The 57,030-nt window shown below is 58.8% G+C and carries 52 protein-coding genes (2 of these 52 running past the window's edge); 25 read left to right on the forward strand and 27 right to left on the reverse strand.

The features are described 5' to 3' along the window. The 6 genes from H6B31_RS01700 to H6B31_RS01725 form a co-directional block, all read right to left on the reverse strand. Positions 1-957 carry the 5' portion of a hypothetical protein gene (locus H6B31_RS01700; RefSeq protein ID WP_204896917.1) on the reverse strand. It extends 141 nt beyond the left edge of the window, so only the first 957 of its 1,098 coding nucleotides appear in the window; the start codon lies at positions 955-957; its stop codon lies off the left edge, out of view. Between the two features lie 32 nt (positions 958-989). After that, entirely contained in the window at positions 990-2,171 is a 1,182-nt protein-coding gene (locus tag H6B31_RS01705; protein WP_204896918.1) for a restriction endonuclease subunit S, read from the reverse strand. After that, entirely contained in the window at positions 2,165-4,615 is a 2,451-nt protein-coding gene (locus tag H6B31_RS01710) for a type I restriction-modification system subunit M (RefSeq protein ID WP_204896919.1), read from the reverse strand. The genes H6B31_RS01705 and H6B31_RS01710 overlap by 7 nt, the downstream gene beginning before the upstream one ends. Before the next feature lie 44 nt (positions 4,616-4,659). Then, positions 4,660-5,649: a restriction endonuclease gene (locus tag H6B31_RS01715; protein ID WP_204896920.1), complete on the reverse strand. Its 990-nt coding sequence runs from the start codon at positions 5,647-5,649 to the stop codon at positions 4,660-4,662. A gap of 103 nt (positions 5,650-5,752) precedes the next feature. After that, on the reverse strand, positions 5,753-5,962 hold the full coding sequence (locus tag H6B31_RS01720) for a helix-turn-helix domain-containing protein (RefSeq protein ID WP_054338619.1): 210 nt from the start codon (positions 5,960-5,962) through the stop codon (positions 5,753-5,755). Positions 5,963-6,027: 65 nt separating this feature from the next. After that, on the reverse strand, positions 6,028-6,495 hold the full coding sequence (locus H6B31_RS01725; RefSeq protein ID WP_204896921.1) for a hypothetical protein: 468 nt from the start codon (positions 6,493-6,495) through the stop codon (positions 6,028-6,030). 109 nt (positions 6,496-6,604) lie between these two features. Here H6B31_RS01725 and H6B31_RS01730 point away from each other — a divergent pair, with 109 nt between their 5' ends. After that, positions 6,605-6,916, forward strand: coding sequence for a helix-turn-helix domain-containing protein (locus H6B31_RS01730; RefSeq protein WP_050624078.1), 312 nt, complete (start codon positions 6,605-6,607; stop codon positions 6,914-6,916). Positions 6,917-6,973: 57 nt separating this feature from the next. Here H6B31_RS01730 and H6B31_RS01735 read toward each other — a convergent pair whose 3' ends face one another. From H6B31_RS01735 to H6B31_RS01755, 5 genes are all read right to left on the reverse strand, one after another. Further along, a complete protein-coding gene (locus H6B31_RS01735) occupies positions 6,974-7,219 on the reverse strand; it encodes a DUF6061 family protein (protein ID WP_204896922.1) in 246 nt (81 codons plus the stop codon). 401 nt (positions 7,220-7,620) lie between these two features. Further along, positions 7,621-8,796, reverse strand: coding sequence for an AAA family ATPase (locus H6B31_RS01740; protein ID WP_204896923.1), 1,176 nt, complete (start codon positions 8,794-8,796; stop codon positions 7,621-7,623). Further along, a complete protein-coding gene (locus tag H6B31_RS01745; protein WP_087236779.1) occupies positions 8,786-9,121 on the reverse strand; it encodes a plasmid mobilization protein in 336 nt (111 codons plus the stop codon). The genes H6B31_RS01740 and H6B31_RS01745 overlap by 11 nt, the downstream gene beginning before the upstream one ends. A gap of 4 nt (positions 9,122-9,125) precedes the next feature. Beyond that, complete coding sequence (locus H6B31_RS01750) at positions 9,126-10,208, reverse strand: site-specific integrase (protein WP_204896924.1); 1,083 nt, start codon at positions 10,206-10,208, stop codon at positions 9,126-9,128. 2 nt (positions 10,209-10,210) lie between these two features. After that, positions 10,211-10,414: a MerR family transcriptional regulator gene (locus tag H6B31_RS01755; protein WP_204896925.1), complete on the reverse strand. Its 204-nt coding sequence runs from the start codon at positions 10,412-10,414 to the stop codon at positions 10,211-10,213. A gap of 303 nt (positions 10,415-10,717) precedes the next feature. Between H6B31_RS01755 and H6B31_RS01760 the strand changes: the two genes are divergently transcribed. Beyond that, entirely contained in the window at positions 10,718-11,206 is a 489-nt protein-coding gene (locus H6B31_RS01760) for a helix-turn-helix domain-containing protein (RefSeq protein ID WP_204896926.1), read from the forward strand. 293 nt (positions 11,207-11,499) lie between these two features. Here the strand turns inward: H6B31_RS01760 and guaA are convergent, their stop codons facing one another. The 3 genes from guaA to H6B31_RS01775 form a co-directional block, all read right to left on the reverse strand. Next, the gene (guaA, locus tag H6B31_RS01765; RefSeq protein WP_204896927.1) at positions 11,500-13,041 is read right to left on the reverse strand and encodes a glutamine-hydrolyzing GMP synthase; all 1,542 of its coding nucleotides are present in this window, start codon (positions 13,039-13,041) and stop codon (positions 11,500-11,502) included. A 284-nt stretch (positions 13,042-13,325) separates the two neighbouring features. After that, positions 13,326-16,532, reverse strand: a complete 3,207-nt coding sequence (gene carB / locus H6B31_RS01770; protein WP_204896928.1) for a carbamoyl-phosphate synthase large subunit — start codon at positions 16,530-16,532, stop codon at positions 13,326-13,328. After that, on the reverse strand, positions 16,532-17,614 hold the full coding sequence (locus H6B31_RS01775) for a carbamoyl phosphate synthase small subunit (RefSeq protein ID WP_204896929.1): 1,083 nt from the start codon (positions 17,612-17,614) through the stop codon (positions 16,532-16,534). Before H6B31_RS01775 ends, carB begins: the two co-directional genes overlap by 1 nt. Before the next feature lie 224 nt (positions 17,615-17,838). Here H6B31_RS01775 and H6B31_RS01780 point away from each other — a divergent pair, with 224 nt between their 5' ends. Beyond that, positions 17,839-18,534 carry a DUF421 domain-containing protein gene (locus H6B31_RS01780; RefSeq protein ID WP_204896930.1) on the forward strand — a complete coding sequence of 232 codons (696 nt, stop codon included), beginning with the start codon at positions 17,839-17,841 and terminating at the stop codon, positions 18,532-18,534. Then, on the forward strand, positions 18,531-18,911 hold the full coding sequence (locus H6B31_RS01785) for a DUF4363 family protein (RefSeq protein WP_204896931.1): 381 nt from the start codon (positions 18,531-18,533) through the stop codon (positions 18,909-18,911). Before H6B31_RS01780 ends, H6B31_RS01785 begins: the two co-directional genes overlap by 4 nt. Before the next feature lie 126 nt (positions 18,912-19,037). Here the strand turns inward: H6B31_RS01785 and H6B31_RS01790 are convergent, their stop codons facing one another. Genes H6B31_RS01790 through H6B31_RS01800 form a run of 3 tightly spaced genes read right to left on the reverse strand, consistent with a single transcriptional unit; the run spans position 19,038 to position 22,315 of the window. Then, complete coding sequence (locus tag H6B31_RS01790; protein ID WP_243418795.1) at positions 19,038-20,573, reverse strand: glycine betaine ABC transporter substrate-binding protein; 1,536 nt, start codon at positions 20,571-20,573, stop codon at positions 19,038-19,040. After that, on the reverse strand, positions 20,570-21,196 hold the full coding sequence (locus H6B31_RS01795) for an ABC transporter permease (protein ID WP_204896932.1): 627 nt from the start codon (positions 21,194-21,196) through the stop codon (positions 20,570-20,572). The genes H6B31_RS01790 and H6B31_RS01795 overlap by 4 nt, the downstream gene beginning before the upstream one ends. Positions 21,197-21,202: 6 nt before the next feature. After that, a complete protein-coding gene (locus H6B31_RS01800) occupies positions 21,203-22,315 on the reverse strand; it encodes an ABC transporter ATP-binding protein (RefSeq protein ID WP_087290435.1) in 1,113 nt (370 codons plus the stop codon). 271 nt (positions 22,316-22,586) lie between these two features. Between H6B31_RS01800 and H6B31_RS01805 the strand changes: the two genes are divergently transcribed. Then, positions 22,587-23,858: a glycosyltransferase family 2 protein gene (locus H6B31_RS01805; RefSeq protein WP_204896933.1), complete on the forward strand. Its 1,272-nt coding sequence runs from the start codon at positions 22,587-22,589 to the stop codon at positions 23,856-23,858. A gap of 86 nt (positions 23,859-23,944) precedes the next feature. Here H6B31_RS01805 and rd read toward each other — a convergent pair whose 3' ends face one another. Beyond that, on the reverse strand, positions 23,945-24,103 hold the full coding sequence (gene rd, locus H6B31_RS01810; RefSeq protein ID WP_191345376.1) for a rubredoxin: 159 nt from the start codon (positions 24,101-24,103) through the stop codon (positions 23,945-23,947). Positions 24,104-24,197: 94 nt separating this feature from the next. Beyond that, positions 24,198-25,553 carry an oxygen-binding di-iron domain-containing protein gene (locus H6B31_RS01815; protein WP_204896934.1) on the reverse strand — a complete coding sequence of 452 codons (1,356 nt, stop codon included), beginning with the start codon at positions 25,551-25,553 and terminating at the stop codon, positions 24,198-24,200. Positions 25,554-25,860: 307 nt separating this feature from the next. On the opposite strand from H6B31_RS01815, the gene H6B31_RS01820 reads away from it, so the two are divergent. Next, positions 25,861-26,457, forward strand: coding sequence for a helix-turn-helix domain-containing protein (locus H6B31_RS01820; protein ID WP_204896935.1), 597 nt, complete (start codon positions 25,861-25,863; stop codon positions 26,455-26,457). Between the two features lie 57 nt (positions 26,458-26,514). Here H6B31_RS01820 and H6B31_RS01825 read toward each other — a convergent pair whose 3' ends face one another. The 4 genes from H6B31_RS01825 to H6B31_RS01840 form a co-directional block, all read right to left on the reverse strand. After that, positions 26,515-27,462 carry a TIGR03943 family putative permease subunit gene (locus H6B31_RS01825; RefSeq protein WP_204896936.1) on the reverse strand — a complete coding sequence of 316 codons (948 nt, stop codon included), beginning with the start codon at positions 27,460-27,462 and terminating at the stop codon, positions 26,515-26,517. A 15-nt stretch (positions 27,463-27,477) separates the two neighbouring features. Continuing rightward, positions 27,478-28,596 carry a CobW family GTP-binding protein gene (locus H6B31_RS01830; protein ID WP_204896937.1) on the reverse strand — a complete coding sequence of 373 codons (1,119 nt, stop codon included), beginning with the start codon at positions 28,594-28,596 and terminating at the stop codon, positions 27,478-27,480. A 187-nt stretch (positions 28,597-28,783) separates the two neighbouring features. After that, the gene (locus H6B31_RS01835) at positions 28,784-30,664 is read right to left on the reverse strand and encodes a S41 family peptidase (RefSeq protein WP_204896938.1); all 1,881 of its coding nucleotides are present in this window, start codon (positions 30,662-30,664) and stop codon (positions 28,784-28,786) included. A 65-nt stretch (positions 30,665-30,729) separates the two neighbouring features. Then, positions 30,730-32,022 (reverse strand): adenylosuccinate synthase, encoded by a 1,293-nt coding sequence (locus tag H6B31_RS01840; RefSeq protein WP_204896939.1) that lies wholly within the window; start codon positions 32,020-32,022, stop codon positions 30,730-30,732. Positions 32,023-32,370: 348 nt separating this feature from the next. Between H6B31_RS01840 and H6B31_RS01845 the strand changes: the two genes are divergently transcribed. From H6B31_RS01845 to H6B31_RS01855, 3 genes are all read left to right on the forward strand, one after another. After that, positions 32,371-33,504, forward strand: a complete 1,134-nt coding sequence (locus H6B31_RS01845) for an aldo/keto reductase (protein ID WP_204896940.1) — start codon at positions 32,371-32,373, stop codon at positions 33,502-33,504. A 900-nt stretch (positions 33,505-34,404) separates the two neighbouring features. Further along, entirely contained in the window at positions 34,405-35,109 is a 705-nt protein-coding gene (locus H6B31_RS01850; RefSeq protein WP_204896941.1) for a cysteine hydrolase family protein, read from the forward strand. A 15-nt stretch (positions 35,110-35,124) separates the two neighbouring features. Continuing rightward, positions 35,125-36,492 carry an APC family permease gene (locus H6B31_RS01855; RefSeq protein ID WP_204896942.1) on the forward strand — a complete coding sequence of 456 codons (1,368 nt, stop codon included), beginning with the start codon at positions 35,125-35,127 and terminating at the stop codon, positions 36,490-36,492. A gap of 96 nt (positions 36,493-36,588) precedes the next feature. Here H6B31_RS01855 and H6B31_RS01860 read toward each other — a convergent pair whose 3' ends face one another. Continuing rightward, positions 36,589-37,920 carry an MATE family efflux transporter gene (locus H6B31_RS01860; protein ID WP_204896943.1) on the reverse strand — a complete coding sequence of 444 codons (1,332 nt, stop codon included), beginning with the start codon at positions 37,918-37,920 and terminating at the stop codon, positions 36,589-36,591. Positions 37,921-38,235: 315 nt separating this feature from the next. On the opposite strand from H6B31_RS01860, the gene rpmE reads away from it, so the two are divergent. The 5 genes from rpmE to H6B31_RS01885 all read left to right on the forward strand — a co-directional run bounded on the left by rpmE (position 38,236) and on the right by H6B31_RS01885 (position 41,401). After that, positions 38,236-38,442, forward strand: a complete 207-nt coding sequence (rpmE, locus tag H6B31_RS01865) for a 50S ribosomal protein L31 (RefSeq protein ID WP_087290458.1) — start codon at positions 38,236-38,238, stop codon at positions 38,440-38,442. A gap of 189 nt (positions 38,443-38,631) precedes the next feature. Continuing rightward, complete coding sequence (locus H6B31_RS01870; protein WP_204896944.1) at positions 38,632-39,132, forward strand: flavin reductase family protein; 501 nt, start codon at positions 38,632-38,634, stop codon at positions 39,130-39,132. 81 nt (positions 39,133-39,213) lie between these two features. Further along, complete coding sequence (locus tag H6B31_RS01875; RefSeq protein WP_204896945.1) at positions 39,214-40,284, forward strand: aminopeptidase P family protein; 1,071 nt, start codon at positions 39,214-39,216, stop codon at positions 40,282-40,284. 98 nt (positions 40,285-40,382) lie between these two features. Then, complete coding sequence (gene efp, locus H6B31_RS01880; RefSeq protein WP_087290498.1) at positions 40,383-40,946, forward strand: elongation factor P; 564 nt, start codon at positions 40,383-40,385, stop codon at positions 40,944-40,946. A 59-nt stretch (positions 40,947-41,005) separates the two neighbouring features. Then, entirely contained in the window at positions 41,006-41,401 is a 396-nt protein-coding gene (locus H6B31_RS01885; RefSeq protein ID WP_087290464.1) for a CD1247 N-terminal domain-containing protein, read from the forward strand. A 102-nt stretch (positions 41,402-41,503) separates the two neighbouring features. On the opposite strand, the gene H6B31_RS01890 is transcribed toward H6B31_RS01885, so the two are convergent. The 3 genes from H6B31_RS01890 to ymfI form a co-directional block, all read right to left on the reverse strand. Then, positions 41,504-42,646, reverse strand: coding sequence for a DUF4317 domain-containing protein (locus H6B31_RS01890; protein ID WP_204896946.1), 1,143 nt, complete (start codon positions 42,644-42,646; stop codon positions 41,504-41,506). A 207-nt stretch (positions 42,647-42,853) separates the two neighbouring features. Beyond that, entirely contained in the window at positions 42,854-43,963 is a 1,110-nt protein-coding gene (locus H6B31_RS17455; protein WP_204896947.1) for a putative glycoside hydrolase, read from the reverse strand. 178 nt (positions 43,964-44,141) lie between these two features. After that, positions 44,142-44,897, reverse strand: coding sequence for an elongation factor P 5-aminopentanone reductase (ymfI, locus tag H6B31_RS01900; RefSeq protein WP_243418796.1), 756 nt, complete (start codon positions 44,895-44,897; stop codon positions 44,142-44,144). Between the two features lie 221 nt (positions 44,898-45,118). On the opposite strand from ymfI, the gene H6B31_RS01905 reads away from it, so the two are divergent. From H6B31_RS01905 to H6B31_RS01955, 11 genes are all read left to right on the forward strand, one after another. Further along, positions 45,119-46,027, forward strand: a complete 909-nt coding sequence (locus H6B31_RS01905) for a diacylglycerol/lipid kinase family protein (protein ID WP_204896948.1) — start codon at positions 45,119-45,121, stop codon at positions 46,025-46,027. 42 nt (positions 46,028-46,069) lie between these two features. Further along, positions 46,070-46,636 carry a sugar O-acetyltransferase gene (locus tag H6B31_RS01910; protein ID WP_204896949.1) on the forward strand — a complete coding sequence of 189 codons (567 nt, stop codon included), beginning with the start codon at positions 46,070-46,072 and terminating at the stop codon, positions 46,634-46,636. 337 nt (positions 46,637-46,973) lie between these two features. Beyond that, on the forward strand, positions 46,974-48,806 hold the full coding sequence (gene glmS, locus H6B31_RS01915; protein ID WP_204896950.1) for a glutamine--fructose-6-phosphate transaminase (isomerizing): 1,833 nt from the start codon (positions 46,974-46,976) through the stop codon (positions 48,804-48,806). A 317-nt stretch (positions 48,807-49,123) separates the two neighbouring features. Next, on the forward strand, positions 49,124-49,435 hold the full coding sequence (locus H6B31_RS01920) for a hypothetical protein (RefSeq protein WP_204896951.1): 312 nt from the start codon (positions 49,124-49,126) through the stop codon (positions 49,433-49,435). After that, positions 49,436-51,385 carry a V-type ATP synthase subunit I gene (locus H6B31_RS01925; RefSeq protein ID WP_204896952.1) on the forward strand — a complete coding sequence of 650 codons (1,950 nt, stop codon included), beginning with the start codon at positions 49,436-49,438 and terminating at the stop codon, positions 51,383-51,385. Between the two features lie 16 nt (positions 51,386-51,401). Then, complete coding sequence (locus tag H6B31_RS01930) at positions 51,402-51,926, forward strand: V-type ATP synthase subunit K (RefSeq protein ID WP_243418797.1); 525 nt, start codon at positions 51,402-51,404, stop codon at positions 51,924-51,926. Between the two features lie 12 nt (positions 51,927-51,938). After that, positions 51,939-52,628 carry a V-type ATP synthase subunit E gene (locus tag H6B31_RS01935; protein ID WP_204896953.1) on the forward strand — a complete coding sequence of 230 codons (690 nt, stop codon included), beginning with the start codon at positions 51,939-51,941 and terminating at the stop codon, positions 52,626-52,628. A gap of 52 nt (positions 52,629-52,680) precedes the next feature. After that, positions 52,681-53,679 (forward strand): V-type ATPase subunit, encoded by a 999-nt coding sequence (locus tag H6B31_RS01940; protein WP_204896954.1) that lies wholly within the window; start codon positions 52,681-52,683, stop codon positions 53,677-53,679. Positions 53,680-53,694: 15 nt separating this feature from the next. Then, on the forward strand, positions 53,695-54,003 hold the full coding sequence (locus tag H6B31_RS01945; RefSeq protein ID WP_204896955.1) for a V-type ATP synthase subunit F: 309 nt from the start codon (positions 53,695-53,697) through the stop codon (positions 54,001-54,003). A 214-nt stretch (positions 54,004-54,217) separates the two neighbouring features. Next, positions 54,218-55,990, forward strand: a complete 1,773-nt coding sequence (locus tag H6B31_RS01950) for a V-type ATP synthase subunit A (RefSeq protein WP_204896956.1) — start codon at positions 54,218-54,220, stop codon at positions 55,988-55,990. Further along, a protein-coding gene (locus tag H6B31_RS01955; RefSeq protein WP_204896957.1) for a V-type ATP synthase subunit B crosses the window boundary here: on the forward strand, positions 55,987-57,030 show its 5' portion. 333 nt of this gene lie beyond the right edge of the window; 1,044 of the gene's 1,377 nt are visible here — the first part of the coding sequence; it begins with the start codon at positions 55,987-55,989; its stop codon lies off the right edge, out of view. The genes H6B31_RS01950 and H6B31_RS01955 overlap by 4 nt, the downstream gene beginning before the upstream one ends.

The raw sequence follows: 57,030 nt of genomic DNA on the forward strand, positions 1-57,030 counted from the left end.
ACTGACAAGTGAAAAAATAAGTGCCAATCTAAAAGATACAGCAACAATGTGTTTATCTGATAATTTCAAAAACCACAAAAACATCTCCTTTGCAGCTTTTTTTATTATCCGAAAAAAAACGACTATAAAGCCTATCGTTGACTGAATCATAGAAAGCAATGTTTTGATACACATCTTTATGATATCAATCAAATAAACAAGAGGAAGCAAAAGATACAGCAAAATTTTAGCGCGACATTCAATTCCATGAATACATCTGATTGCACAAATTAAATATAATTCATTTTGAATTTTAGCATCTATACACTTTACAAAATAATCCCCATATCGTTTAATTTGTTCTTTAAACGGAAAATGCTTTCTAATAATTTTCAGTAAGTAAACACCGCAAGAAATCGGCGTAGATATCAGTGCGATTGTTAAAAAAGTATATAGGAATGAAAAAACCAGAAGAATCAACACAGTTAATACGTCTGAAACTACACTACTTGTAATTTCACCTGCATATTTCAACAAACGCTCATAAGGATTTACTATACCTAAAAAGAATATGACGTATGCGATTAATTGTATTGACGTACGCTCTTGATTAGATAAACGGCCCGGTTCATTATATTTAACCACATTACTTAGTGTGCCAATCGCAATACAAGTGCCTGTTAAATACTCTATATACACCGGTATGGAGAGCAAAATAAATATCCACTTATATTTATTCAAAGATTTCAAAAGCCAAAAAAAGCCTGCCACAAATAAAAGAACCATCGAAAGCAGTAGTATGACATTAACCCCAGCTTCCAACTTTGTGCTTTTCTTTTCAGGCGACTCGATAGTACTTTTATTATCTTTCTTATTCTTCTGCTCCTGGCCCTCTAACTTATTCCATATTGGTGTCGTAATTGCCGCAAGAACAAAAACAACTATAAAGATTAGATTCAAATAATTCAGTACTGGCAAAGTTACTCTACCTTACTTCCTTTGTAATAAAATCAATTATATTGATCCACCAGACGAATCCGTCCGGTGAGTAGCTCCTGCATCATGCCCTGCTTGATCTGCTGGTACTTTGCTAGTTTCTTTTCTAGCTGCTCAATTTCACTGTCCATATCAGAAAGCGTTTGAGCTATCATCGTACGCTCTTTGAGATTGGGATATGGTATTGTAAACTCACGAATATCTTCAATCGTCACAGTAGCTTGTGCCCCACCTTTTGTAACATTGCGTATTTGCTGCTGCCCAGATTCAGATAAAAAATAATAAAAAGCATAAACGGCATCTATTTCATGATAGAATTTTGCAATTCCAATCGCTCCACCACAAAATGCGACTTTGTCTCCGGGGAACAATCCAATATTCCCCACACTTGCACCTACGATAGAAAAAAGCAAACAAACCGTATTTAAAACTATTTTGTCAAATACTTTGGCAATATCAGTGGGAAGATAGTAATCTGTAGCAAAGTCAAACTTTCTCCCTTCAAAATTCTTGGTTTGAATCATTGGCATTGCATTAGACTGTGGATGTTCAAGCAAATTCGGTTTAATTATAGATGTATAATCAAAGCCTGTTTGCTTTGTAACTATACTGCAAAGCTCACCTACTTTTCTAGTTTCCCACTTCCCAGAAAACCCCGGCAGGCGTTTTTTGCCGGTAAGCAGTTCCTGCATGGCTCCCTGCTTGATAGCTTTCTTTTTCTCAATCAGCTTTTGCAGGGAGGAAATCAGGCTATCTACATCGGAAAGGGCTTCGGCAATAGCAGTCTGTTCTTCCTTATTTTGGGGAATAGGGTATTCTAATTCCAAAAGTTTCTTTACTGATAAACCAGGCTGTGCCGAGGATTCCGAATATTGATTCAAGTTCATATCGTATAACACATAGGATATGAACTTAATATCTGTTTCCTTTTTAGGCGTTACTACAATAGCATGTTCAGACGCATAAAAGCGACCACTTACAAATGTTACATTTCCGCAGAGAGCTCCTTGCCGTCCTACTAGTGTATAACTTCCATCATGCGTAAAGGTAGTTGTATATCCTCGGAGCCCATTTCCACCAAAACAAGGAAACTTTCCTTCAGAAGTTATTCTTTCGGCTGTGATTGACTCGCCACTTTTCATAGAAACCACATCAGAAAGTTTTGTTAGCGGAAATATAGATTTCTTTTTCACCATGCAAATCCCATCCTTTCCAGATGAGATTTGACCTTTGCCTCGTACCGGTCTACTTCATTCTCACATTCCTTCAGGGTATACTCATACCGCTCCACCAGCTGGGTCACACGGGCAGAAAGATGATGAGACACTGCCTCGTGAATGGCATCAATTTCACTGTAAATAGCAGCAAACCACTTTTCCTCCACCAGTAGATGACGAATTTCCTCCAGCGTAAGCTGGGGGTACTTTTTCTCCAGTTTGGTGTCCAGGTCTGCCTCGGCCTGCTTAATTGCCTTCTTGTAATTGCTTTCGGCATCCAACAGGGATATATACTCCTTCAATGCAGCCAATTCTTCCTTGGCAGTAGGATCTTTTTTGATTGCCTTGATCCGGGCACTGACAGTGGCTTTTTTCAGATCATCCAGCTGAGCAAACAGTCCGTCCTCACCGCCATTTTCTTCGGCCAGTTCTTCCAACTTGGTGGACACCTCATCCAGTTGGCCCTGAAGGGTATCCAGCGCCTTGACATCCTCCTCAAAAAAGTGTACAGCAATCAAAGCCTTGGGGAGCAGCTTACCCTCAAAGCCCTTGATCTTATCGGTCTTGACCTCGATGGTCTGGCCATTTTCTTTTTTCTTCTTGGTCACATACTCATAGGCAATTTCTCGCCCAGCCTCATAGCCGTCATAGCAGACCGCATACACATCGTCCTGCATGGTCTCCGCCCAGTACTCCATCAGCACTTCATAGACATCATATTTATCGAGAAGCGACACCTGAGCAAAATCATCCAGAAGCTGCTCGGAAATTTTGGCAATCAGCTCTTTGGGGTGAATATCCCGACCGAGTTGCATCAAATCGTGGGTAACGGTCTCCTTCCATCGGGTATAGGCATCGTCCACCTGGTCGGCATGGCGGATAAACTCCGGGTGGGAGGTAATCGTGGAAACCGCTTCGTCCTTGCCCACCGCCGGACGCAGATACCCCGGACGCAGCGGCTGGAACAGAATCTCTTTTAAAGAGGGGTACACCGCCCAATACTCCGCCATGCTGTCCACATCGGTTTCCGGAATGCCGCCGTTCAGGTGAGCATTGATGTCCTGTAAATCTTCCGGCTCACTGCTGTCAATATAGCGCGGGATATTCAGGTTGTACTCGTTGGTGACTTTGATCTCCTCGTTCGGAACAAACCGGGCATACTTGGGGTCCGATTCATCCATTGTAAGGAAGGTGGTCACGATCTTGTGAATATCCTGTTCCCGCAGGCGGTTCTTGTTGCCATCCTTTACATAGCCTTTGCTGGCGTCAATCATGAAAATGCCGGTACGATCAGCAGCATCCTCTTTGTCCAGCACCAGAATACAGGCAGGAATTCCTGTGCCAAAGAACAAGTTAGCAGGCAGACCAATAATGCCTTTGATATAACCCCGGTCAATGATCTTTTTGCGGATGTCAGCCTCGGCATTGCCACGGAACAGCACACCATGAGGCAGAATGACTGCTGCCTTGCCGGTAGATTTCAAAGATTTCAGGACATGCAGCAGCCAAGCGTAGTCGCCGTTTTTCTCCGGCGGCACGCCCAACACAGTCTCGCTGTATCTCCCATAAGAATCAGGGATCGTAATGCCATCCATCCAGGATTTATCCGAGAAGGGCGGATTAACTACGATGTAGTTGAAGGTTTTCAGCAGTTCAGGGTTGTTCTCATCTTTATACTGGGGTGCAGACAAGGTGCTTTTATTGCCGACAATGACGCCAGCGCCCTTGTTGTGTAGGACCAGATTCATGCGGGCAAGACCGGCGGTGGAGTTGTCCTTTTCCTGTCCATAGATGGAGATCTCGCAGGGGGCCTCATCCGCCGCACGAATCAGCAGCGAACCGGAACCGCAAGCAGGATCGTAGACTGTCATGCTGGGATCGGTGGCTTTATCAATACCAATCACCTTTGCCATAATCCGAGAGACTTCGCCCGGTGTATAGAACTGGCCCTTGCTCTTGCCGGAATCCTGGGCAAATTTCCGCATCAAAAATTCGTAGGCGTCGCCCAAAATGTCATCACCGCCAGCGCGGTTGTTGGTGAAGTCCAACTCCGGTTTCTGGAAAATTTCCACGAGACCAGAGAGCTTATCTACCGCTTCCTTGTCGGTGCCCAGTTCCTCGCTGTTGAAGTCGGCAATGTCGATAATGCCTTTCAAGTCGTTGGCTTCTGCCAGCTTGCCAATGATGATATTGATGCCTTCACCAATGTTTTTCTTATATTTCAAGGCAATAACATCGTCAAAGCTGCCGCCTTCTGGCACTTCAATGTCCCAGTTATCACTGCTCTTGAAGCGGTCGGACACATACTTCACAAACAGCAGTGTCAGAATATAATCCTTATAACGGGCCGGTTCCACACCGCCCCGCAGTTTATCACACGCAGCCCATATCTGGCTGTAAATTTCGCTCTTTTTGATTGCCATCGGTACCTCTCCGTTCTCTTTTTAATTTCCTGTCAGGTTCCCATTTACTCCTCTGGCGGAACGGGGATGTACACCATTTTCAGGGGGATCATTTTGCGGTATTTGACACTGAGCTGATCGTAATATTTCAAGACCAGATCCACAAGTTCTGTGCCGTTAATGCCGCGAATAATAGGGGTGTTATCCAGGTATTTCTGCGCATTTTTGGTATAGTTGGACAGTGTCACAAACAGGCCATAATCTCCTTCACGCATAGCACCTTTCAGAGACTGGATGGTAGTCTCTTTAATATCTCCATCTTGGCTTTTGACCTGGACAACAATGCGGGGCGGCAGTTCATCTTTATAGGCGGTAATGTCGATACCGCTGTCTCCACCATGCGGAGACAGGATCGTGCGATAGCCCATGGCCTGCAAAAGATTTGCGACAAACGGCTCTAGATCGTATCCTTTCAGATTTTTGCTCAGCTCTTTTAAGATAAAATCTCGGGTAGCCTCGATAATTTCATCCGCCGTTTGTGCCACTGTCTCATCGGTATCCGGCTCCAAAATATTGCCTTTGAAATCTTTATCCAGAGCCTTAAAATACTCATCCGCATAATTTTTCACCTGGAAAAAGCTCAGTGCCGAACCGACTTCATGCAGAGCCCCTTGCGAAAAAGCCGTACGAGGCAGATGTTTGAGCCACTTTACTTTCCGACGATTGTGATACTGTGCAGCTGTACTATCATAAAAATAGGCGCTCTCAACGATTCCAATATTGATTTTACGGTCGATCTTAGATGGGAACACGACATAATCGCCTTCTCGCACTTCATGAACAAACCGGTACAGCATTCCAGCACTTGTGGCAATCGAACCTTTTTTAGCGTCCGGATAGGTCGCAATATATTTTTCTTTGTAGGCATCACGAGATGCACTTATGACCGACAAGTCGCCCATCTCTTCCCAGCCAATTGCAATTAGATTCTGATGCAAAAAAAGGGGATCGTCCATCGTATGAATTCCCCAAACTGTTTTGTTTGCTGCTGCCATCACAGCCACACTCCTATCCAATCTTTCGCAGCTTTTCAGCTGCAAAGGTCTTGTGTCCCGAAAGTTACCTTCAAATATCAAACCACTTTGTCAAAATTCATGCTTATTTTTCTTCCGGAACAAACTCCAGAATATCGTCCACGCCACACTCCATCACGCGACAAATCTTCTCGATGCTTTCGATGGAAACATACTCGTTGCGCTTTAGGCGGGTGATAATATTGGCACTAAAACCGGCCTTCTCTTTTAGCTGTGCATTGCTTATCTTTTTATCAATCATCAGGTGGAATAAGCGGTCATAACAAATCGCCATTTTAGTCCCTCCAAAGCAAGAAATGCTTGGATTTATTTTATCACACTTTCGTGAAAAACTCAACTTTATGTCGAATCATTATGCTTTATCACTGTTATGAAAAGAGAGCCTTTCTTTACTCGCCTTTTTGCATACTCCACCAGCTCCCGTGCATTACTGGCAGGGTGCCACGCATAGGCAATGAGGTAGTCTACATGATCCACAACATAGCGGTTTGCTCTCACGATTGCGATCTTGCGCGGAACGCTTTCCATCCCCGGTGGATAGAATGTTCCGTCAAATCCATCGGGTGTTGGGATGGGCCGCTCTGCCGGATGATATGACAATAGCAAAGTGAGCTTCACTTCTGGGTAGAAACGCTTTGCTTCTTTGACTGCTGACGCTGCAAGACGGTCAAATCCGCCGTAGTGGCCAACGATAAATTCTGTAACGCCATATTCCAAAATGTGCTGCTCCACAACCGCATACAATGCCGGGTAAATTGCCTCCGATGTTTCCCTGTGCCCGATGAAAAAACAGCTTTTTCCTCCCAAATTTCTCCCTCCTTTTAGTTGTGTTTATCGTTAAAATTATACGATATAAATGATTAAATCACAACGATTTATCAAAGTATAATTTACGAAGAACACAAGCAAAGGAGTGATGCAGGTGAAGGATATTCTCTCGGTTATAACCGCGTATCGAGAGGAGCGGGGCTGGACAGAGTATCAGCTTGCAGAACGCTCCGGTTTGCCGCAATCCACGATCTCCTCATGGTATCGCAAGAATATGGTTCCGACCATTCCATCCCTGGAGAAAATCTGCACAGCCTTTGGCATTACGCTATCTCAACTGTTTGCCGAAGAAGATGCACCGGTTTCCTTAACTGAGGCGCAGAAAAAGCTTCTGGAACGCTGGTCAAGACTAAGTGAAGAACAGCAGGCTGTTGTATTTGCTTTGATTGATAAGATGTAAAAAATCCGTCAGAGGCGCACCCTTTAGAGTGCTGCTTCTGGCGGATTTTCTTTGCCATCAATCTAACGGAGTTTTCTTTGTTACTGCTTTTAGATACAATTCAGGGTCCCCATTCACAATCAGTTCGGCATAGGACAGCGGATCATTATAGATCAGCCAGTCCAGTTCTGACCGCTGGTACATACTGTTCGCTACCTCGTTCTCCACGGCGGTGCAGTCGATGGACAACAGGGTTCCATCTTCCATGCACAGCTCCACGCAGGCAGTGTCCGGGTTGAACTCACAGGACAAAATCTTTCTCATACTCGTTACCTCCCAATACTTGAATTTCAGTTGATTTTCCGCAGCGGCACAAGGGCCGTTTCGGTTGTTTTAGATACAGGCAAGCAATGCGTGTGGATAGCCACACACAAATCCGGCAAGCAATGCGAGTGTTAATACACACTCACATTCCCTGCCGTCTGCTTGTTGAGGGCAGCGCCCCCAAGCCCCTTCTGAACACAGAATTTCATTCTGTGGCTGCGCGTTCTCCGAACGCTTTTTGCCCCTGTACCCGGTGCCCTGTTTCGGGGCATAGGGTGTCGTGAATCGCGACATCCTCTGATACTTTTAGGGTGTCCTAAAATGGGGCATCCTCCTTGAAGATGGGGTGGCAAAATACCACCCCATCTTTTTCTTTCCGCGACCGTTGCGAGCGTCGCGCTTTACTCGATTACTTCAAACGCAGGTGCTTCCACCACCATGTAGGTCAGCCGGATACGCCGCCCGGCGTGCTTGGTTTTGTTCTCATACTTTACCTGATGTTCTTCCAACAGGCGGCTGGCATTCACATTCAGATGCTTGGTGAGCCGATTTACCGCCATATCTGTTTGAATTGCCTGGGCCAGCTCGGTGGGACTGCCTTCCCATTCGCGGTTGTCAGCAGATACGATCTTTGCTACGGCTTCCAGTACCGGGTCTGGAGGCTGCTTCCAAAGCTCATTCTCTGCATGGTCAAGCCCCCAAACTAGGCTCTCTTGGTCTTTGCTCAGATACAACCGCTGATCCGGCTGGTCTCTGCCTACCACTTCCAAGGTGGCCCTGCTATCCGTCCGCTTTTCCTTCTGCATCAGGAGCGCACCATCCGCACAGCCCAGCAAGCCCGTGGTGCCGGAAATCATTTCAAAGCTATCTCCCGCAGGTTGCTTTCTGGTGTGGTGGACAATCAGGACGCAAACGCCATATCGGTCAGCAAATTGCTTCAGCTTGCCGATTACCTCATAGTCGCTGGAGTAGCTGTAACTATCGCTCACTGCCTCCCGGACTTTTTGCAGGGTATCCACGATAATCAGCTTGGTATCACTGTGTTCCCGAACAAACTTTTCCAGCTGTTCATCTAGGCCACCACCGATCATTTTAGCGCTGGTAGCGAAGTGGAGGGAGCTTGTCCCCTCCACACCGAACATACGGAACATCCGGCGCTGCAGGCGGCTCTCGTCATCTTCCAGCGCCAGATAGAGAACCGTTCCCTGATGTACTTTGTAGCCCCACAGGTCTTGCCCGGTACTGACATGGTGGGCGATCTGTGCAACCAAGAAGGACTTGCCGATTTTGGGCGCTCCGGCAAGGATGTACGCTCCTGTATAGAGCAGATTTTCAATCACCGCAGACTTGCCCTCGAACACATTGTCCATCAGCTCGTCCAGGGTCACAGTATGCAGGTAAGCTGGGTCGCTCATGCGGCGCATCTTTCGGTAAAGTTCCTCCAAATCTCTTCTTGGGGAATTGCTTTTTTCGTCCGGGTCTGGTATAGTGGTCTTGGAATTTTGAGAGATTGACTGCCCATCATCTGCGCCAACAGATGAGCCCTGGGCGGTCATTTTCTTTTTTTCATTGATCATAGGCGAAATCCTCCTGCATCCCGTTCATAATGGTGGCGATCATCTGGATGGTGTCCAGCAGCTCGCCGTTTACGCCCTGCCCAGCTTCGATCCGGCGGAGTTCGTCCAGCACGGCGGCCAGCTGGTCCCGCAGGGCCTTGTAGACCCTGGGGTTGCCCTGGACCACCACATCCCGTTCCAGCAGCCGCCGGATGATGTAGTCCTGCTTGGTCAGGCCTGTGAGCTTCACCAGGGCTTCCAGATGGAGGTCTTCCTCCGCCGACACCCGGAAAGCCACCGTCTTGTTCCTCCAGCGGTTGTGGTTATCGTAGTTCTTCTTGGACATTTTCTTACACTCCCTTCTCATTTTTCAGTGAATCCAGCTTATCGGCCATTTCCACCTGACGGGTGGGGAACAAATGAGCGTAGCGGTAGGTGATGTCGATGCTCTCGTGTCCTACGCGCTCCGCAATAGCCAGGGCAGTAAAGCCCATGTCGATCAACAAACTGATGTGGCTATGTCTCAAATCGTGTATGCGAATCCTTTTCACCCCAGTTTGCTTGCAGCCACGGTCCATTTCCCGGTGAAGATAGCTTTTGCTGATGGGGAACATCCGGCTGTCCGGCTCCACGCCATAGAGCTGCTTAAGGTAGTCCTGAAGCTCGTCACAGAGAAACTGGGGCATCTGAATCACCCGGTTGCTCTTTGGTTTCTTGGGGGTGGTAATGACATCCTGCTTGTTGAGCCGCTGATAGGACTTATTGATGGTGAGGGTGCGCTTCTCAAAATCGAAGTCCGCCGGGGTCAAGGCCAGCAGCTCACCCTCCCGGATGCCGCACCAGTAAAGCACCTCAAAGGCGTAGAAGGACAGCGGCTTATCCATCATGGCCTCGGAAAACTTAGTGTACTCCTCCCGGGTCCAGAACAGCATTTCCTTCCGCTCCTCCGCCCCCATGTTGCCCGCCTGCCGGGCCGGGTTGAGGTTCAGGCCGTAAAACCGGGCAGCATGGTTGAAAATTGCACTAAGTTGATTGTGAACGGTTTTAAGGTAAGTTTTTGACAGGGGCTTGCCGTGACAGTCCCGCATCTCCCGGATCTCGTTCTGCCAGCGCATAATGTCCTTGGCTGTGATCTCCGAAAGCTTCCGCTTGGCAAAATAGGGCAGGATTTTCTTTTTGATAATGCTCTCCTTGGTGAGCCAGGTGTTGAGCTTCAACTTGGGCTTAATGTCCCTCTCATAGAGGGCGACGAAGCTCTCGAAGGTCATGTTCACATCGGCCTGCTTTTCCATCAGGAACTCCCGTTCCCATTCCAGCGCCTCTCGCTTGGTGGCAAAGCCCCTTTTGAGCTTCTGCTGGCGCTCACCTTTCCAGTCGGTGTAGCGGAACTGCACATACCAGGTGCCGTTGTCCTTGTTTTTAAACGCTGCCATGATTACTCCCCCTTTCTCGCTGTTTCGGTTCTCGTGCCATAAAACTTCTCGTGGAAGAACTTGCGGTCGATCCGGCCGGAAATCGTGATGCAGCCGGTTTTCGCCAGTTCCTCGTTCATCTGCCGGATGAGCTTATAGGCGTAGGGTACGGACACCCCCAGCTCCTCGGCCACTTCATTGACGCGCATAAAAATCTGGTTTTCCATGATAAATACCTTCCTTTCTTAGTCGTTGGTGACTGTGGACTGCAAGCGTTGTGTTTCATAAATGCCTCCTTACTTATGTCCGCCACTTTTTCTCCGTTTCGCAACCAAAAATCTGGCGGCTCATTTGATGCGCTATATTGTCTAAGCTTATTCGCTCAGTATCCTCATAATACTATACATATAAGCTTAGTTCAAGCCTTTTAGAAGAAATATTATTAAATAAATTTGCTTAGATTATCTTGACAAAACTAAACAACTATGCTATGTTGCTTATAAGAACAACCATAGATGGGAGCTGGATGTATGGCGATTGGCGAACGGATTCACTTTTTCCGTCTCCTGCGGGGGATGACACAGAAATATCTTGGTATGGCGCTGGGCTTCCCGGAGAAGTCTGCCGATGTGCGCCTAGCACAGTACGAAACAGGATCAAGAACCCCTAAGGCGGACCTGACTGCTGCCCTGGCACAGGTACTGGATGTCTCGCCCCATGCTCTTTCCGTCCCGGATATAGACTCCTATGTGGGGCTGATGCACACCCTGTTCACCCTGGAGGACAACTACGGGCTGAAGGTCACGGAGCAGGACGGTGAGCTTGCCTTGCAGGTGGATTTCCGCAAAAACAAGGATGCTGCCCGGCTGCATGAGATGCTTTGGGCCTGGCGGGAACAGGCGGCCAAATTGGAAGCTGGTAAGATCTCTCAGGAGGACTATGACCGCTGGCGTTACCACTACCCGGAGTACGACAGCAACCAGATCCGCGCTAAGGTACTGCCAGAGGGTCTGATCTAACCCTCTCACTTGTAGGCCACGGGAAAGGCCATTTGTTGCACAAAATCAGAAAATTTAGATAAATGAGAGCAAAATAAAAAAGGTCTAACTGATTAGCAAAAATCAGTTAGACCTTTTACTTATGAATAAAAAGATGAGGATTTTTAGGCTACTCGCAAGCCACCCGATTTTTCTTTTCAAACTCAATAAATTGGGATTTGACGAGTGCTATCAATCTGCTATCAAATGGGAATTTGAAAAATCAAAAAGTCAGTATTTTCAAGGGTTTGCGGGCCCTCATATCCACTTTTTGCTTATTCCCACTCGATGGTGGCGGGGGGTTTGCTCGTGATGTCGTAGCAGATCCGGTTGATGCCCTGGACCTCGTTGACGATGCGCACGCTGATGCGGTCCAGCACGTCGTAGGGGATTCTGGCCCAGTCGGCGGTCATGAAGTCGCTGGTGGTGACGGCGCGGAGGGCCAGGGTGTAGTCATAGGTGCGTCCGTCGCCCATGACGCCCACGGAACGGGTGTTGGTGAGGACAGCAAAATACTGGTTCAGGTTCTTGTCCTCGCCGGCCTTGGCGATCTCGTCCCGGAAGATGAAGTCGGCGTCCCGGAGCAGATCGGCCTTCTCTTTGGTGATCTCGCCGATGATACGGATGGCCAGGCCGGGGCCGGGGAAGGGCTGGCGGGATACCAGGTACTCGGGCAGACCCAGCTCCCGGCCCAGCTGTCGGACCTCGTCCTTGAATAGCAGGCGCAGGGGCTCGATGATCTCCTTGAAGTCCACGTAGTCGGGCAGGCCGCCCACGTTGTGGTGGCTCTTGATGACGGCGGCGTCGCCGGTACCCGACTCGATCACGTCGGGGTAGATGGTGCCCTGGGCCAGGAAGTCCACGGTGCCGATCTTCTTGGCCTCCTCCTCAAAGACCCGGATGAACTCCTCGCCGATGATCTTCCGCTTGCGCTCGGGCTCGGAGACCCCGGCCAGCTTGCCCAGGAAGCGCTGCTCCGCGTCCACCCGGACGAAGTTGATGTCCCACTTGGCGAAGGCAGCCTCCACCTCGTCCCCCTCGTTTTTCCGCATGAGTCCGTGGTCCACAAAGACGCAGGTGAGCTGCTTGCCCACCGCCTCGGCCAGCAAGGCGGCCACCACGGAGGAGTCCACGCCGCCGGACAGAGCCAGAAGCACCTTGCCGGAGCCCACCTTCTCCCGGACCTGCTGGATGGCGGTCTTACAGTAGTCCTCCATGGTCCAGTCGCCCTTGGCGAGGCACACCTCATAGAGGAAGTTGCGGATCATGGCGATGCCGTTCTCCGTGTGGTTGACCTCAGGGTGGTACTGCACCCCGTAGAAGCCACGGGTATCGTCGGCGATGGCCACATTGGGGCATGCGTCGGAGTGGGCGGTGAGGGCGAAGCCCTCGGGCACCTTGGCCATGTAGTCCCCGTGGCTCATCCAGGAGATGCCCTGCTGGGGCAGGCCATGGAACAGCTTGCAGGTGGTGTCATAGTAGGTCTGGGTCTTGCCGTACTCCCGGGCGGAGTCGTCCTGGGCCTCGGTGACCTGGCCCCCCAGCAGGTGGGCCATCAGCTGGCAGCCGTAGCAGATGCCCAGAATGGGCACGCCCCAGGTGAAGATCTCCGGGTCCACCTTGGGGGAGGAGTCCAGATACACGCTGTTGGGGCCGCCGGTGAAGATGATGCCGATGGGATTCATGGCCTTCAACTCAGAGAGGGGAGTGGTGTAGGGCTTGACTTCGCAGTACACGCTGCACTCCCGCACCCGGCGGGCAATGAGCTGGTTGTACTGTCCGCCGAAGTCCAGCACGATAACAGTCTGATGAGACATAAAAGCACCCTTTCTAAAAAATTTTACCTGCGTTTTACTCCAGGCTTCTTGTTGGGTGAAACGGAAGCGATTATACTAAAGAAAAACAAAGGAGGTGAACAATATGGAGCTTCACTGGGATGCCGCCGCCGATCTGGAGGACCTGATCTACGAGTGCAAGGAAGTATCCGCCAGCGAGCGGTGAGCATACATTTTCTGGAGAACCACACCGGAGGGTGTGGTTTTTTCGTATCCGGAAAAAACAGCCGGGGAGGGGAAGTATCCCCTCCCCGAAGTGTTTGGGGTTAAATCTTGGTGATGTCGATGGGGGTCAGGTCCTCGCTGCGGCTCTGCTCCCGGACGGTGAGGACGGCCCGGGCGGTGTCGATGGCGGTGACACAGGCCACAGAGTGCTCCACGGCGGAGCGGCGGATCTTGAAGCCGTCGCTGTCGTGCTTGCGGCCCTTGGTGGGGGTGTTGATGATCAGGTCCACGGTGCCGCTCTGGATCATATCCAGGATATTGGGGTGGGACTGAGACACCCGGTTCACCCGCTTGCAGGCGATGCCAGCAGCGGTGAGGGCGTCGCAGGTGCCGGAGGTGGCGTAGATCTCAATGCCCATCTCCTCAAAGCCCCGGGCGATGCCAATCATCTCGGGCTTGTCCTCGTCCTTCACAGTGACGATGATCCGGCTGCCCCGCTTGGGCACCCGCAGGCCGCAGCCCTTGAAGGCCTTCAGAAGGGCCTGGGGATAGGTCTCGGCCAGACCCAGCACCTCGCCGGTGGATTTCATCTCCGGGCCAAGGCCGGTGTCCACGTCGGTGAGCTTCTCGAAGGAGAACACGGGGGCCTTGACGGCGTAGTAGTCGGCCTCCTTGTAGATGCCGGTGCCGTAGCCCAGGTCCTTCAGCTTCTGCCCCAGCATCACCTTGGTGGCCAGGTCGATGATGGGAACGCCGGTCACCTTGGAGATATAGGGGATGGTGCGGGAGGAGCGGGGGTTGACCTCGATGACGTAGATGTCGTCGTTGTAGAGGATATACTGGGCGTTGATGAGGCCGATGACGTTCAGGTGCTTGGCCATGTTCTTGGTGTGCTTCAGGATGAGCTCACGGTGCTTGTCCTCCAGGTTGATGGGGGGATACACTGCGATGGAGTCGCCGGAGTGGACGCCGGCCCGCTCCACGTGCTCCATGATGCCGGGGATGAGGATGTCCTCCCCGTCGAACACGCCGTCCACCTCCAGCTCCCGGCCCATCAGATACTTGTCGATAAGGATGGGGTGCTCCTGGACAGTCATGTTGATGATCTTCATGAAGTCCTCAATGTTGCGGTCGTTGTAGGCGATCTCCATGCCCTGGCCGCCCAGCACGTAGGAGGGACGGACCAGCACGGGGTAGCCCAGCTCGTTGGCCGCCTGGAGGGCCTCCTGGGTGGTGAAGACGGTGCGGCCCTTGGCGCGGGGGATGCCGCACTTCTCCAGAATCTCGTCGAAGCGTTCCCGATCCTCGGCGGCGTCCACGCCGTCGGCGGAGGTGCCCAGGATCTGGACGCCCATCTCGGTGAGGGCCTTGGCCAGCTTGATGGCGGTCTGTCCGCCGAACTGGACCACGGCGCCCCAGGGCTTCTCCTGCTCCACGATGTTCTGCACGTCCTCGGCGGTGAGGGGCTCGAAGTACAGCTTGTCAGCCACGTCGAAGTCGGTGGAGACGGTCTCGGGGTTGTTGTTGATGATGATGGTCTCAAAGCCCATGCGCTTGAAGGCCCACACGGAGTGGACGGAACAGTAGTCGAACTCGATGCCCTGGCCGATGCGGATGGGACCGGAGCCCAGTACCAGCACTTTCTTGCGATCGCTGGTCTCCACAGCCTCGTTCTCCCCGTCGTAGGAGGAGTAGTAATAGGGGGTCTCCGCATCGAACTCAGCGGCGCAGGTGTCCACCATTTTGAAGGAGGGGACAATACCGTACTTCTCCCGCAGGGCCTTGACCTCGGCCTGCTTCATGCCGCACAGGGTGCCGATATAGCTGTCGGCGAAGCACATCTCCTTGGCCCGCTTCAGGGTGTCGGCGGAGGGCACGCCCTTGCAGCGCTCCAGCTCGTTTTCCATGTCGATGATCCGCTGGAAGCCCTCCAGGAACCAGATGTCCATCTTGGTGATGTGGTTGATCTTCTGGGGGGAGAACCCGCGGCGCAGAGCCTCAGCCACCACAAACAAACGCTCGTCGGTGACCTGGACCAGCAGGTCCTCGATCTCGTCGGTGTACAGGCCCTCCAGCTTGTCCAGCTTCAGGGCGCGCACGTTCAGCTCCAGGGAGCGGATGGCCTTCATCAGGGCCCCCTCGAAGGAGTTGGCGATGGCCATGACCTCGCCGGTGGCCTTCATCTGGGTGCCCAGGGTGCGGCTGGCGGTGGTGAACTTGTCGAAGGGCAGACGGGGGATTTTCAGCACGCAGTAGTCCAGAGTGGGCTCGAAGCAGGCGGTGGTCTTGCCGGTCACCGCGTTGGGAATCTCGTCCAGGTGATAGCCCAGGGCGATCTTGGCGGCCACCTTGGCGATGGGGTAGCCGGTGGCCTTGGAAGCCAGGGCGGAGGAGCGGGACACACGGGGGTTGACCTCGATGACCGCGTACTCATAGCTGTCGGGATTCAGGGCGAACTGCACGTTGCACCCGCCCTCGATCTCCAGGGCGGTGATGATGTCCAGAGCGGCGGTGCGGAGCATCTGGTACTCCTTGTTGGCCAGGGTCTGGGTGGGGGCCACCACGATGGAGTCGCCGGTGTGCACGCCCACGGGGTCGATGTTCTCCATGGAGCACACGGTAATCACGTTGCCCGCGCCGTCCCGCATGACCTCGAACTCGATCTCCTTCCAGCCGGCGATGCACCGCTCGATGAGCACCTGGCCCACGCGGGAGAGGTGGATGCCCCGGTCGGAGATCTCCTCCAGGGAGGCCCGGTCATAGGCGATGCCGCCGCCGGTGCCGCCCAGGGTGTAGGCGGGGCGGACGATGACCGGGTAGCCGATCTTTTCGGCGAAAGCCACGGCGTCCTCCACGCTCTCCACCACCTCGGAGGTGACGCAGGGCTGGCCGATGGACTCCATGCAGTCCTTGAAGCCCTGGCGGTCCTCCGCCTTGCGGATGGAGTCGGGGCTGGTGCCCAGCAGCTTCACCCCGTACTTCTCCAGGGTGCCGTCCTCGTACAGAGCCATAGCCAGGTTCAGGCCGGTCTGGCCGCCCAGGGTGGGCAGGATGGAGTCGGGCTTCTCCTTCTCAATAACCTGGGTGACGGAGGGGATGTTCAGGGGCTCGATATACACATGGTCGGCGATGTCCTTGTCCGTCATAATGGTGGCGGGGTTGGAGTTCACCAGCACCACCTCGATGCCCTCTTCCTTCAGGGCGCGGCAGGCCTGGGTGCCGGCGTAGTCAAACTCGGCGGCCTGGCCGATGACGATGGGGCCGGAGCCCAGCACCAGAACTTTTTTGATATTCGGATTCTTCGGCATTACCGGTCACCTCCCATAGAAGCCACAAAGCGGTCGAACAGGTACTCCGTATCCTTGGGGCCGGGGCTGGCCTCGGGATGGAACTGTGTGGTGAAGCAGTTGGGGCGCTTGTAGCGCAGGCCCTCGCAGGTGCCGTCGTTCACGTTCACGTGGGACACCTCGGCCACGGCGGGGTCCACTGTCTCGGACAGCACCACATAGCCGTGGTTCTGGCTGGTGATGAACACCCGGTCCTCGGCCAGGTCCTTCACCGGGTGGTTGCCGCCCCGGTGGCCGTAGGCCAGCCGGCCGGTCTTGGCGCCGGTGGCCAGGGCCATCAGCTGGTGGCCCAGGCAGACGGCGTACAGGGGGAGGGTGCTCTCATAGAGCTTCTTGACCTCCCCGATGATGGCCACATTGTCGGCGGGGTCGCCGGGGCCGTTGGAGAGCATCACCCCGTCAAAGCCGCCGGCGAGAATGGTCTCGGCGGGGGTGGCGGCGGGGAACACGGTGACATGGCAGCCCCGGCGGCGCAGGCACTCGATCATGTTCTGCTTCACGCCGTAGTCCATCATGGCCACCTTGTACTTCTCCTCGCCGTAGGCGGGGCAGTCCTCGGGTTCCTTCCGGGAGACACGCTCCACGGTGCCCTCCACCCGGTAGGCCTTCAGCTTCTCCAGGATCTCCGCTACATTAAAATGCTCCGCACAGGTGACCATGCCGTTCATGCTCCCCTGGCTGCGGAGTATTTTCGTCAGGGCACGGGTGTCTACCCCCTCGATGCCCGTGATGTCGTGTTTTTTCAGGTAGTGGTCCAGCGTCTCCTCACAGCGGAAATTGCTTCCAATGGGGGAGAGGTGACGGACCACAAAGGCCTCCGCCCAGGGACGGCTGGACTCGTTGTCCTCATGGTTGACGCCGTAGTTCCCGATGAGGGGATAGGACATCACGATCCCCTGTCCCGCGTAGGAGGGGTCGGTCAGGATCTCCTGATACCCGGTCATAGAGGTGTTGAACACCATCTCGCACACCCGGTCGGAGGTACTGCCGATGCTGGTCCCGGAAAATACGCTTCCGTTGGCCAGGATCAAAGTCGCTTTCATCAATTCTCTCACACGCCCTTCCGTTCCAGTTCACAATTCAGATACGATCCACGCGCAAAGTGTTTCAAGATATTGTATCGGAAATCGACGCGCTTTGCAAGGGGTGGGGGAATCTTTTTTCATAAAACTTTTTCCGCGGTATGGGGGATCTCTCGGATACTTTCTCCAAGAGGAGGAAAGACTGAACCAAAAGCGCACTCGCGCTCTGCAGTGAGGTGACCGACATGTTTACCGGACTGATCCGGACCATCATCCTATACCTGCTCATCATTGCCGGCATCCGGCTTATGGGCAAGCGACAGGTGGGGGAGCTGGAGCCCTCGGAGCTGGTGCTCTCTCTGATCATCGCCGATCTGGCCGCCGTCCCTATGCAGGATTTCGGCATCCCCCTGCTCACGGGGATCGTGCCCATTCTGACCCTGCTGTCCCTGACCATGATCCTGTCGGTACTCACCATGAAGAGTACCCGGTTCCGTACTCTCCTGTGCGGCCGGCCCAGCGTCATCATCCGCAAGGGGAAGATCGACCAGGGGGAGATGCGCCGCAACCGGCTGACGGTGGACGAGCTGCTGGAGGAGCTGCGGGCCCAGGGGTATGCGGGTCCCGCCGGGATCGAGTACGCCATCCTGGAGACCAACGGCCAGCTGTCCATCCTGCCCTGGGAGCGGGAGAAGCCCCCCACCCAGAGCCAGCTGGGGCTGGAGGCGAAGGAGACCGGACTGCCCCTGGTGCTCATCAGCGACGGAAAGCTCCTGGCCCAAAACCTGACCGCCCGGGGCTACGACGGGGTGTGGCTGCAAAAGCAGCTCTCAAAGCACGGGCTGAAGGAGCCGGACCAGGTGTTTTTGATGACGGTGGATGAGGTGGGTGGCGTCTATCTGGCGCCCCGGTCAGAGCAGGAAGAGGGGAGAAGAGCATGAAACGTCTGTGGGCGGCGGCAGCCATTCTGGCGGTTTTGCTGGGAGGCACTCTGTGGAACGCCTGGTACGCCGAACGGCTGACCGGCGGAATGATCCAGCAGCTGAAGCAGGCCCAGGAGCGGACCACACAGGGGGACTGGGAGGGGGCCGCCGAACTGAGCGGGCAGGCGTTCCAAAGCTGGCAGGACCATGAGGCGTATCTCCACATCCTTATGCGGCACAGCGATACCGATGAGATTTTGAGCTCCTTCCGAGCACTGGAGCAGTACCTGGCCCTGGAGGAGACCGACCAGTACACCGCCGCCAACGCGGAGCTGATGACCCAGCTGGAGCTTTTGGCCGAGATGGAGCAGCCGTCGCTGGTAAACATTTTTTAAGGAGGGAAGGGTTTCGCCGCCGGGGCGGCGAAACCCTCTCGAAAAAAATGAAAGACAGCCGCCCGGGAAGTCCCGGGCGGCTGTTTTGTACCTATTGATAGGAACCAATATGACAAAATCGAGCGGTTACTCCTCCAGAAGCCCGGCACTGACCAGGAACTCGTGGGCCACTTCGTCCACATCCCGGCCCTCCACGTCCACGTAGTAGGTGAGTTCACTCATCATCTCGTCGGTGAACTGGTTGTTGAGGAGCTTCAGGGTGTCCTCCAGCTCGGGGGCCTGGTCGGCAAAGCGCTCAAACACGTCGTTGCGCACCAGAATGGTGCCGTAGTAGTCGGGGAAGAAGTGCTGGTCGTCCTCCAGCAGGGTCAGGTTGGCCCGCTTGTTCAGACCGTCGGTGGCGTAGACCACCATTACGTCGTAGGCCCCCTGCTCCACCAGAGTATACTTCATCATAATATCCACCGGCTTGACCTCGGCAAACTCCAGGCCATAGGCTTCCGCCATGGGGCCGAACTTCATATTGCCCGCGTCGGTGAAGAAGTCCTGCTCGGCGCCGAAGCGCAGCTCCCCGGCGATGGGGACCAGGTCGCTGATGGTCTTGGGATTGTAGGTGTCCACCACCTCCTGGGTGACGCCCAGGATATAGGTATTGTTGACGCCGATTTTGCCCAGCATGTGCATATCGTACTCGTCGTTCATCTTCTCATTGACAAAGTCGTAAAGGGTCTGCCCATCAGGGATGTCGGTGGTGTCCAGCCCCATAATTGTCGTCAAGAGAGTTCCGTCCCAGGTATACATCAGGTCACAGGTGTGGTTGTCTCCCGTCATGGCGTTAAAGTTGTTCACCGCGGTCATCTCATCCTGAATGGTGACGGTGAGGTCGTGGCGGTCCTCCACCAGCTGCTTGATCATACTGTTGACCAGCTTTATTTCGGAGTACTGCCCCTCATAGAGAAGCAGGCCCTCAGTGCTCTTGGGCAGGAAGGCGTAGACGCACAGGACCACCACAGCGGCGGCGGAGAGGACGGCCGCGCCCCGGGCGGCATACCGGCTGCCTTTGGAGCGCTGGCTGCTCCGGCTGTTCAGGTACCGCTCGGCCAGCCCCATGAGCAGGTCCAGGATCAGGGCGGCAGCCATCAGCACCCCGGTGCCGCCCAGGATGGCTGTCATGTCCTCCTGGCGGATGCCGGTGGTGATGACGCTGCCCAGCCCGCCGCCGCCCACGAAGGAGGCGAACACTGCGGTGCCGATGGCGGTGACGGTGGCGATGCGGATGCCGGTGAAGATGATGGGGGCGGCAATGGGAATCTCCACATGGATCAGGCGGTACATCCGGGTCATGCCCATCCCTTTGCCCGCCTCAATCAGGTGCTCCGGCACCTGATCCAGTCCCAGACAGGTGTTGCGCACAATGGGCAGTAGGGAGTAGAGGGCCAGACCCACGATGACCGTGGGCTTGCCCGGGTTCATGATGACCATGATGATGCCCAGCAGTGCCAGGGCGGGGGTAGTCTGAATCAGGTCCACCACCCGGAGAATCACCTTGCGGGTGGAGGGGTAGAAATAGCAGATGATGCCCAAGGGAATGCCTGCCAGAATCGCGAAGAGGAGAGCGGCCACCACCAGGGACATGTGCTCCAGAATCATGGTGAAAGTCATGCGGCGCTCCCTCCCCTCCGGATTCCCTTGGGAACCACTTTTCGCTGAAGGGCGTCCACCAGGGAGCCCAGCACAAAGGCCAGCAGCGCAGCCGGAATCGCTCCCATGAGGATGAGCTCGCTGTTATCCGAGCTTAGACCGGCATAGATGAAATCACCCAGGCCGCCGCCGCCGATCATGGAGGCCAGCACGGCCCAGCTGACGGTGTAGACGGTGGACATGCGCAGCCCGCCGATGATGGTGGGCATGGCCAGGGGGAGCTCCACCTGGGTCAGGCTCTGCATGGCGCTCATGCCGCAGCCCTTGGCGGCCTCAATATACTGCGGGTCCACCGATACCAGTCCCGCGTAGGTGTTTTTCAGCACCGGGAAGGTGGCGTACACCCCCAGAGCCACCAGCACTGTCGCCGACTGGGCCCCCCACACCAGTACCAGCAGTCCGATAAAGACGATGCCGGGGATGGTGTTGAACACCGAGAGGATGGGCAGGACGATGCCGGAGAGCTTGGGCTTCCGGGACAGCAGGATGCCGATGAGCACCCCTAGCAGGAAACCAATGGCCACGGGGACCAGGGTGAAAAAGAGATGCTGCACTAATTTGGCGGGAAGATCTTGAATCGTCAACGCATCTCACCCCCAGAGCTGTTCCGCCATGGCGGAGGTCATACTGGTCTTGGTGATGAGGCCGTCCACTTTCTCCTCCTCGTCCAGAACAATGAGATAGGGGGCGCCGCTGGAGATGAGCAGGTCAAAGCAGTCCTTGGCGCTGTCCCCCGTGTGGACGGTGGGAGTGTTGCAGCGGATGAGGGGCTCGATGGTCTTGACCACATGGCCGGTGAGGCGGATGTCCGCGATGGACACCGTCCCCTGGTACCGGTCCTGGTCGTCCACCACGATGAGGGTGTCCACGTTGCGCCGCTGCATCTTGCTGACACACTCGTTGACCCCTCGGGTGGCCGAGACGGTGGACACGCCGGGGCGCATGAAGTCGGCGGCGGTGAGCTCCTTCTGGGCATGGGTGTCGATGAATTTGCCGAGGAAATCCTGGATCTGGCCGCTGGCGGGGTGGGCCAGCATCTCCTCCGGGGGAGCCATCTGGACAATTTTTCCGTGGTCCATAAAGATGATGACGTCGGCCAGATCCAGAGCCTCCTCCATGTCGTGGGTGACAAAGACGAAGGTTTTGTTCAGCTTCTGCTGGAGAGAGCGCACCTCCTGCTGGAGGGACCGGCGGGTCATGGGGTCCAGGGCGGAGAAGGGCTCGTCCATGAGTACGATGGGGGGCGAGGCCGCCAGGGCCCGCAGGATGCCGATGCGCTGCTGCTGTCCGCCGGACATCTCAGAGGGGTATTTATGGGCGTACTGCTCATAGGGCATGTTGACCAGCTCCAGCAGAGAGTGGACAATCTTGTCACATTCCTCCTTGCTGTATTTCAGCAGGGTGGGCACCACGCAGATATTCTGGGCCACCGTCATATTGGGAAACAGGCCGATCTGCTGGATCACATAGCCGATGTGGCGGCGCAGCTCCACCTTGTCCTTGGCGGTGATGTCCTCCTCGTTGAGGTAGATCTTGCCCGCCGAGGGCTCGATGAGGCGGTTGATCATCTTCAGCGTGGTGGTCTTGCCGCAGCCGGACGGCCCGATCAGGACAGCCATCTGGCCCTCCTGGATCTCGAAGGACAGGTCGTCCAGAATCTTCTGGCTGCCGTAGGACAGCGATACGTGTTCAAAACGAAGCAATAGGGCACCTCCTTAAAACGTCGCGTTGACAGGCCCGGACGCCGGTATTCCGGCCCGCGCGGGCGGGTCAACCTGTGGTTCGGTCGAAAGTGTACAAATACAGTATAGCAAAATGTTGTAATTTAGTCAAATAAACAAGCTGTAAATTCAAAGCAGGGATGCTCTTTTGGAAACCTTAAAAAATTTTCAAAAAAACTTAATAAAGTTTGTGGCAGAACCTTAACATTTCTCTGGTACACTGAGAACACAAAGAGAGAAGGAGGGAGCCCATATGGCGTGGATGGCATATTTGTGGATGGGAGCGGCGGCTCTGGTAGGAGCGGGCATGACCCTGTGGGGCGGCTATTATCTGGTGACCGCCCTCATGTCCTGGCGCAAGCCTATGGACTATGGCCGGCACCCGGCCAGCACCCGCTTTGCAATTCTGGTGGCCGCCCGGAATGAGGAACTGGTGATCGGAAATCTGATCAACAGCCTGCTGGCCCAGGATTATCCTCGGGAGCTGTACGACATCTGGGTCATCCCCAACAACTGTACCGACCACACCGCCCAGGCCGCCCGGGATTTCGGGGCCAATGTCATGGAGTGCACCGTCCCTGTGAAGTGCAAGGGAGATGTGATGCGCTTTGCCTACAGGCAGCTGCGGGACAAGGGGTACGACGCCTTCTGCGTCTTTGACGCGGATAATGTGGCCGATCCCCAGTTCCTGCGGGAGATGAACAACGCCTACCGGGCGGGAGCCCGAGCGGCCCAGGGCTACCGGGACAGCAAGAACCCCTTTGACAGCGCCATCTCCGGCTGCTACTCCATCTACTATTGGATGATGGACCGGTTCCACAACCAGGGCAAGGCGGGGCTGGGCATGTCGGCTATGCTGGGAGGCACCGGATTCATGGTGTCCGCCGCCGCCTTTGACAAGATGGGCGGCTGGTGCACCCAGAGTATCAGCGAGGACCTGGAGATGTCCGCCCAGTGTGCCCTGGCCGGGGTGCCCATCGCCTGGGTACCCAAGGCGGTGACCTATGACGAGCAGCCCCTCACCTTCCGGGAGTCCATCAAGCAGCGCCGTCGCTGGACCAGCGGTACCCTCCAGATCGCGGGGGAGTGGCTGCCGGTGCTGGGCCGGAGCTTGGCGGAGCGCCCCGCCGTCCAGCCTCTGGACATGGGGGCCACCATGCTGATCCCCGCCTATCAGGCGGCCGCTCTGGTGAGTATGACGGTGACCGCCCTGGCGGCCGGTTTCGTCCATCCGGGGCACTTCTCCCTGCTGCTGTGTCTGGGGTACATCGCGGGTAATCTGCTGATTACCGTACTGGGAGCCACTTTGTCGGCGGTGCTGGTGATTACGGTGGAGAACAAGTGGGACCGGCGGCTGCTGCCCGCTCTGGCGGTGTACTGGTTCTTCCTGCTCAGCTGGGTGGTCCTCACGGTGGGCTGTATCTTTAAAAAGACCACTGTATGGGAAGAGATCCGCCACACCAGAAATGTGTCCATGCCCAAGGGCGGAAAGATGAAGCGCAGCAATCAGGTCCTGGCTCCCTAAAGCAAATCGACTGGGTACCAAGGGAAACAGAGCTTGTATATATAAAATCAGGAGCCCGGGACAGTTGTCCCGGGCTCCTGATTTCATTACTGCTCAGAAAACTGGCTCTTGTCCGCGCCGCACAGGGGGCACACCCAATCCTCGGGCACGTCCTCCCATTTGGTGCCGGGGGCCACGCCGTTATCGGGGTCGCCGGCGGCCTCGTCGTAGATATAGCCGCACAGATCACAGACGTATTTCTTCATGTTACGATACCTGCTTTCATTCAAATTATATCGGGGGCGGTCCGCAGGGCGGCCGCGCCCGCCAAACAGCCATGGGCCGGTTTGGGCAGATCAATCAGGTCAGCGGATCGAAGTCGCTGGCGGGACGGCGGCAGATGGGGCAGACGAAGTCCTCGGGCAGAGTGTCGGACTCGTACACAAAGCCGCAGATTTTGCACACAAAGCCGCGGGGCTTGGCCGGGGCGGGTTCCTCCGCCTCGGGCTCCACCGCCTCACCCTTGACCGAGGCGGCCAGCACCTTGGCCAGGGCCTCCAGTTCCTGGTCCTGGCCGGGTGCCAGGGTGGACTTGAGGGTGACGGGGGCCTCCAGAATCTCCATATCCTTCATGCCGCCCAGAATCTCGCTCATGAGCTTGCCGCTGGCGGGGGCCCAGGAGCCGTTCTGGATCAGGGCCACCTTCCGGTTTTTCAGGGCGTGATGGGCGATGTCGTGGAGCAGGTTCTCCATGGAGACGAAAATCCCGTTGTTGTAGGTGGTGGAGGCGAAGACGATGTGGCTGTACTTGAAGGCGTCGGACAGCACATAGGAGTAGTGGGTGACCGACACGTCGTACATCTCCACGGGGACCCCCAGCTCTGCCAGGCGGCAGGCCAGGATGTTGGCCGCCGTCTCGGTGCCGCCGTAGACGGAGGCGAAGGCGATGAGCACGCCCTGCACCTCGGGCTCATAGGCGGCCCACTTGGCATACTTGTCCAGAATATAGCCCAGATCCTTGCGCCACACGGGGCCGTGGAGGGGGCAAATCATCTGGATGTCCAGGCCGGCGGCCTTCTTCAGCAGGGCCTGGACCTGGGGGCCGTACTTGCCCACGATGTTGGTGTAGTACCGGCGGGCCTCGTCCAGCCAGTCCCGGTCAAAGTTCACCTCATCGGCGAACAGCACTCCGTTCAGAGCACCGAAGGTGCCGAAGGCGTCGGCGGAGAACAGGATCTTGTCGGTGGAGTCGTAGCTCACCATCACCTCGGGCCAGTGGACCATGGGGGCGTTCACAAAGGTGAAGGTGTGCCTGCCGGTGGTGATGGTGTCCCCCTCGTTCACCAGCTTGGCCCCCTTGGGGTCGGTGGCGTGGAACTGGCGGATCATGTTCAGGGACTTGCCGTTGCAGACAATGGTGGCCTCCGGGTGGCGGATCATCAGATCCCCCAGGGTGGCGGCGTGGTCGGGCTCCATGTGGTGGACGAACACATAGTCCAGCTTCCGCCCACTCAGGGCGTACTCCAGATTCTCAAAGAACTGGGTCTGCACCGCCCGGTCCACCGTGTCAAAGAGAACCGTCTTCTCGTCCAGCAGCAGGTAGGAGTTGAAGGACATGCCCCGGGGGACGGGGTGGGTGCTCTCAAACAGGGGGTGCTGGCGGTCGTTGCCGCCGATCCAGAGCAGGTCGTCGGTGACCTTTCGGACACAGTACATATCAAAAACCTCTTTTCTAAGTAGGTTAGGGTTACCACACACATCATAGCATAGTCTGCACGAAATTGGTAGTAAAAAAACCGAATTCGGATGAATGCCCAAAAAAGAAAAAGCGTTTCCGGCGTTTTGGGACAAAACAGAAGGATAGAAGAAACTGCTGAAAATACGGTGGACGGGGGAAAACGGGCAATTGAACCGGAGAACGTTCCATGTTAACCTTTTGTTGCGGGGGTTGTAACGGCGGTGCGGTGGAGAAATGGAAGGGATTATGCTACAATAGGGCCATCAAGCGAAAGGGAGAAGACGTATGGAATTATCGGAAAAGATCCTGACGCTCCGCCGGGCACGGGGACTGTCTCAGGAGGCTTTGGCGGAGCAGCTCCAGGTATCCCGGCAGGCCGTCTCCCGTTGGGAGAATGGGACAGCCCTGCCCGACGCCTCCAACATCTTACAACTCAGCAAACTCTTCGGGGTGAGCGCGGACTACCTGCTCAACAATGACTGGGAGGAAAACGCGCCGATGCCCGAGACGGAGCCGCCAGCCCCGAAAAAGTCTCCGATCCCGGAAAAGACAAAGCCCTGCCGCTGGAGCGGGACCCGCATTGCCGGAATCTGTATGGCGGCGATCGGTTTCTGTACAAACCTGGTCATCTACATTGCCTCCCGGATGGTAGAGGTGGTTGTTCCCTACACCACAGTGGATGCGGACGGAACCAAATGGTATCACTGGGATGGGGCCGTGAGGGGGCACAGCTACCAGTATTTTATCCAGGAGTATGACCTGGAACTGCTGGCAGGTGTTGGATGGTGCCTGCTGGTTGTGGGCCTGGGCGCTGTGATCTGGGGCCAAGGTGGGGTACGGGCAATGTTTTGCCGGTGGCAAAGGTGGATAGAAGAGGAATAACGTAAGGACGGAGGTCCGATTGGGCCTCCGTCCTTGTGTTTTTATGAAGTTTAGAAGTTACCGGAAATATACCAGGGGGTCCTCCGGCGCCTCCGCCTTCTCCACCTGGTCGGCGTAGAGGACCACGCCCTCGCCCTCGTAGACGTTGGCGTGCTCCCACTGGATGGCGGCGTGGACGGTGACCCACTCTCCCTTGCGCAGGGAGCGGGCGCGGTCGTACTTGCACAGAAATCCGAAGAACCGGATGTCCTCCACGCAGCAGGTCATGGCGTTGCGGCCGGGGATGAAGGTCCCCTTGGGCAGTTTTAGGCTGGTCATGGCCTGGGCCTTAAAGGTGATGGTCTTGCCCACATACCGGTCTGGGTGGTCTTGAATGTCCAGGTACCAGATGCCGTAGTCGTCGTCCTCCAGGTCAATGTGATCGGCATCCAGAGAGTAGGGAAGGATGTCCTCCACCTCCAGCTCCTCGCCCCGCTCGTCCTCAAAGACCACCTCGCACATGCGGTTGGCCGCCCGAATGGAGCGCTTCCAGCCCGCCAGAGGCATGTCGGGGGTGCAGCGGTTAAAGAGGACCATGTCCGCCTCGGTGACCATGTCGATGATCATGGACTGCATGTTGTTCCGGTACATCTCAAAGGTGGTGCCGTCGATCACGTCGATGGCCTGATAGAGCCCCCAGGTCTTGGGAAGCTTCAAATCCCGGAGGATCTGGATGGGCCACATGCCGTTATACTCCATCAGCACCCGCTCGGGCTGATAGCGGCGGTCCACCTCTTCCAGAAAGGCGGTGGTGATCTGGTCCTGGGACTCGATGGGCACGACCCGGCAGTTCTGCTTGGACAGCTTCTCCTGGTCGTACTCCTCCTCGCCGTCCTCGCACATCAGAAGCACGGTGCGCTCTCCGTCGTTGAAGTAGTCCATGCCCAGGGTGTCGGTGAGCAGGGTGGTCTTGCCGCTGTCCAGAAAGCCGGTGATGAGATAGAGGGGAATGCGGGAATCAGGCATACTCGTCTCCTCCCATTACGCCAGCAGGAACAGCTTCTCCAGCTGGTCCTCTTTCAGATCGGAGCCGATGACGCACAGCCGGCCGGTGTAGTCGGCCGCGCCCTCCCGGATCTGGAACTCCTCGGGCACCAGGTCGAAGTGGAGCCAGGTCTGGCCGTCCTCGCAGGGCACCATGCCCTTGGCCCGGAGGATGTAGCCGTAGTCCTGGCCCATGGCCAGGGAGGACAGGATGTCCTGGAGCTCCTCCCGGCTGTACTTGCGGGGGGTCTCCCGGCCCCAGGAGGTGAAAATCTCGTCGGCGTCGTGGCCGTCGTGGTGGTGATGGTGGTCATGGCCGCAGGCACAGCAGGCGTCGCACTCATCCCCGTGGTCATGGTGATGTTCGTGCTCGTGCTCGTGATGGTGCTCATGCTCCTCGTGGCCGTGATGATGCTCGTGCTCGTGGTCATGGTCGTGGTGATGATGGTGGTGCTCGTGCTCGTCCTCATCGCTGTGGGTGCGGCCGATCTCCTCCATGAGCTCCTCGGCCAGGGAGTGGCCGCCCTCCATGGCGGAGACGATCTGGGCCCCGGTGAGCTGGTCCCAGGGGGTGGTGAGGATGGCGGCCTTGGCATTCTTGGCGCGCAGCAGGTTGACCGCGGCGTTCAGCTTGCCCTCGTCCATGCTCTGGGTACGGGAGAGGAGGATGGCGGAGGCGTGCTCCACCTGGTTGTTGAAGAACTCGCCGAAGTTCTTCATGTAGATGCGGGCCTTGGTGGCGTCCACCACGGTGACGAAGCTGTGGAGCTGAAGCTCCGAGGACTCCTTTTGCACCCGCTCCACAGCGGCGATCACGTCGGACAGTTTTCCTACGCCGGAGGGCTCGATGATGATGCGGTCGGGGGAGTAGTCCTCCAGCACCTTCTTCAGGGCGGCGCCGAAGTCGCCCACCAGGGAGCAGCAGATGCAGCCGGAGTTCATCTCGGTGATCTCCACCCCGGCGTCCTTCAAAAAGCCGCCGTCAATGCCGATCTCGCCGAACTCGTTCTCGATGAGCACGTTTTTCTGTCCCTGGAAGGCCTCGCTGAGGAGCTTCTTGATGAGGGTGGTCTTGCCGGCTCCCAGGAAGCCGGAGATGATGTCAATTTGGGTCATGGTATTGTCATATCCTTTCCAAAGATAAAAATTAAACCAGATTCGGGCCTTCCCCCCGCTGGGGGGAAGGTGCCCCCGCAGGGGGTGGATGAGGGGGAGGGGGTGCGTGGGACCGGCTCACCATCATCCGTCACGACCTTCGTCCGTGTCACCTTCCCCCTGGTAGGGGGAAGGCTTTATTCTATGTTCAACTCCAAATCAGGTGGGTGGCCTCCATGAGGGCGCACAGCAGGCCCGCGGCGGTCTCCCGGGTGCCGGCGTCGCCGGGCTGCTGATCCCCCACCAGGGCCCCCAGCTCGTCCAGATTCCGGGCGGAGGTCTGGGCCCAGTCGGAGAACTGGTAGTAGTTTCCCCAGTCTCCGGCGGACAGATTCTCCTGGGCGAGTTCATAGCCGTCCAGACTGGCCCATGCGGCCACCGAGGAGAGGACGGTGACCATCTCCTCGTATGTAATGGTGTCCTCCGGGCGGAAGGCGGAGCCGTCGCCGGCGAAAAAGCCCTTGGCGGCCATGGCGTTCACCCCGTCGGCATACCAGGCATCCTCCGCCACATCGGAGAAGTAGTTCTGCTCCGGAACCCGCAGGTCCAGGGCCGAGGCCACCATGGAGGCAAACTCTGCCCGGGTGATGGTCTCCTCCGGGTGGAAGGTGCCGTCCTCATAGCCGCTCACCAGCCCGTACACCGCCAGGGTGTTGATGGCGTCGGCGAAAGGGGAGTTTGATACGTCGGAGAACATGCGGCTCTCAAAATCCAGCCCCAGCTCCTCCGCCAGGGCGACAGGGGTTACCTCGGTCCAGGTGGAACCGCCGCTGCCCCGGTACAGCTTGGCCGAGGGGGGCAGGGCCTCCAGCAGCTCGGTGAAGGCGTCCCGGTTGTCCGCGTGGCGGGCGGTGCTCTCGTCGATATAGAAGGTGAAGCCAGCCAGCTCCAACTTCAGGGAGCCGTTGGCGATGGAGGGCTCGTTGGAGCGCAGAAGCAGGGCGGCGGCCTCGGTGTTCCCCTGGGAGATGAGCAGGGTGGGGAGGACCCCAACCGTGTCGTTGGTGGCTCCGTCGGGGGCATAGAAGCGGTAAGTGGTGATTTTCAGGCAGTCCCCGTCAAAGAGCTCGGCGATGGTGCCGTTGGAGGAGTCCTCATCCAGCACCGTCTGAGCCACACCCTTGCCGTAGGTGCGCTGGCCGATGGAGATGCCGATGTGGTGGGCACGGACAGCGGCGGCGAACATCTCCGCTCCGCTGGCGCTCCATGGGCTGGTGAGGACCACCACGGGCACATCGGTGAGGTCGGGGGCGTCAGGCCGGATGGCCCGGTAGTAGGCCAGACCGTCCCGGCCCATCATATAGACCATGACCCCGCTTTCAAACCAGCCCAGAGAGAGGGTCACTGCCGTGTCGGTGCCTCCGGGGTTGGAGCGCAAGTCCACCACCCAGAGGTTGGCATCGTCCCCCATCTCCTCCAGGGCCTCCCGCACCGTGTCGGAGGTGGAGGCGCCGAAGCTGTCGCAGGCGATGTAGCCCACATCCCCGTCCACCAGATCATAGGTGACAATGGGGATGGTGACTGCCTTGCGCTCCAGGGTGAAGTCCTTCTCCTCCCCGGTGCTGTGGAGGCGGATGGTGAGAGTGACGGAGGTACCCACCTCCCCGCGGATCAGGGTGGAGGGGTCCATGCCGGAGGTGAGGGGAACGCCGTCCACTGCCAGGATGCGGTCCCCGGCGGATAGTCCGGCCTCCTGGGCGGGGGAGTTGTCCAGGATGGAGAGGATCTGGACTCCGTCGTCCACGGCGTTCTGGATGGACACGCCGATGCCCACCACCGTCTCACCGTCCACCTGGTTCAGGAATGCCTGGTACTCCTCCGCAGACATGTATACAGTGTAGGGATCGTTCAGAGCCTCCAGAATGGCCTCGGTGGAGTCCAGATTCAAAATCTCCTGGGGAATCTCATCCACATAGTAGGTTTCCAGCAGCATGCGGGTATCCTCCGTCTCCAGGGCGGAGGCGGGGAGAGCGCACAGGCTGAGGATCAAAGCGGTGGACAGCAGGCCGGGAAGAATGCGATGTTTCATGGAAGTCTCCTTTTTTGGATAAGCCGCGCGCCGGATGCCACAGGCATCCGGCGCAGAACGTATGATTACAGCTTCGAGGTGCGGTAGGTCATCTCCTCACGCTTGGGGCCGGAGGAGACCATGGTGATGGGACATTGGATGTGCTGCTCCAGGAAGTCCACGTAGTCCTTGGCCTGCTGAGGCAGGGCGTCGTAGTCCTTGCAGCCGCGGATGTCGCACTTCCACCCGGGGAGGGTGGTAAAGACAGGCTTGGCCCGCATCAGGCGGGGAGTGACGGGGAACTGATCGGTGACCTCCCCGTCGATCTCATAGCCGGTGCACACCTTGATCTCGTCCAGATAGCCCAGCACGTCCAGACAGGTGAGGGCCACCTGGGTGGCGCCCTGAACCATGCAGCCGTACTTGGTGGCCACGGCGTCGAACCAGCCCACCCGGCGGGGACGTCCGGTGGTGGCGCCGAACTCGCCCTTGTCGCCGCCCCGGCGGCGCAGTTCGTCGCCCTCCGCGCCCAGCAGCTCGCTGACGAAGGGCTCGGTGTTGGAGCCCACGGAGGAGGAGTAGGCCTTGGTGACGCAGATCACGTCTTCAATGGCAGTGGGGGGCACCGCCGCGCCCACGCAGCCGAAGCCGGCCAGGGTGTGGGAGGAGGTGGTCATGGGGAAGATGCCCAGGTCCGGGTCCTTCATGGAGCCCAGCTGGCCCTCCAGCAGGACGGTCTTGCCCTCCTTCAGGGCCTTGTGGACAAAGCCCACCGCGTCCCCCACATAGGGGCGGATCTCTTCCCGCAGGGCGAGGAGCTGCTCCATGAGCTCGTCCACGCTCAGGGCGGGCTTGTGGTACAGATGCTCAAAGAGCACGTTCTTGATGGACAGGGCGGCCTCCAGACGCTCCCGCAGCCGGTCCTCATAGAAGAGGTCGCACACCTGAATACCGATCTTGGCGTACTTGTCTGAATAGAAGGGGGCGATGCCGCTCTTGGTGGAGCCGAAGGCCTTGCCTCCCAGGCGCTCCTCCTCATAGGTGTCCTGGAGCACGTGGTAGGGCATGAGAATCTGGGCCCGCTCGGAGATGATCAGGTTGGGGGCGGGCACTCCCTGATCGGTGAGGGAGTGGAGCTCGTCCACCAGCTTGCGGATGTCCAGCGCCAGGCCGTTGCCGATGATGTTGGTGACATGGGGGTAAAACACGCCGGAAGGGAGCGTATGCAGGGCGAAGCGGCCCTGATCGTTGATGATGGTGTGGCCGGCGTTGGCGCCGCCCTGATAGCGGATGACCACGTCGGAGGTCTCCGCCAGCATATCGGTGATCTTGCCCTTGCCCTCGTCGCCCCAGTTGGCGCCTACGATCGCTTTTACCATAATGTGTTACCTCCGGAGACCGGGATTCGCAACCGCCTGGGCGGATTTGCCTTATCCGGTTTCCAACACAGCTCCTTTATTATACTTCCTTTTTTCGTCCCGCGCAACTGTTTTTCTGGAAAGAAACGCGGGGAAAAGAACTTTTTGCGGCGCTTTGCCCCGCCGTCTCTTTCCGTTTTCTTTCTATGGATGCGGAGCGGCGAAATCCCCCGCAAAAAATGCTTGACTTGGAGCGCACTCCAGGGAGTAGCATAGTACCAGAAAGCAAGAGAAACCGGAGGGGGAGTATGCCGCCGCCTCCGGGAGGGCGGCGCGTGATGCGCCGTGAGATAGAAAGGGGTAATACCAATGATCTACAAAAAGTTTCAGGATTTGGAGCTGTCCGCCCTGGGTATGGGCTGCATGCGCCTGCCCGTTATTGACGGGGACGACGCCAAGGTGGACGAGGCGGCTACCTTCCAGATGGTGGACGAGGCTATGTCCGGCGGGGTGAACTACTACGACACCGCCTGGGGCTATCACAACGGCAACTCTGAGCTGGCGCTGGGCAAGGCCCTGGCCCGGTATCCCCGGGAGAAATTCTACATTGCCGACAAGTTCCCCGGCTATGACCTGGCCAACATGCCCAAGGTGAAGGAGATCTTCGAGGAGCAGCTCAAGAAGTGCCAGGTGGACCACTTCGACTTCTATCTGTTCCACAATGTGTGTGAGATGAACATTGACGCCTACCTGGACCCCAAGTACGGCATCTATGACTATCTGATGGAGCAGAAGAAAAACGGCCGCATCCGCCACTTGGGCTTCTCCTGCCACGGGGCGATGCCGGTGCTCAAGCGGTTCCTGGAGGCCTACGGCAAGGACATGGAGTTCTGCCAGCTGCAGCTCAACTACATCGACTGGACCTTCCAGGGCGGCAAGGAGAAGGTGGATCTGCTGAACGAGTACCACATCCCCGTTTGGGTGATGGAGCCCCTGCGGGGCGGCCGCCTGGCCCGGCTCAGCGAGGAGGAGGCCGCACCCCTGAAGGCCATGCGCCCCGATGAGACCATCCCTGCCTGGGCCTTCCGCTTCCTCCAGTCCATCCCCAGCGTGACTGTGGTCCTCTCCGGCATGTCCGACCTGGAGCAGATGAAGGCCAACATCGCCACCTTCCAGACCGAGGCCCCTCTCAATGAGAAAGAGATGGACGGCCTGATGGAAGTGGCCGGCGGCATGGTGAGCCAGACCGCTCTGCCCTGCACCGCCTGCCACTACTGTGTCAGCCACTGCCCCAAGGGGCTGAACATCCCCGAGCTGCTGGCGCTCTATAATGAGCACTCCTTCACCGGCGGCGGCTTCCTGGCCCCCATGGCCCTGTCCGCCATCCCCCAGGACAAGTGGCCCAGCGCCTGCATCGGCTGCCGCAGCTGCGAGAAGGTCTGCCCCCAGCAGCTGAAAATCTCCGAGGCCATGGCCGACTTTACCGCCAAGCTCAAGGGATAACAAGGCGGAGTGCTTCCGCTTTTATATTGCAAACAAATTGTAAGGTAAGCGTTCATGCTTCAAATGCCGGTTTTGTATGGGAAGATGACATTTGGGTGATTGACCAAGGTCCTGCTGCACAATTGAGCAGCAGGACTTTTTTATCTCCAAGGCAGATGAAAGGGAGTGTAAGTTTTCATTGGCCCAGGTTGGGAAGTGGTCCAAACCACATGCATTCGAAAATAGAATGATAATTATTCATAATTAGAAAGCGAATGCAGACATAAAGTTCAGCGTATCTGATGAACTTTATCATCGACGGTGAAAAGTGTATTGACGTGAGATTTGTTTCTGAGTATACTCACAAACAAGCAACGGGGCGGGTCCAATGGGACACGCCCTTTTTCTGTATTTTTGCGATCAATTGTTCATTGAGCACACAATGGCGTGTGTTTCGCTCAACCAGCGAAACATGCGCCTTTTCTTTTCGCGCGGCGGGTTGGAACGTGTTTGAGCATTTGGCGCCAACCAGGAGAAGGTAGACTGCGATTCGCCTGATTCAATATATTTTTACCAACCTTTTTATATTGTTTTGGGCGATCGCTTTCTACATATATGCTTTTGTGCCTCGGTTAATCGGGGTGCAGAGAACATTTTTGCAGGGAGGAGACCGCAAATCGAAAATCACAGTGTTCCGTCTGAAAGAATTAGGCCCTGTTTGAAAATTGAAAACGTGCCCGGCGGCGAGGGATTTTTTCGCTAGGCAAGACAATTTGACGCAGCAATCCTTGTGGATTGCAAGGAAAATGAACGCAGCATAGCGGAAAAAGACCCGCCGTTTGGGCATATTGACATGTTTCAAACATGGCCTAAGCGGAAGCCAACGCCATCAAGCATGAAAAAAGGGAGGCATTTTATACCATGGAAGTAAAGAAAAAGTATTTGAGCTTCTACTATGAAAGTCAGCCTGAAGTTGCAGACCCGGTTATTGATCCGAAAAAAACGGCTCTGCTCTTGGTGGATCTGCAGAAGGAATTTGTGTCCAGAGAGATCGGTGACGCAAAAAAATTGAAGGACGCGGGTGATTGGGAACGATGGATCCCCTTTTATGACCGGGTGGAACAGGTGGTGGTTCCCAACAGCAAGAAGCTTCTTGATTTCTTTCGGGCTAACGGTCTCACAGTGACCTATGGAAGAATCGCCTGCTTGAGAGAAGATGGGGAGGACCGCTCCCCGGTCCAGAAGTCTGAGGGCTGGAACGGCATGCTTGTTTATGTAAACAGCGAAGGCGCCGAGATGGTTGATGAACTCAAGCCCATGAAAAATGAGATCGTCGTCAATAAGACGACGGACAGCGTTACAACGGGGACGAACTATTTACAACTGCTGCAGTATATGGGGATAGAAACGGTTGTGGTCATCGGGCTTGTGACGGACCAGTGTGTGGCCAGCACGGTAAGAGGCCTGGCCGATGCTGGGTATAAGGTGATCTGTGTTGAGGACGCCTGTGCCGCTGGAAGCATGGAGCTGCATGATGCGGAACTGAAAATCATGAGCGTGATCTATTGTGATGTGTTGACCACAGATGAGACGATTCAGTTATTGAAAGACAGTATGGACAAATAAGAGGAGGCGTTGAAAATGAGTGGGCTGAGACAGGAGATACGGCTTCCCGGTATGATTGCCATGGCCGCTGGCGGCATGATTGCCGCATGGCAGGTGGAAATTAAGTACTGGTTTGAGGTAGCCGGCGCAGGCGCTGCTTTTTCTCTGCTTTTCTGTGCGATTCTTGTGTTACCTCTCTGCTTCATCTATTCTGAAATGACGAGCATGATGCCCTATGCGGGGGGACAAAATATCTGGATCTCCAACGCCTTCGGATGGAATATCGGATTTGTCGCCTGCTGGCTGATCATGCTGCTGTACGTTATGGCGATGCCGACAGTGGCGTTTGGCATTTCATCGATGTTGGGATATATCTTCCCGATCACCAGCATGCAGACAAAAATTGTAGCCGCAATCATTCTGGTGCTGTGGTATTTCCTGACAAATTTTGAGCTAAAAATATTGACAAAGCTGCAGAACCTATTTTTTTGGAGCACATTGGTAATTGCGGTAGCGGCAGATATTATTTTTATCTGCAGCGGACACTGGAGTTTTGACAACCTCGACTGGTTTCCCAACGGCATGAGCGGCTGTGCCGCGGCAGTGGGACTTCTGATCATGAAGTTTGTGGGATTCGATCTGATTCCGCAGTTGTCTGAAGAGGCAAACTTTCCGAAAAAAGATCTATGGAAAGCCTTCGTGCTCTCTCTGGCCTGCACGGTGCTGGTTTATGGCTTGGCGGTGGTGGCTGTAGGCGGAATCGTCTCCCTTGAATGGATCGCTGAGACAGATATTGTAGATCCAAGAGTTGCAGATATTATTGGCCTGCACGGGTTGGGTTATGTGATTGTTATTATGGGGATTTTGACGTGTATTACGACCATCTCCTCTTTCTGGCTGAGTGCCTCCCGGATTCTGTACGGCGCGGCTAAACAGCACCAGATGACAGGACGTCTTGCGGTGCTGAATAAAAATGGACAGCCTAAGCTCGCGAATTTGATCGTTGGCATCTTTGCCATGTATTTTACGATCTTTGCCCCGGAAGCGTGGGTCAATTATATGTATACCATCTACGGCCTGGCGGCCGGAGGCGTTTATCTGTTGGTAGCGCTTTCATTTTTAAAAATACGGAAAGAGCATCCGGAGTGGGAACGCCCTTACCGTGTGAGGGCAGGAACCCTGATGGGGGTGATTGCCATTCTGTTCTGTGTTTGGGTTTTGTATACCAATGCGCTGGGTATGACTCCCGGAGCGTGGGTGGTATTTGTGGTGTACGCAGCGGTAGGAGTGCTCTTGTGGGCATTTGCAAAGAGCCAGCAAAAGAGACACCCCAAAGAGTGGGCTCCTGTTGTGATTAACCCGGATACGGTGAAGCGTGAAGAGGCAAGCAAGCTGGATTTGTAAGAATATAGCTGATCTATGTATAAACAGGCGCCGGATCGCATCAATGTGATCCGGCGCTTGTTTTCATAAAAAGCGGTTGTATTTCACGCAATCAGCCTATGAATGCGGAAGCGTCCTCCGATACACCCAAAACGCCGCCCCGGCGGTAATGACCTCGGTGATCCAGAAGGCGTGCCATACCCCGTTTGGTCCCATCGCCCGGCACAGGAGGAAGGCGGCGGGTAGGATGACCACCGCGTACCGGCACAGGGAGATGACCAGGGACTGACTTCCCCTGCCCAGTCCCTCCAGGGCTCCGGAGGAGGTGACGGACACGGCGGAGATGAGAAAGCCCCCGCAGATGATCCGCAGGGCGGCGCCGCCGGCCTGAACGGTGGCGGACTGGTCGGTGAACAGGGACATGAGGGGCTCCGCCCACAGCAGGCACACCGCCGTGCCGAGGGCCATGATGATCCCGCTGGCGCACAGGGTGGCGTTGTACAGCTGCCGGACCCGACCGTGCTCCCCCGCCCCGTAGTTGTAGCCGATGAGCGGGCGCAGCCCCTGGACGACGCCGCTGGCCGGGAGGTAGAGGAAGGTCTGAAGCTTGTAATAGATGCCCAAAATGGTTACATAGCTCTGGGAGTAGACCGAGAGCAGACCGTTGAGCACCGAGATCAGCAGAGAGGGGAGGGCCAGATTCAAAATGGCGGGCACCCCCACCGCGTAGAGTTTTCGAATCAGCGGTCCGTCCGGCTTCAGACAGCTCCGGCGCAGGCGCACCGGAATGGGAAAGAGCCGGTAGGCGGCCAGATAGACTGCCAGGGTGAGCACCTGGCCGATGCCGGTGGCCAGTGCGGCCCCCGAGATGCCCAGTTCCGGGAAGGGGCCGGGGCCGAAGATGAGCAGGGGGTCCAGGATGATGTTGGCGATGCATCCGGCCAGAAGGGCGGCCATGGTGATTTTCATACGGCCCACCGCCTGGAAGAGTTTCTCAAACGAGAGCCCCAGCATGATGATCACCGAGAAAGAGAAGGCGATGCCGGAGTATTGAAGACCCATCTGGATGACTGCCGGGTCAGAGGTGAACCGGGCCAGAAAGGAGGGCATAATAGCGATGCAGGCCGCGGTGAGGATCAGCCCGTGAAGGGCGGACAGCGCAATTCCCTGGGCGGCCGCGGCGTCCGCCCGGCGGCGGTCTCCGGCCCCCAGTCCGATGGCGATGACCGCGTTGATGCCCACGCCGAAGCCGATGGCCACGGCATTGATGAAGTTTTGAACCGGGTACACCAGAGAGAGGGCAGTCATGGCCTCCTCGCTGATTTTGGCTACAAAGAAGCTGTCCACGATGTTATACAGGGAGTTGACCAGCATGGACAGCACCATGGGCAGGGCCATAGAGGCCAGGAGGGGGAGGATGGGCCGCTCCTTCATAAATGTCTCGCTCATTGCAGTTCTCCGTTCCGTGCAGAGGGGTTCCAGCCGCAAAAAAGCCGCACAGCTGTCCAATGGGACCGCTGTGCGGCGAAAAAGAGCAGGGGGCAGGGATGCCGAAACTGCTGGAAAAATCCACACAAAGTTTTTATAGCGGCATCATAGCACAGGTGAAATCCCCGTGTCAAGGGGCGAAAACTGCCTCCATCCCGGGGCGGACATAAATTTCAGAAAGAAAAAGGAAATTTCTCTTGCTTTTTGCGTCGGGTTGTGCTATGATGCTAGATGCGTTTACAGACGATCCTCCATGGAGAAAGAGGTGAAGATACAATGAAGGCAGGAATTCATCCCGATTATCAGCAGACCACCATCCGGTGCGCCTGCGGCAACGTGATTGAGACTGGTTCTACCAAGAAGGACATCCGCGTGGAGGTGTGCTCCAAGTGCCACCCCTTCTACACCGGTAAGCAGAAGATGGTGGATACCGGCGGACGTGTCAGCCGCTTCAATAAGAAGTTCGGTCTGGACAAGAAGTAAGATCGCACCAGAAAAAGCCGTACCGAGGTCTCGGTGCGGCTTTTTGTCTTGTTGGGCCCAATGGGGGTCCAACGGCGGCCTCCCGCATATAATAGTGTCTGATGAATAAACCGCAGAGCGGCTTATTCCCGCGGAACAGCCGCGCAATTCTTCTTGAAATTGTGAATAGTTGAACAGGAGGTATCTGTCATGCTCAAGCCCATCGATCCCAAGACCATTGATCAGAACGTGTTTTCCCTCATCGGGGAGAAGTGGATGCTCATTACCGCCGGCACGGTGGAGCGGTGCAACACCATGACCGCCTCCTGGGGCGGCCTGGGGGTGATCTGGGGGGCTCCGGCGGCCACCTGCTACATCCGTCCCCAGCGGTACACCAAGGAATTTGTGGACCGGGAGGAGTATTTTACCCTGGCCTTCTTCGGGGAGGAGTACCGGGACGCCCTCGCCCTGTGCGGCAGCAAGAGCGGCCGGGAGGTGGACAAGGTGAAGGAGTGCGGCTTCACGGTGAAGACGGCCCGGTGCGGCGCCCCCTACTTTGAGGAGGCGGAGCTGGTGCTGGTGTGCCGCAAGCGCTTTGTCCAGCCCATGGACCCCGCCCGGCTCCCGGAGGATGTGAAGGAGCGCTGGTATCCCCAGAAGGACTACCACACCTTATATATTGGGGAGATTGTGGAGGCCTATCAGAAGTAAGAGCAACGTGCGGATGCACAGCGCGCCGCCCCGGCGGACGGCGCGCCTGCGCACTGCGCAGGGAGAAAGGAGCGAGACGCCATGAACCATCTCAGCCAGATTGCGGACAAGCTGTCTCAGTACGATCTGGACGCCATGCTGATCGTCAGCGAGCCCGGTGAGCGATACGCCGTGGGCTTCCAGGGGGAGGGCTATGTCCTGGTGACCCAGAAGGGGAGCCAGTATTCCACCGACGGGCGGTACATTGAGGCGGCCCAAAAGCAGGTAACCGGGGCGGAGGTGGTCCTCACCTCCCGGGAGCGGAGCCACCTGGCGCTGGCCAGGGATTTCCTAGCGGCCCGCGGCCTGAAGCGGGTGGGCTTTGAGGGCGCCGCTGTCAGCGTGGCCCAGCACCGGCGCTGGCAGGAGAGCTTCCCCAAGGGGTGCGAACTGATTCCAGCCCAGGAGCTGCTGGACGGCCTGCGGGCCTCCAAAGATGAGGAGGAGATCGCCGCCATGCTCCAGGCCCAGAAGATCACCGACGCGGCCTTTGGGGAGATTTTAAACTATATCCGCCCCGGCATGACGGAGCAGAAGGTGGCCGCCCGGCTGGTGTACGAGCTGCTGCGCCGGGGAGCCCGGAAGGTGTCCTTCGACCCCATCGTGGCCGCCGGGGCCAACGGCTCCATGCCCCACGCGGTGCCGGGGGAGACGGTGATCCAGAAAGGGATGTTCGTCACCATGGACTTCGGGTGTGTGTATGACGGCTACTGCTCCGACATGACCCGCACGGTGGCGGTGGGGCAGCCCACCCAGGAGATGGAGCGGGTCTATGAGACGGTGCTGGCGGCCCAGAAGGCGGGGATTGCCGCTGCCCGGGCGGGGATGCCGGGCCGGGAGCTGGACGCCGCCGCCCGGAAGGTGATTGAGGAGGCGGGCTACGGGGACTATTTCACCCACAGCTTCGGCCACTCCCTGGGGCTGGAGATCCACGAGTCCCCCAACGCCTCCCCCAGCGAGACCAGGCCGCTCCCCGCGGGGACGGTGATCTCCGCCGAGCCGGGGATTTACCTGCCCGGCCGCTTCGGCGTGCGCATCGAGGACGTGCTGGTGCTGGAGGAGGGCGGCTGCCGGGACATCGCCCAGTCCCCCAAAAATCTCATCGTGCTTTGATTTTCCGCATATTTTCCCAAACCCCCTTGTCAAACAGGGGAAAAAAGGGTAAAATGAATTAGTTCATTAAAACACAATGGAGGATGATTCCTATGGCAATGATTTCCGCCAGTGATTTCCGCAACGGCGTGACCTTCGAGATGGACGGCAAGGTCATGCAGGTCGTCGAGTTCCAGCACGTGAAGCCCGGCAAGGGCGCCGCCTTTGTCCGCACCAAGATGAAGGACATCATCAATGGCGGCGTGACCGAGACCTCCTTCAACCCCACCGCCAAGTTTGAGCAGGCCTATGTGGAGCGTAAGGACATGGAGTACAGCTACAACGACGGCGATCTGTACTACTTCATGGACATGGAGACCTACGACATGATCCCCATCAGCAAGGACATGCTGGGCGACGCCTTCCGCTTTGTGAAGGAGAACATGACCTGCAAGGTCATGTCCTACAAGGGCAGCGTCTTCGGCGTGGAGCCCCCCAACTTCGTGGAGCTGGAGGTCACCGAGACCGATCCCGGCTTCAAGGGCGACACCGCCACCAACGTGACCAAGCCCGCCACCCTGGAGACCGGTGCCGAGATCAAGGTGCCCCTGTTCATCAACCCCGGCGACAAGATCAAGATCGACACCCGCAGTGGTGAGTATCTGGAGCGCTGCAAGAACTGATTGAGTATCACAGGGAGTTTACCCGTCCATGAGGCTTCGCCTCAGAAAGGAGCGTAACCATGACCATTTCTGAAAAAGTTGCATACCTGAAGGGACTGGCCGAGGGCCTGAACCTGGATGTGGAGAAGTCCAAGGAGGGCAAGCTCATCTCCGTGATGATCGGCATCCTGGAGGAGGTCGGGCTGTCTATCGAGGACCTAGAGGAGAACGCCCTGGCCCTGGGCGAGGAGATCGACGTGCTCTCCGACGACCTGGCCGATGTGGAGTCCGTGGTCTTTGACGAGGATGAGGACGACGAGGACTACTTCGAGGTGGAGTGCCCCAACTGTGAGGAGCCCATCATCATCGACGACGAGGCCCTGGCAGCCGGTGAGGTCCAGTGCCCCAACTGCGAGACCCGCTTTGCCCTGGACCTGTCTGATGACGGGGACGAGGAGGAGACGGACGAGGACTGACCGTTTCCACCGGAAGCAATGAAATTAGCCCGGCACAGCAATTCTGCTGTGCCGGGCTTTTTGCATGCCGGCTTCCGGCGGGGCGGGGAGCTTCGGTTTCCGTCATGCTCCGGCGGGCTCTGCGTTGGCGGACGACAGGGAGAAGCCGTTGATCTCCACCCCCGCGTCGGCGGGGACCAGCAGGTATTTGCGCCCGTCGATCTCCCGCAGCTCCACCAGATAGCTGCGCTCCGGGTCCACGGTGACGGCGGCGGCCTCCGTCTTGAACTCAAAGCGGCGGGGGTCGATGAGGTTGGCGGGGTTCAGCACGCCCTCCCCCAGCAGCTCCCGGCACTCTTCCTGAAAGGCGGCGATGGGCTCCTCGCCCACCCCGCAGTCCCGGAGGATGGCGGCCACGTCCTGGGCGGTGACCTCCAGGGGCTCCGGGTCCTTGGACTCCTTGTGCCGGGCCATCCGGTCCAGCAGCTGTTCGTGGATGGCCTGGACCACCTCCACCGTGCAGGCGTCCCCCAGCCCCTCCCGCAGGGCGGACTGGAAGGCCTCCTTCTGTTCGGCGGCGGACATGGGGGGCTCGGTATGGAAGACGGCGTCGATGAACTCCTGGTGAATCTGGTCCGCCTTTTTGGAGTAGAACAGAGCGTTGTACAGGTTGGCGGCCCGGCCGTCAAAGGCGGGGAACAGGAAGCCCAGCTCCGGCGGGGCCACCACCTGGCCGGCCCGACTGTGGAACTCGTTCTCCCCGGGGAAGTAGCCCAGCTCCACCTTGCTGTCCTTCACCGGACAGACGCAGCAGACCAGATAGGAGAACACCGCGTCCGAGTCCTCCTGGAGCCGGTCGTCCTTCCCCCGGCGGGGCACGTCGTAGGCGTCGTGGGCCAGGAGGATCAGATAGTTCCCGTCCAGCTCCAGGGCGTCGATAATTTTGTGGTAGAAGGTCTCCCGGGCCTGGGCGTCCTTCAGCTGGGAGTCCCGCAGGGCGGAGAGGAGCTTGTGCTCCTGGCTGTCCGCCACCTGCTGGGTGGAAAAGACGATGTCGATGAGCTGCTTGCCCAGGGTGCCGGACAGGGCCTTCTTCAAAAATCCTAAGTACTGGGCGGACTCCTCCTCGGGCATGCGGCCCATGGATTCGTCCAGGTAGGAGACGATCTCCTGATTGCCGTTGACAAAGCAGCCGTAGATGCGGTGGATGGCGCTCTTGTCCGGGCGGAAGCGGCGCTTCAGCTCGCTCAATTCTTTTTGATTCATTCCAGGTCCTCCTTCGTAGGGTCACAGGGATTCTCCAGGCGGCAGACATGCCGTATGGAAACACGCGTTCTATTTTAGCGGATTTTTGGGGAAAAAGCAATCGAGAATGGTACGTCGGCGAAACATCCCAAATGAAAAACCGAGGCGGCCCGTCAAAGCCGCCTCGGTGAAAAAACGAATGCTGATAAAATATCTGTGGGCGGAGGCTTACTCACTCCACACCGCCTGGGCGTCAACCGCGGCGGGGTCCAGCTGGTCCACCAGGGAGACCAGGCGGTCCGCGGCGTTCTCCACCCCGGCCCCCTCCAGAGCGGCCAGCACGTCGCTCCGGGTTCCGGAGGCCCAGACGCGGTCCACGCTGGCGTTCAGGACTGCCGGAGTCAGACCGGCGCTCCCGTCCGTCCCGGTGAGCACGTCGGCGGAGGCGTGGAGGGAGAGCTTGGTGCCGTAGGGCTCCAGAGCCTGGGCGGCCTGGGCCAGGAAGCTGGTGATGACCCCGTCCAGCGCCCCGGCGGGGTAGTTGTCCTCGCTCTGCCCCAGATTGCCCAGGGTGCCGTCCGCCTGGGTGGGGTAGCCGAAGTGGTCCAGCACGATCTCGTCAAAGCCCATCTGGGCCAGCTCGGTCATCAGGCCGATGAGGTAGCTCCGCACCGCCTCGTTGGAGGGGGTGGCCCAGTGGAGATCTCCGCTGTCCCGCCAGCGGTAGTCGCTGCTGGTGCGCAGGGTGTAGTCCATGTTGGAGCCCAGGGCCTCGTCCCGGAAGCAGGACAGACGGGCCACGGTGTACACGTCCCCCTCATTCCAGGCGGTGAGGGCGGCGTTCACAGTGCCGGAGTCCACGCCCTCCTGGAGGGCGGAGGCCAGGGCCTGCTGGGACTGCCAGCCCAGCGCCCCCTGGTCGTCCTTCATGGTGATCACCACCCCGTCCGCGCCGGCCTCCTGGGCCAGCTGGGCGGCGCTGCCGTCCAGCAGCGAGGACAGGGAGACAGAGAGAATGGAGGAGGCGTCCGCCTGGGGCTCCTCCGGCGGAGTGGTCTCCCCCTCCTGGGAGGAGTCGGGCAGGGCCGCCGGGTCGCCCTCAATTACCGTCACATTGCCGGGGTCCGGGGTCTGGGGCTCCGACTGCTGAGAGAAGGGCCAGTGGATGCGAAGCCCCTCGTCGGTGTAGGAGATGGACCCCTGTCCAAAAAACAGTACGGCAACCAATATGACCACTAAGACAGCCAGCACCAGGGCGATCCGCTTGAGCCAGTCGGTGACGGTGGTGCGGCCCCGGTAGGAGTGATAATCAAATTGGGATTTCTGAGAACGGCGCACGGACATATTCCTCCTTTTTGCGCAGCGCGGCGGGAGAGCCGCGGGAAGGGTCCCTGTTGAAACGGAAATTTGCCGCCCTAATTATAGCAACCTTTTTTTCACCTTGCAACCACTGGTTTCCAGAAGAGAGGGCTGAATCCCCAAAAAATTTGCAAAAAAGACACAAATAAGGCCCAATTCAGATGACCATGCCACCGTCCACGGAGAGGACCTGTCCCGTGATGAAGCTGGCGGCGGGGGAGGCCAGGAAGAAGATGGCCTCGGCCACCTCCTCCGGCTGTCCGATGCGGCACAGAGGGGTCTCCTCCGCCAGGGCGTCCAGGTCCTCCCGGGCCAGGTGGGCGTTCATGTCGGTGGCGATGACCCCGGGGGCCACGCAGTTCACCCGGATGTGGGAGGGGCCCAGCTCCTTGGCCATGGCCCGGGTCAGGCCGATGACCCCCGCCTTGGAGGCGGAGTAGGCCGCCTCGCAGGAGCCGCCGGTGATGCCCCACATGGAGGAGACGGTGACGATGGCCCCCCGCTGCCGCCGGACGAAGCCGGGGACGGCCGCCTGAAACAGATGAAAGGCGCTGTCCAGGTTGACGGACATGACCTCCCGCCACTCCTGGGCGGACAGGTCGGTGAGGAGCATCTGCCGGGGGGCCACCCCGGCGCTGCACACCAGAGCGTCCAGGGGACCAAGGAGCTCCTCCGCCTGCCGGACCAGGGCCTGGGCCTCCGGCCGCTGGGACACGTCCCCGGGGAGGGCGGCCGCCCGCACCCCCAGGGCCTCCAGCTCCCCTGCCAGAGCTTCCGCCTGCTCCCGGGAGCGGCGGTAGCCCACCGCTACATCCCAGCCGCCCCGGGCGAACCGCCGGGCGGCGGCGGCTCCGATTCCCCGGGAGCCCCCCGTGATGAGAACCACAGGCCGGGGCATGGTTAGTGTTTCCATCCAACCGCTCCTTTCATTCCAACCGGCATATAAAACCGTCCACATTGTACCTGCTTTTCCAGGAAAGCGCAACCCTGAGACGGAAAGTGCCGGACACATTTCCAAAAAGTTTACACAATCACCTTGCATTTTCACGGAAGGGCCGTATAATAAGGAGCAATGAAATTGTGCGCGGGCCGGACTGGAACGGCCGGGCACGGAGAGACCGGGAGAATCACGATATGAAGCGCATGCTGTTTGTCTATAACCCTACGGCCGGGAAGGGAGCGGCGGCCGCCCATCTGTCCGGCGTGGTGGATCAGTTTACCAAAGCCGGGTGGCTCACCACCGTCTACCCCACCCAGGACAAGAAGGACGCCACCCGGGTGGCCCGGGAGCTGGGGTCCTACTATGACCGGGTGGTGTGCTGCGGCGGGGACGGCACCCTCAGCGAGACGGCGGCCGGCCTGCTGGAGTTGAGCCGTCCGCCCCTGCTGGGCTATATCCCCTCCGGCTCCACCAACGACTGCGGCGCCACCCTGCGCATCCCCCGGGGCTATAAGAAGGCGGCGGAGCTGGCGGCGGGGGACGAGGAGCCCCTGCGCTGGGACATCGGCACCCTGAACCAGCAGCCCTTTGTCTATGTGGCCGCCTTCGGGGCCTTTACCGAGGTGTCCTATGATACCCCTCAGGATCTGAAAAAGACTTTCGGCCATCTGGCCTATATCATGGCGGGGATTGCCTCCATCCCGTCCATCACTCCCTACCACATGAAGGTGGAGTACGACGGGCAGGTGCTGGAGGACGACTTCTTCTACGGCATGGTGTGCAACACCTACTCGGTAGCCGGAATGAGAAATCTGCCCACCGACCGGGTGGAGCTGGACGACGGCCTGTTTGAGGTGATCCTGGTGCGCAAGCCCATGAGCATCGGGGAGATCGGAGCGGGCCTTCAGACGCTGCTCCGCCCCGGGGCGGTGGAGGAGGGGAGCGCCTTGCTCTCCTTTCACGCCTCCCAGCTGAAATTTACCAGCGAAAAGCCTATTCCCTGGACCATCGACGGGGAGTACGGCGGCAGCCATGAGGTGAGCCAGGTCCAGAACCACCGCCAGGCCCTGGCCATCCTCTCGGGGCGGAAGCAGGGCGCGTGAGCGGCTGCGGTGAGGCGGAGTAAATGAGAAGGAGGAGCTGACATGACAGAACAAGAGAAAATGCTGTCTGGCCAGCTGTATTTTGCGGGCGGGCCGGAGCTGTTGGCGGCCCGGAAAAAGGCCAAGGAGCTGTGTCAGCGGTTCAATCAGACGGCGGTCCAGGACCCGGAGACGGGGGTGGATCTGCTGCGGGAGCTGCTGGGCCGGATGGGGGAGGAGGTCTCCATTCAGCCCATGTTCTGGTGCGACTACGGCTTCAACATCCAAATGGGCTCCCATGTGGAGATCAACCACAACTGCGTGATCCTGGACTGTGCCCAGGTGACCTTTGGGGACCATGTGTTCATCGGTCCCAACTGCGGCTTCTACACCGCCGGCCACCCCCTGGACGCCCAGACCCGGAACGCCGGGCTGGAGTTTGCCCGGCCCATCGCCGTGGGGGACAACGTGTGGTTCGGCGGAAACGTCACAGTGCTGCCTGGGGTGAACATCGGCGCCGGCTCAGTGATCGGGGCGGGGAGCGTGGTCAGCCGGGACATCCCGCCCAATGTGATCGCGGTGGGCAACCCCTGCCGGGTGGTGCGGACCATCCTGCCGGAGGAGCCCTGAGATCGGGTATAACCGGGCCTTGGCCCGTTTATGATAGATAGAAGGAATCCACAAGCATCGCAGAAGGAAAGGAGGACCATGGGGAGACCCCCATCAAAAGCGCCAGCGCCTGTCCCCCAGGGGAGACAGGACGACGAGGAGAAGGGAGTATCGAAAGGACGGCGGATTTCCCCGCCGGCCCCAAAATTCGGCGGATGCCCTTCCGTACCTCTCCGGGTGCGTGACACAGCGGGCAAATATGCGGGCGACCGCAAAACAGAGACGCTGTGACCGGATGACGAGGCACAAATGGCTGCGAGTTTGTCCTCCCGATTTTGCAATTAGGAGGAAATTTCATATGTGTGGTATTGTCGGATTTATCGGCCGGGAGCAGGCCGCGCCCATTCTGCTGGAGGGCCTGTCCCGCCTGGAGTACCGGGGGTACGACTCCGCCGGCCTGGCGGTGTATGACCGGGAGAAGGGGCTCCAGGTGGTGAAGGCCAAGGGGCGGCTTCAGGTGCTCCGCGATCTGACGGACGGGGGGGCCAAGGTGCCCGGGACCATGGGTCTGGGTCACACCCGCTGGGCCACCCATGGGGCCCCTAACGATGAGAACGCCCACCCCCAGGTGAGCCAGTCCGGCCGCATTGCGGTGGTCCACAATGGGATCATCGAGAACTACGGGGAGCTGAAGAACTTCCTGGAGGCCAAAGGGGTGGTGTTCACCTCTGAGACAGACACCGAAGTGGTGGCCCAGCTGCTGGAATTCTACTACGCCGGGGATCTGCTGGACGCGGTCTTCAAGGTGCTCCACCGCATCGAGGGAGCTTACGCCCTGGGCATTGTCTGCGCCGACGAGCCGGATAAACTCATCGCCGTGCGGAAGGATTCCCCCCTGATCCTGGGGTATGGCGAGGGCTTCCAGATGCTGGCCTCCGATGTGACGGCGGTGATCCAGTACACCCGGGAGGTGTGCTATCTGGACGACGGGGACGTGGCGGTGCTCACCCCCGGCGGAGTTCAGGTGTACGACTCCCTGGGCCAGCCGGAGGAGAAGGAGCGGTCCCATGTGGACTGGGAGATCTCCGCGGCGGAGAAGGGCGGCTATGAGCACTTCATGTTCAAGGAGATCATGGAGGAGCCCAAGGCCCTGAAGGACACCATCTCCCCCCGCATCCGGGACGGGAAGGTGGTGCTGGACGACCTGACCATCACCCGGGAGGACCTGGAGGGGATGGACCGCTTTTACATCATCGCCTGCGGCTCCTCTTACCACGTGGGGATGGCCGCCAAGTATATCCTGGAGCGGCTGCTGCGCATCCCGGTGGAGGTGACCCTGGCCTCCGAGTTCCGGTACTGCCGGCCCATTGTGTCCCAGCGTACCCTGGCTCTGGTCATCAGCCAGTCGGGGGAGACCATTGACACCCTGGCCGCCATGCGGGAGGCCAAGCGCCTGGGGGCCCGGCTGCTGTCCATCGTCAACGTGGTGGGCTCCACCATCGCCCGGGAGTCGGACGACGTGCTGTACACCTGGGCCGGGCCGGAGATCGCCGTGGCCACCACCAAGGCCTACTCCACCCAGCTGGCGGTGATCTACCTGCTGGCCATCCACTTTGCCGGACTGCTGGGCCGCATCGGTCCGGAGGAGTACCGGGAGCTGGTGGAGCAGCTCCAGCTCCTGCCCGGCAAGGCGGAGGAGATTTTGAAGCACACAGAGGAGATCCAGTACTACGCCTCCATCTACTTTAACCACGACTCCGTGTTTTTCATCGGCCGGAACATCGACTACGCTGTGGGACTGGAGGGTTCCCTGAAGCTGAAGGAGATCTCCTACATCCACTCGGAGGCCTACGCCGCCGGCGAGCTGAAGCACGGCACCATCTCCCTCATCGAGGACGGCACCCTGGTGGTGGCCCTGGCCAGCTGGAATGAGCTGTTTGACAAGCTGATGAGCAATGTGAAGGAGGTCAAGGCCCGGGGGGCCGACGTGATCGGCATTGCCACCGAGAGCCATAAGGCCGCCCTGGCCGCCCTGGTGGACAGCGCCCTTTCCATCCCCGATATTCACCCTATGTTCCTGCCCTCTCTGGAGGTCATCCCCATGCAGCTGTTCGCCTACTATGTGGCCCTCATGCGGGGCTGCGACATCGACAAGCCCCGGAATCTGGCCAAGAGCGTCACCGTGGAGTGATGCGCACCTTTCAGAATAAGTCCAAGGCCCGCCGTCTGCATCATCAGACGGCGGGCCTTCTTCTATGGATGGCAACGGTGTTTTTGTTGGGCTGGAGTAAAAAAAGACCTGCCTGCGCACACTGTATCCGGTGAGGAAGGGGAGAAAGCATGAGAAAAACATCGGAAATATTTGAATAGACGCGGGAAAAAGACATAAAATTTGGATAAACTTTAAAAAGAAATCAGAATTTCCTTGCTTTTTTCTGTGACTTCGCCTAGAATGAAGGTAACAGGCATAAAGATTGCATAAATTTCTGGATTAAGGTGGTGACGTTTATGGCGGTAGAGGCAATTCAAGCGGTGACCGAGCTGGAGGAACGTGTGAAGAAACAGAAGGAGGCCGCGGCAACCCAGAATAAGCAGCGGCTTCTGGAGGCCCAGCGGGCCGCCCGCCTTCTGGTGGAACAGTCCCGCCAGCAGGCGGAGGGAGAGGCCCGGCAGAAGATGGCCCAGGCGGAGGCACAGGCCGCGGAGTGGACCCAGCAGGTGCTCTCCCAGGCCCGGCAGGACTGTGAGGCGTTGAAAGCGGAGGCGCGGGGCCGGCTGTCTGAGGCCGCCGCCTTCCTGGCAGAAAAGGTCGTGAATTAAATGGCCATTGTGACAATGAAGCGGCTTCGGCTGCTCGCCATGCGGGAGGACCGGGAGGCCCTGCTGGATGCCCTCCAGCGGCTGGGCTGTGTGGAGGTCAGCGAGCCCACCCTGGACGGCCGGGAGGAGGAGAGCGGGGCGGCGGAGTTGCTGTCCCGTCTGACCCCTCCGGACACCCAGGCCCTCTCCCAGGCCCAGACCCGCCGCCAGGAGGCGGAGCGGGCCATGGGCATTTTGAAGCACTACGGGGCCAAGGGACGGGGGTTCCTCACCCCCAGGCCTCAGACCTCCAAGGAGGACCTGTGTTCCCCCCAGGCGGCCGCCCGCCAGGACCAGACGGTGGCCGACGTGCTGGCGGGGGAGCGGCAGGTGAATGCCCTCTTGGCCCAGGGGGAGAAGCTGGCGTCCCAGCGGGCCGCCCTGGCCCCCTGGCTGGCTCTGGACGTCCCTCTGGAGAGCAGGTCCACCCCCAGTCTGTTGGTGCAGTTTGGAACCCTCACCGCCGCCCGGCCCTTTGAGGAGGCGGCGGGGGCGGTCCAGGCGGCCAGCGAGCTTGCGGAGCTCCGGGAGGCCAGCGCCGGGCGGGAGCTGCGGTACTGCCTGCTGGTGTGCCACGCGAGCGCCCAGGAGGCGGTGCTGGAGGCCCTGCGGGACTTCGGCTGGTCCCGTCTCTCCATGGAGGGGTGGACGGGCACCGCCCAGGAGAACGATGTCCGTCTGGCCCGGGAGCAGGAGCAGACCGCCGGGGAGCTGCAGCAGGTCCGGGACCAGCTGGCCTCTATGGGGGACCGGCTGGACGACCTGTGCCGGGCGGCGGACCGGGCCGCCCTGGATATCCGTCGGGAGGAGGGCAGGATCAAGCTCCGGGACACGGAGCAGACCTTCCTGCTCCAGGGCTGGGTGCCGGCGGAGCAGTGGGGGAAGGTCCAGGCCGCCCTGGAGCGGTACCCCTGCGCCTATGAGCTGGAGGACCCGGCGGAGGAGGAGTACCCCCAGGTGCCGGTCCAGCTGAAAAACAACTGGTTCACCCGGCCGTTGAGCATGGTGACTGAGATGTACTCCCTGCCCGCCTATGGGACCCTGGACCCCAACCCCCTGATGGCCCCCTTCTTCATCCTGTTTTACGGGATCATGCTGGCGGACATGGGGTACGGTCTGCTGATGATGCTGGGCTCGGTGTTCGTGCTGAAAAAGGTGCGGCCCAAGGGAGGCATGTGGAACTTCTTCGCCCTGCTGGGCCTGTGCGGTGTGAGTACCTTTGTGATGGGGGCGGTCACCGGCGGCTTTTTCGGGGACTTCCTCACCCAGCTGACCACGGTGATGGGGATGGAGAACCCCATTGTGCTGCCCGCCCTGTTCACCCCGCTGAACGACACCATGATGATCCTGGTGGGGGCCATGTGCCTGGGATTGATCCAGATCGTCACCGGCATGGCTATCAGCGTGGTCCAGAAGATCCGCGCCGGAAAGTTTATGGACGCCTTCTGGGAGGAGATCACCTGGTGGGTGGTCTTCGTGGGCCTGGGGCTGATGGCGCTGGGGGTGACCAATCTGGTGCTGTACGCCGGCCTGGTGCTGGTGGTGGCCGGACCTCTGGTTACCGGGAAGGGGCTGGGGAAGATCACCGGGATCTTCGGCTCCCTCTACAACCACATTACCGGATACTTCGGAGATATCCTCTCCTACTCCCGGCTGATGGCCCTGATGCTGGCCGGGTCGGTGATTGCCCAGGTGTTCAATACCCTGGGGGCCATCCCGGGAAATGTGGTGATTTTCCTGGCGATCTCTCTGGCGGGCAACGCCCTGAACTTTGCTCTGAATCTGCTGGGGTGCTATGTCCACGATCTGAGGCTCCAGTGCCTGGAGTTCTTCAAGAACTTCTACGTGGACGGGGGAAGACCTTTCCGCCCCATGGACCTGACGACCAAGTATTACGACGTGGTGAAATAAAAAGGAGGACGCGACCATGGACATGAATCAACTGATTGAGATGCAGCAGAGTGTGACCTTCCTGGGCAGTATCGGCGGCCTGGCCCTGGCTCTGCTGGGGGCGGGCCTGGCGGCGGTGCTCAGCGGCATCGGCTCGGCCAAGGGCACCGGCATCGCCGGTGAGGCGGGCGCCGGCCTGCTGTGCGAGGACCCCGGGAAATTCGGCAAGGTGATGATCCTTCAGGTCATCCCCGGCACCCAGGGCCTGTACGGTCTGGTGGTGTGGTTCTTCGCCATCTTCCGCATGGGCCTGCTCAGCGGCACCCTGCCTGATCTGACCATCGCCCAGGGGATGCAGTACTTTGTGGCCTGCCTGCCTATGGCGCTGGGCGGCCTGTTCTCCGCCATCGCCCAGGGGCGGGTGGCGGCGGCCTCCATCAACCTGCTGGCCAAGAAGCCGGACGACTGGTCCAAGGGCATGGTGCTGTGCATCACGGTGGAGTTCTACGCCATTTTGTCCCTGCTGGCCTCCATGCTGATGCTCATCAACATCAGCGCCTGATGAGGTGAGCCCATGGACGGAATGGAAAAAATTACGGCCCGTATCCAGGAGGACGCGGACCGGGAGATCGCGGCCATGAACGCCCAGACCGACGAGCAGATCGCCGCGCTCCAGGCCCAGGCTCAGGCCCAGGCGGACAAGGAGCGGGGAGAGATCCTTGCCCGGGGTGAGCGTGCGGCGGCGGAGCGCCTGGAGCGCCTAAAATCCGCGGCCCAGATGGAGCGGCGGAAGCTGGAGCTCTCCGCCAAGCAGGAGGTCCTCACTGAGGCCTTTGACCAGGCGCTGGAGCGGCTTTGCACCCTCCCCGATGAGGAGTACATCCAGCTCCTCACCGCCCTGGTGCTCCGGGCGGTGACCACCGGACGGGAGCAGCTCATCTTCTCCCAGAAAGACCGCAGCCGCATCGGCAAGGCGGTGGTGGTGGCCGCCAACGAGGCCCTGGTGAAAGAGGTGGCCCCCGAGCTGCCCGACTCCCTCACCGACTCCAAGGTGGGGGCCTTCCTGGGCAAGATGGTGAACAACGCCACCGCCCAGATCACGGGCACCGGCCTTCTGACCCTGTCGGAGGAGACCCGGCCCATCCGGGGCGGCTTCATCCTGGTGGACGGCCCGGTGGAGGTCAACTGCTCCTTCGAATCCATGCTCCGCATCCAGCGGGAGAAGCTGGAAAAGCCGGCGGCGGAGATCTTGTTTGGTGCTTAACGGGCCGGCCGCCGCAGGCGGCCGGCCGGACAGACCCGAAAGGGGTGGTATTTTGTCCCGTAAAAGAGATACGGATTACTTGACCATCTCCGCCCGCATCCACGCCATGGAGAACCGGATGCTCACCCGGGAGCGCATGGACCGGATGATCGACGCCCGGGACGAGGGGGAGGCCCTGAAGGTCCTCTCCGAGTGCGGATACGGCGGGACGGACGGCGTCTCCGGCCAAAGCCTGGAGGGGCTGCTGGCCCAGACCCGGGCGGAGACCTTTGGGGAGATCCGGGGGGCGGTCCCCGACCCCAGGGTGGCTGACTTGTTTCAGATGAAGTACGACTACCACAACGCCAAGGCCCTGGTGAAGGGGGAGGCCATGGGGGCAGATGCCCGCCGGCTCCTTTCAACCGGCGGGCGGTATGACCCGGAGCTGCTGGCGGACGGGTACCAGAAGGAGAACCTGTCCGGAGTCAGCCCCGCCTTTCAGCGGGCGGTCCAGGAGGCCCGGGCCATTTTGAAGGAGACGGGGGACCCCCAGCGCTCCGACGTGGCCCTGGACCGGGCCTGCTTTGAGGAGATGGCCCAGCTGGCCCGGGACTGCAAGAGCTCGTTTTTAGAGGGTTATGTGCGTCTGTGTATCGACGCGGCCAACCTGCGCACCGCCGTCCGGGTGGCCCGGATGGAGAAGGGGAGCGATTTCCTCCTCCAGGTGCTGCTGCCCGGGGGCAATGTGTCGGAGAAGGCGCTGGCTGCCGCACGGGGGGAGGACCTGGGCAGTCTGTTCCAGACCGGCCCCCTGGCCGAGGCCGCCCAGCTGGGGGCCAAGGCGGCCCGCCCGGCGGGGGGCCCCCTCACCGCCTTTGAGCGGGAGTGCGACAATGCCGTCACCCGGTACGTCTCCGACGCCAAGCGGGTCCCCTTCGGGGAGGAGACGGTGATCGCCTACCTGTACGCCAAGGAGGCGGAGCTCACCGCCATCCGCACCATCCTGGCCTCCCGGCGGGCGGGCCTGGACGGGGCCGCCATCCGGGAGCGGCTGCGGGAGACCTATGTGTAACGGAGGTGGAGGAAGATGTATCGAATCGGCGTCATCGGGGACCGGGACAGCGTCCTGGGCTTCCAGGCCCTGGGCCTGGAGGTGTGCCCCGCGGAAAATGCGGAGGAGGCCCGGCAGGCCCTCCACCGCATGGCAAAGGAGAATTTCGCCATCCTCTACCTCACCGAACAGCTCTCCGCCCAGCTCCAGCCGGAGATTGCCCGGTATCAGGATGCCCTCACCCCGGCCATCATTTTGATCCCGGGCAAGGAGGGCTCCCTGGGCATTGGGATGGCCAATATCAAGACCGCCGTGGAGCGGGCGGTGGGAGCGGACATTCTGTGAGGAAATGAAGAATGCAGGAATGCAGAATGCAGAATGCAGAATGAATGAGACAGCGTGAAAGCAGAGAGCAGGAATCGGACATTCTGTAAGAAAATATAGAGTGCAGAAATACAGAGTGGATGAAACAGCGCAGATGCAGATGGACAGGAAGCAGAAGAAGAATCATTCTGCATTCCTGCATTCTGCCTTCTACATTGCGGAAAGAAGGTAGCCTATGGGAAGAATTGTCAAGGTCTCCGGCCCGCTGGTGGTGGCCACGGGGATGCAGGAGGCCAACATGGCCGATGTGGTCCGGGTGGGGGAGCAGCGCCTCATCGGCGAGATCCTGAACATGACCGGGGACGCGGCCTCCATCCAGGTGTATGAGGAGACCTCCGGCCTGGGCCCCGGGGCGGAGGTGGTCACCACCGGCGCCCCCCTGTCCGTGGAGCTGGGTCCCGGCCTCATCGAAAATATCTACGACGGCATTCAGCGTCCCCTGGAGGTCATCCGGGAGGTGAGCGGCAGCAACAACCTGCCCCGGGGCGTGGAGGTGCCCGCCCTGGACCGGGAGAAGAAGTGGGAGTTCACCCCCGCGGTGAAGCCGGGGGACAAGGTCGTCGGCGGCGACGTGCTGGGCACCGTGCAGGAGACCGACTCCATCCTCCACAAAATCATGCTGCCCCCCAGGATGAAGGGGACCATCGTATCCATCCAGAGCGGCTCCTTTACCGTGACCGAGCCGGTCTATGTCCTCCAGCAGGAGGACGGCTCCCAGGTAGAGCTGCCCATGATGCAGAAGTGGCCCGTCCGGGTGGGCCGGCCCTACAAGCACAAGTATCCCCCCACGATCCCCCTCCAGTCGGGACAGCGGATCGTGGACACCTTCTTCCCGGTGGCCAAGGGGGGCACTGCTGCCATCCCCGGGCCCTTCGGCTCGGGCAAGACGGTGATGCAGCACGCCCTGGCCAAGTGGTCGGACGTGGACCTGGTGGTCTACATCGGCTGCGGCGAGCGGGGCAACGAGATGACCGACGTGCTCCGGGAGTTCCCCGAGCTGGTGGACCCCCGCACGGGCCAGTCCCTGATGAAGCGCACCGTGCTGATCGCCAATACCTCCGACATGCCGGTGGCCGCCCGTGAGGCGTCCATCTACACCGGCATCACCATCGCCGAGTACTTTAGAGACATGGGCTACGCCGTGGCCGTCATCGCCGACTCCACCTCCCGGTGGGCCGAGGCGTTAAGAGAGATGTCCGGCCGTCTGGAGGAGATGCCCGGTGAGGAGGGCTATCCCGCCTATTTGAGCTCCCGCCTGGCCCAGTTCTACGAGCGGGCGGGCAGCGTGGCCTGCATCGGCTCGGATGACCGCCGGGGCAGCCTCACCGCTGTGGGGGCCGTGTCCCCTCCGGGCGGCGACTTGTCGGAGCCGGTCTCCCAGGCCACCATGCGCATCGTCAAGGTGTTCTGGGCCCTGGATTCCTCCCTGGCCTATCGCCGCCACTTCCCCGCCATCAACTGGCTCAACTCCTACTCCCTGTATCTGGACTCTCTGAAGCCCTGGTATGACGAGCATCTGGGCAAAGAATTCCTGCAGAACCGGGAGTGGGCCATGGGCGTCCTCCAGGAGGAGGCCAGCCTCAACGAGATTGTGCAGCTTGTGGGCAAGGACTCCCTGTCCGCCGCCGACCAGATTACGCTGGAGACCGCCAAGATGATCCGGGAGGACTTTTTGCAGCAGAACTCCTTTGTGGACATCGACGCCTACTCGGAGTACGACCGGCAGGAGCGGATGCTGGCCCTGATCCGGGCCTACGACGTCCGGTGCCGCGCTGCGGCGGAGCGCGGCGGGGCCATCGCCGACCTGTTTGCCGTCCCCGTGCGGGAGAAGATTGGCCGGGCCAAGTCTGTGCCCGCCGGCGAGTACCGGGAGGCCTACGCCGCCATGGACCGGGAGATGGAGGACCAGCTTGAGGCCGCCGCCCAGAAGGGAGAGAGTGCGCTATGATCCGGGAGTACAGGACAATTCAGGAGATCTCCGGCCCGCTGATGGTGGTCAACCGGGTCCAGGGCGTCACCTACGACGAGCTGGGGGAGATCGAGCTCACCAACGGCGCCGTCCGCCGCTGCCAGGTGCTGGAGGTCAACGGGGACACCGCCGTGGTGCAGCTGTTTGAAAACTCCGCCGGCATCAACCTGGCGGAATCGAAAATCCGCTTTTTGGGCCACCCCCTCCAGCTGGGCGTGTCTGAGGATATGCTGGGCCGGGTGTTCAACGGCATGGGCGAGCCCATCGACGGCGGCCCCGCCATTCTGGCCGACGAGTACCGGGACATCAACGGCCTGGCCATGAACCCCGCCGCCCGGGACTACCCCAATGAGTTTATCCAGACGGGCATCTCCACCATCGACGGCCTGAACACTCTGGTGCGGGGACAGAAGCTGCCTATTTTCTCCGGCTCCGGCCTGCCCCACGCCGCCCTGGCCGCCCAGATCGCCCGGCAGGCCAAGGTGCTGGACGGGGAGTCCAACTTCGCGGTGGTCTTTGCGGCCATCGGCATCACCTTTGAGGAGTCCGAGTTCTTCGTCCAGGAGTTCCGCCGCACCGGCGCCATCGACCGCACCGTGCTGTTCACCAACCTGGCCAACGACCCGGCGGTGGAGCGCATCGCCACCCCCCGCATGGCCCTGACGGCGGCGGAGTACCTGGCCTTTGAGAAAAACATGCACGTGCTGGTCATCATGACCGACATCACCAACTACGCCGAGGCGCTGCGGGAGGTCTCCGCCGCCAAGAAGGAGGTCCCCGGACGCCGGGGCTATCCTGGCTATCTGTACACCAACCTGGCCACTCTGTACGAACGGGCGGGCCGTCAGATGGGCAAGGAGGGCTCCATCACCCTCATCCCCATCCTCACCATGCCCGAGGACGACAAGACCCACCCCATCCCCGACCTCACCGGCTATATCACCGAGGGGCAGATTATCCTGTCCCGGGAGCTGTACCGGAAGGGCATCAACCCGCCCGTGGACGTGCTGCCCTCCCTG

This window comes from Pseudoflavonifractor capillosus, from assembly GCF_016899775.1.
Lineage (GTDB): Bacteria > Bacillota > Clostridia > Oscillospirales > Oscillospiraceae > Lawsonibacter.

Bases quoted from the DNA above. Each gene is read 5' to 3' on its own strand.
- H6B31_RS01935 (WP_204896953.1), top strand. From the start codon at position 51,939: ATGGACGGAATGGAAAAAATTACGGCCCGTATCCAGGAGGACGCGGAC.
- H6B31_RS01855 (WP_204896942.1), top strand. From the start codon at position 35,125: ATGAGTGGGCTGAGACAGGAGATACGGCTTCCCGGTATGATTGCCATG.
- H6B31_RS01780 (WP_204896930.1), top strand. From the start codon at position 17,839: ATGTTTACCGGACTGATCCGGACCATCATCCTATACCTGCTCATCATT.
- H6B31_RS01820 (WP_204896935.1), top strand. From the start codon at position 25,861: ATGGAATTATCGGAAAAGATCCTGACGCTCCGCCGGGCACGGGGACTG.
- H6B31_RS01775 (WP_204896929.1), bottom strand. From the start codon at position 17,614: ATGAAAGCGACTTTGATCCTGGCCAACGGAAGCGTATTTTCCGGGACC.
- rd (WP_191345376.1), bottom strand. From the start codon at position 24,103: ATGAAGAAATACGTCTGTGATCTGTGCGGCTATATCTACGACGAGGCC.
- H6B31_RS01830 (WP_204896937.1), bottom strand. From the start codon at position 28,596: ATGACCCAAATTGACATCATCTCCGGCTTCCTGGGAGCCGGCAAGACC.
- H6B31_RS01710 (WP_204896919.1), bottom strand. From the start codon at position 4,615: ATGGCAATCAAAAAGAGCGAAATTTACAGCCAGATATGGGCTGCGTGT.
- H6B31_RS01790 (WP_243418795.1), bottom strand. From the start codon at position 20,573: ATGACTTTCACCATGATTCTGGAGCACATGTCCCTGGTGGTGGCCGCT.
- H6B31_RS01845 (WP_204896940.1), top strand. From the start codon at position 32,371: ATGATCTACAAAAAGTTTCAGGATTTGGAGCTGTCCGCCCTGGGTATG.
- H6B31_RS01730 (WP_050624078.1), top strand. From the start codon at position 6,605: ATGCAGGTGAAGGATATTCTCTCGGTTATAACCGCGTATCGAGAGGAG.
- H6B31_RS01750 (WP_204896924.1), bottom strand. From the start codon at position 10,208: ATGGCAGCGTTTAAAAACAAGGACAACGGCACCTGGTATGTGCAGTTC.
- H6B31_RS01755 (WP_204896925.1), bottom strand. From the start codon at position 10,414: ATGGAAAACCAGATTTTTATGCGCGTCAATGAAGTGGCCGAGGAGCTG.
- H6B31_RS01815 (WP_204896934.1), bottom strand. From the start codon at position 25,553: ATGTACTGTGTCCGAAAGGTCACCGACGACCTGCTCTGGATCGGCGGC.
- H6B31_RS01925 (WP_204896952.1), top strand. From the start codon at position 49,436: ATGGCCATTGTGACAATGAAGCGGCTTCGGCTGCTCGCCATGCGGGAG.
- carB (WP_204896928.1), bottom strand. From the start codon at position 16,532: ATGCCGAAGAATCCGAATATCAAAAAAGTTCTGGTGCTGGGCTCCGGC.
- H6B31_RS01745 (WP_087236779.1), bottom strand. From the start codon at position 9,121: ATGTCCAAGAAGAACTACGATAACCACAACCGCTGGAGGAACAAGACG.
- glmS (WP_204896950.1), top strand. From the start codon at position 46,974: ATGTGTGGTATTGTCGGATTTATCGGCCGGGAGCAGGCCGCGCCCATT.
- H6B31_RS01840 (WP_204896939.1), bottom strand. From the start codon at position 32,022: ATGGTAAAAGCGATCGTAGGCGCCAACTGGGGCGACGAGGGCAAGGGC.
- H6B31_RS01715 (WP_204896920.1), bottom strand. From the start codon at position 5,649: ATGGCAGCAGCAAACAAAACAGTTTGGGGAATTCATACGATGGACGAT.
- H6B31_RS01890 (WP_204896946.1), bottom strand. From the start codon at position 42,646: ATGAATCAAAAAGAATTGAGCGAGCTGAAGCGCCGCTTCCGCCCGGAC.
- H6B31_RS01885 (WP_087290464.1), top strand. From the start codon at position 41,006: ATGACCATTTCTGAAAAAGTTGCATACCTGAAGGGACTGGCCGAGGGC.
- H6B31_RS01785 (WP_204896931.1), top strand. From the start codon at position 18,531: ATGAAACGTCTGTGGGCGGCGGCAGCCATTCTGGCGGTTTTGCTGGGA.
- guaA (WP_204896927.1), bottom strand. From the start codon at position 13,041: ATGTCTCATCAGACTGTTATCGTGCTGGACTTCGGCGGACAGTACAAC.
- H6B31_RS01735 (WP_204896922.1), bottom strand. From the start codon at position 7,219: ATGAGAAAGATTTTGTCCTGTGAGTTCAACCCGGACACTGCCTGCGTG.
- H6B31_RS01950 (WP_204896956.1), top strand. From the start codon at position 54,218: ATGGGAAGAATTGTCAAGGTCTCCGGCCCGCTGGTGGTGGCCACGGGG.
- H6B31_RS01705 (WP_204896918.1), bottom strand. From the start codon at position 2,171: ATGGTGAAAAAGAAATCTATATTTCCGCTAACAAAACTTTCTGATGTG.
- rpmE (WP_087290458.1), top strand. From the start codon at position 38,236: ATGAAGGCAGGAATTCATCCCGATTATCAGCAGACCACCATCCGGTGC.
- H6B31_RS01860 (WP_204896943.1), bottom strand. From the start codon at position 37,920: ATGAGCGAGACATTTATGAAGGAGCGGCCCATCCTCCCCCTCCTGGCC.
- H6B31_RS01875 (WP_204896945.1), top strand. From the start codon at position 39,214: ATGAACCATCTCAGCCAGATTGCGGACAAGCTGTCTCAGTACGATCTG.
- ymfI (WP_243418796.1), bottom strand. From the start codon at position 44,897: ATGGAAACACTAACCATGCCCCGGCCTGTGGTTCTCATCACGGGGGGC.
- H6B31_RS01910 (WP_204896949.1), top strand. From the start codon at position 46,070: ATGACAGAACAAGAGAAAATGCTGTCTGGCCAGCTGTATTTTGCGGGC.
- H6B31_RS01760 (WP_204896926.1), top strand. From the start codon at position 10,718: ATGGCGATTGGCGAACGGATTCACTTTTTCCGTCTCCTGCGGGGGATG.
- H6B31_RS01850 (WP_204896941.1), top strand. From the start codon at position 34,405: ATGGAAGTAAAGAAAAAGTATTTGAGCTTCTACTATGAAAGTCAGCCT.
- efp (WP_087290498.1), top strand. From the start codon at position 40,383: ATGATTTCCGCCAGTGATTTCCGCAACGGCGTGACCTTCGAGATGGAC.
- H6B31_RS01835 (WP_204896938.1), bottom strand. From the start codon at position 30,664: ATGAAACATCGCATTCTTCCCGGCCTGCTGTCCACCGCTTTGATCCTC.
- H6B31_RS01920 (WP_204896951.1), top strand. From the start codon at position 49,124: ATGGCGGTAGAGGCAATTCAAGCGGTGACCGAGCTGGAGGAACGTGTG.
- H6B31_RS01945 (WP_204896955.1), top strand. From the start codon at position 53,695: ATGTATCGAATCGGCGTCATCGGGGACCGGGACAGCGTCCTGGGCTTC.
- H6B31_RS01825 (WP_204896936.1), bottom strand. From the start codon at position 27,462: ATGCCTGATTCCCGCATTCCCCTCTATCTCATCACCGGCTTTCTGGAC.
- H6B31_RS01720 (WP_054338619.1), bottom strand. From the start codon at position 5,962: ATGGCGATTTGTTATGACCGCTTATTCCACCTGATGATTGATAAAAAG.
- H6B31_RS01930 (WP_243418797.1), top strand. From the start codon at position 51,402: ATGGACATGAATCAACTGATTGAGATGCAGCAGAGTGTGACCTTCCTG.
- H6B31_RS01870 (WP_204896944.1), top strand. From the start codon at position 38,632: ATGCTCAAGCCCATCGATCCCAAGACCATTGATCAGAACGTGTTTTCC.
- H6B31_RS01905 (WP_204896948.1), top strand. From the start codon at position 45,119: ATGAAGCGCATGCTGTTTGTCTATAACCCTACGGCCGGGAAGGGAGCG.
- H6B31_RS01805 (WP_204896933.1), top strand. From the start codon at position 22,587: ATGGCGTGGATGGCATATTTGTGGATGGGAGCGGCGGCTCTGGTAGGA.
- H6B31_RS01740 (WP_204896923.1), bottom strand. From the start codon at position 8,796: ATGATCAATGAAAAAAAGAAAATGACCGCCCAGGGCTCATCTGTTGGC.